Genomic DNA, 57671 nt, shown 5'->3' on the forward strand with positions numbered 1-57671 from the left:
CTGCTTTCATGCCCGTATCCGGCTCTTTCGCCACCTACGGCGCAAAATATGTCGAAGAGGGCTTTGGTTTCGCACTCGGCTGGAACTACTGGTACAACTGGGCGGTGACTATCGCTGTTGATCTGGTGGCGTCCCAGCTGGTGATGACCTACTGGTTCCCCGACACGCCAGGCTGGATCTGGAGCGCACTGTTCCTGGGACTGATATTCCTGCTCAATTACATCTCAGTAAAAGGCTTTGGCGAGGCGGAGTACTGGTTCTCGCTGATTAAAGTGGCCACCGTCATTATCTTTATCATCGTGGGTGTGCTGATGATCACCGGCATCATGCGCGGTGCAGAGCATGCGGGCTGGCAGAACTGGCAGGTGGGCGATGCGCCATTTGCGGGCGGCTTTGCGGCGATGATTGGCGTGGCGATGATTGTGGGATTCTCCTTCCAGGGCACCGAGTTGATCGGTATCGCGGCGGGCGAATCTGAAGACCCGGCAAAAAATATCCCCCGTGCCGTGCGGCAGATTTTCTGGCGTATCCTGCTGTTCTATGTGTTTGCCATCCTGATTATCAGCCTGATTCTGCCGTACACCGATCCGCAATTACTGCACAACGACATTGATGATATCAGCGTCAGCCCGTTCACTCTGGTGTTCCGCAACGCGGGTCTGCTCTCTGCGGCAGCGGTGATGAATGCAGTGATTCTGACGGCGGTGCTGTCTGCCGGTAACTCCGGTATGTATGCCTCAACGCGCATGCTGTACAACCTGGCCTCTGAAGGTAAAGCGCCGCGTATTTTCGCGAAACTCTCTAAAGGCGGCGTGCCGCGTAATGCTCTCTGGGCGACGACTGTGGTGGCGGGACTCTGCTTCCTGACCTCAAAATTTGGCAACCAGGAAGTTTATCTGTGGTTGCTGAATACCTCAGGCATGACCGGTTTTATCGCCTGGCTGGGTATTGCCATTAGTCACTATCGCTTCCGTCGGGGCTATGTCGCCCAGGGACGTGACCTGAACGATCTGCCTTACCGTTCCGGCTTCTTCCCGCTGGGTCCGATTTTCGCGTTTGTGCTCTGCCTGATCATCACACTGGGTCAGAACTATCAGGCCTTCCTCAACGACAGCATCGACTGGTACGGCGTAGCGGCAACCTACATTGGTCTTCCGCTGTTCCTGATTATCTGGTTTGGTTACAGGCTGACGCGCGGCAGCCGTTTCGTGAAGTACAGCGAGATGGCGTTCCCGGTTCATAAAGAGTAGTTCTGTGCGCTGACTCCTGCGCACGGTGCCTGCCGCAGTTCTGGCAGGCCGCAGGAATCGTGAAGCGATGGGAGCCTGTGCCTGTAGCAAAGCATAGCGGGCCAGGGACAAAAACGCCGGGAGCGTTTTTGAACAACGCAACGCGTTGGCCCGGCAACGGGCGCACCTCAGGGATGAGGTGCGTAATCGCCCGCGCTGAGCCCGCCAGGGATGGCGGGTTTTGCGTCTTTGCGAAAGGCGCAGGCTCCCTGAGCCATTCTCCCGCCTGCAACACCCTTTTTTACCCTTTTTTCACGTCTCGCTTATCTTCACGAATTGATAATTATTATCACCTGCACTATTGTGGCTGCGTTTTCTGACGTGATAGCCACACAGGGTTCAAACATGACTACCGAAACTTCGCTGCTGGCGGGGGAAGAGACGCTTCACCACACCATGCAAAACTACCATCAGGTGCTGCGACGCCGCCTGATCTGGATTGGCGTATTACTGGTGGCCATTGTCGCCTCGCTGATCCTCGACTTTACCCTGGGTCCGGCCGGACTCTCCCTTGATACGCTGTGGAATACGCTGCTCAGCCCTGACAGCGTGGATGCCGGCACCCGCGTTATTGTCTGGGACATTCGTCTGCCCTATGCGCTGATGGCGCTGGTGGTAGGGCTGTCACTGGGCCTGGCAGGTGCAGAGATGCAGACCATCCTGAATAACCCGCTGGCCAGCCCGTTTACTCTCGGTGTTTCCTCGGCAGCGGCATTTGGTGCCGCGCTGGCGATCATTCTCGGCATCGGTATTCCCGGCATTCCCGACCAGTGGTTAATCTCTGCCAACGCCTTTGTCTTTGCGCTGTTCGCCGCGCTGATGCTGGATGCCGTGACCCGCTGGACACAGGTTTCATCGGCGGGCGTGGTACTGTTTGGTATCGCACTGGTCTTCACCTTTAACGCGCTGGTCTCAATGATGCAGTTCATCGCCAGCGAAGACACCCTGCAGGGTCTGGTGTTCTGGACCATGGGCAGCCTGGCGCGTGCTTCCTGGGAGAAGCTGGGCGTACTGACCGTCGCGCTGGCCATTCTGGTGCCGTTCTCAATGATGAGCAGCTGGAAGCTGACGGCGCTGCGTCTGGGTGAAGATCGTGCGGTGAGCTTTGGTATTGATGTACGTCGTCTGCGTCTGGCGACGCTGCTGCGCATCAGTATTCTCTCGGCGCTGGCCGTGGCCTTTGTCGGCCCTATCGGCTTTATCGGCCTGGTCGCGCCGCATATTGCCCGCATGATGTTTGGTGAAGATCATCGCTTTTATCTGCCAGCCAGTGCGCTGGTCGGTGCCCTGGTGCTGTCGCTGGCGTCAGTTGCCTCGAAAAACCTGCTTCCCGGCGTGATCATCCCGGTCGGCATCGTCACCTCACTGATTGGCGTGCCGTTCTTCCTGAGTATTATTCTGCGCCATCGGGGGACAGTATGATGGAACAGGGGCTGACGTTACGCGGCTTCAATGCCGGTTATCCCAAACATAAAGTCATTGAAAATCTCAATGTGGCACCGCTGCCACGCGGTGAGATCACCGTGCTGCTGGGACCGAATGGCTGTGGTAAATCGACACTGCTGCGTGCACTGGCCGGGCTGAATAAAGGTCAGGGTGAGATGTGGCTCAACGGTGAAGATCTGATGACCCAGCCGTTTGCCCGCCGCGCGAAGAACGTGGTCTATCTGCCGCAGTCATTGCCTGCGGGCGTGCATCTGCACGTGCTGGAGTCGATCATTGTGGCGCAGCGTGCCTCCGGCGGTCTGCACAGCGCCAGCAGCGAAGCCGAAATCATGCATCTGCTTGAACAACTGGGGATTGCGCATCTCGCGATGCGTTACCTTGATCAGCTCTCCGGCGGTCAGAAGCAGCTGGTCGGGCTGGCGCAGTCACTGATCCGTCGCCCTAAGCTGCTGCTGCTGGATGAACCGCTGAGCGCGCTGGATCTCAATTACCAGTTCCACGTGATGGATCTGGTTCGTCGCGAAACTGCCCAGCGCAACATCGTGACGGTAGTGGTGGTGCATGACATCAATATTGCACTGCGTCATGCGCAACACGCACTGATGCTGAAGCAGGGCGCACTGGTAGCGGAAGGGCAGCCGGATAAGGTGATTACGCCGGCTACGCTGGCAAAAGTGTATGGCGTGAATGGCCGTATCGAACACTGCTCACGCGGTATTCCGCAGGTAATGATCGACGGGCTGACCGGACCGGCACTGGTCTGAGAATCGGGCTGGCCTGGCTTTGAGCCAGCGTTCCCGCCCGTACAGCATGCAGAAAAATTCAGGGCCGCTATTGCGGCCCTGATGATTTACGCCAGCAGATGCTGTGCATGGAAGCGAAGATGATCTTCCACGAAGCTGGCGATAAAGAAGTAGCTATGGTCATAACCCGGCTGAATACGTAGCGTCAGCGGGAAACCGACTTCTCTGGCAATCTCTTCTAACCGTTCCGGTTGCAGCTGATCGGCCAGGAACTGATCGCTGTCGCCCTGGTCGATCAGGAGTGGCAGACGATGCGACACCTTTGCCATCAGATGACAGCTGTCATATTCCCGCCACGCCGCCTGGTCGTCGCCCAGATAGGCCTTAAACGCTTTCTGGCCCCATGGCACCTGCATAGGGTTCACAATCGGCGCAAAGGCAGACGCCGAAGCAAAGCGGTTACCCAGACGCAGCGCCAGCATCAACGCACCGTGACCGCCCATGGAGTGACCCATAATCGACTGACGTTCACTGACTTTGAAGTTATCCGCAATCAGGGCGGGCAACTCGCTGCTCAGATAGTCGAACATGCGGAAATGACGGGCCCAGGGTTGCTGAGTGGCATTGAGATAAAATCCCGCGCCCTGACCCAGATCGTAGCCCTCATCGTTGGCAACGCCTTCACCGCGCGGGCTGGTATCCGGCATAATCAGCACAAGACCCAGTTCCGCCGCCACGCGCTGCGCGCCCGCTTTGGTGGTGAAGTTCTCATCGTTGCAGGTCAGCCCGGCCAGAAACCAGACCACCGGCGGCGGCGCATCACCGTGCGGATCAGGCAGGTAGATGCTGAAGGTCATCGGGCAGTTCAGCACGGCCGACTGATGACGCCAGCGCTGCTGCCAGCCGCCAAAAATACGGTGTTCTTCCAGTAGCTCCAGAGTGGATGCCATAACGCCTCCTGATTACCTGTTAAAGTGCACGACCGAGCGAATCGATTTTCCTTCGTGCATCAAATCAAAGGCGTCGTTGATCTCTTCCAGCGGCATGGTGTGGGTGATGAAGTCGTTCAGGGCAAACTTACCATCAAGGTAATCCTGCACAATGCCCGGCAGCTGTGAACGGCCTTTCACGCCACCAAAGGCGGAACCGCGCCAGACGCGACCGGTTACCAGCTGGAACGGACGAGTAGCGATCTCTTCACCGGCACCGGCGACGCCGATAATCACAGACTCGCCCCAGCCTTTGTGACAGCACTCCAGCGCGGAACGCATTACGTTGACGTTACCGATACACTCAAACGAGAAATCCACGCCGCCGTCGGTCAGCTCGACGATCACATCCTGAATCGGCTTATCGTAATCTTTCGGGTTAATCAGATCGGTGGCACCCAGCTTGCGCGCCAGATCGAATTTGCTGGTGTTGAGGTCGATTGCGATGATGCGGCCGGCCTTCGCCATTTTCGCGCCGATGACCGCAGAAAGACCGATGCCGCCGAGACCGAAGATCGCCACGGTGTCGCCTTCTTTGACTTTAGCGGTGTTCATTACTGCGCCCATGCCGGTGGTGACGCCACAGCCCAGCAGGCAAACTTCTTCCAGTGGCGCTTCTTTACTGATTTTCGCCAGCGAGATTTCCGGGATCACGGTGTATTCAGAGAAGGTCGAGGTGCCCATATAGTGGAAGATCGGTTTGCCATCTTTGAAGAAGCGAGTGGTGCCGTCCGGCATCAGGCCTTTGCCCTGAGTGGCACGGATCGCCTGGCAGAGGTTAGTTTTGCCCGACAGGCAGAACTTACATTTGCCACACTCCGGGGTGTAAAGCGGAATGACATGGTCACCGACTTCCACACTGGTCACGCCTTCGCCCACGGCTTCCACGATACCGCCGCCTTCATGGCCGAGAATCGCCGGGAAAACGCCTTCCGGATCTTTGCCGGAGAGGGTATAAGCATCTGTATGACAGACACCGGTCGCGACGATGCGCACCAGCACTTCGCCTTTCTGCGGTGGCATCAAATCCACTTCTTCGATTTTCAGCGGTTCGCCAGCAGCCCAGGCAACAGCGGCACGGGTTTTGATCATGTTCATGCAATCCCTCTTCCAGTCAGATTTTGACGTGCGATGACGTCGTGTGGTTATGGTTTAAACATAGCGTGGAACGCTTATTCCGCCGCCTGTAATGGGTGGATCAGCTCATCGTTGAGCGGACGATCGTCAAACTGTTCAATAATCAGGTACTTCAGCGCTTCAACATTCGGAGTAAAAGCATCGCGTCGCCACATCAGCCAGGTGGCGGTATCGCGATAAGCCGCAGGTAAGGTATGCGCCTGCACCCGCGACCGATCCGCCATCTGTTTCAGCACCGAAGCCGGGATCATCGCGACACCCGCACCGCCCGCCACACAGGCCAGCATGGCGTGATAGGACTGAATCTCCATCACGTTGTCGGGCGCGGTCTGGCTGTCGCGATACCAGCTCTCCAGCTTCACCCGATAAGAGCAGCTGTTGCGGAAGGCAAACAGGGTGTCGTCCTGCACGTCGCGCGCCGTGGTGATTGGCCCATGATCCAGCCCGGTGATCAGCACCATCTCCTCGCGAAAGGCGATACAACCATTCAGATCGTCATGGGAAACCGGGCCATCCACCAGCGCGGCGGCCAGGGTGCCTTCGCGGACCCGATCGATGATTTCGCCCGAGGTGCCGGTAATCAGCGACAGCGCCACTTCAGGGAAGCGCTGGTGATAGGCGGCGAGCAGACCAGGCAGGCGGGTCGCTGCGGTGCTCTCCATGGAGCCCAGCGCAAAGTTGCCTGCCGGTTCACCGGTGCGGGTCATGCTCATCGCTTCTTCGCTTAATGCCAGAATACGCTGCGCATAATTCAGAAAATTATGGCCCATCGGTGACAGGCGAATGCGCTGCTTCTCACGAATAAAGAGATCCACACCTAATTCTTCTTCCAGCTGGCGCAATCGCGTGGTGAGATTAGAGGGAACGCGATGCAGCTGCTCAGCTGCGCGCGCCAGAGAACCCGTTTCGGCGACGGAACAGAACATACGCAGCTGAACTAAATCCATATCTTCTCTTCCTGTAAACAAGTTGGTCATGATTATTCACTTTCCGTGAGTTTAATCATCCTGCATGCTGTTAGCAAGTCACACGAGATCTCAGAGCAGGACAACAGGAGTTCAGCCATGGCGTTACGCGTCGCGCTCAGCGCGTTTTTAACCTTATTTGTGGCGATGGGCATCGGGCGATTCGCCTTTACGCCGCAGGTGCCGCTGATGATCCAGACGCACCAGCTGACGCTTACCAGTGCCAGCCTGGTCGCTGCGCTTAACTATCTTGGCTATCTGTGTGGCTCGTTTGATGCCATGCGTGCGCACCGGCGGGTCGAGCTGCGTTTGCAGGCGGGCGTGTGGGGCGCAGTCATCCTGACACTGCTCTCTGCACTGGCAACCGGACCGTGGCTGCACGGTGCGATACGCTTTCTGATTGGCTGGGCCAGTGGATGGGCGATGGTGCTGGTGGCGGCCTGGAGCAACGAACAGCTGCATCGGCATGGCCGGGCAGGGCTGTCGGCGGCCGTGTTTGCCGGGCCAGGCTGCGGCATCTTTGTCAGCGGCCTGCTGGGGGTGACGCTGCACCAGCTGCAGGTCCCCGCGGGGCTGGCCTGGGCCGCTTACGGTACGCTGGCACTGCTGCTGATTGCACTGATTACCCGTAACCTGCCGCGTCGGGGCGAGCTGCATCGCCCGGATCAGGCCCCGGAGCCGCTGGTGCTGGATCGCAACCTGAAACGTCTGGTGCTGAGTTACAGTCTGGCGGGTTTTGGTTATATCCTGCCCGCCACCTTTTTGTCGCAGATGGCCGCTACGCGTTTTCCTGACGGCATCTTCGCGCAGTTTGTCTGGCCGATATTTGGCGGTGCGGCGATGGTCGGCATCCTGCTGGGGATCCTGACGCGGCGCTGGGGGCACAGTCATGTCAGACTGGCGATAGTATTCTGGGCACAGGCACTCGGCGTTTTTGCTGCGGCACTGCTGCCGGGCTTTAGTGGTCTGCTGGCCGGGGCGCTGCTGGTCGGCGGCGGCTTCCTCAGCGTCGTGCAGCTGTCGCTGCTCTGCGCCCGCGAACTGGCCCCCAACCATCTGCGTTACATGGCCGGGTTGCTCACCACCGGCTATGCAGTCGGACAGCTGGTCGGTCCGCTGCTCTCTTTTCTCTCTACTGCCCTGTTACACCGGCTGGAGCCTGCCCTGTGGGTAGCCGGGGCCAGCCTGGTGTGGGCAGGCCTGCTTGTCTGGCGAAGATATGAGTGAAAAGCTTTCATCACCAATCTTATTGATTGCTGGATTCCCCGCAAAGAAAGTTTCACAATACGCGCCTGATTACAGGGCTCGCAGGCAAAAGCTTGCGGGCGCAACACCAGCCGGAGAAGAGTAGATGAGCACCCTAAGTCAGGAAGCTGCCCTGGTTCATGAAGCGCTGCTGGCGCGTGGACTGGAAACGCCGTTACGTGCACCGACGCGCGACATAGATAAAGAGACGCGTAAAAGCCTGATTGCCGGGCACATGACGGAAATCATGCAGCTGCTGAATCTGGATCTTGAAGATGACAGCCTGATGGAAACGCCACATCGCATCGCCAAAATGTATGTGGACGAGGTTTTTTCCGGTCTCGATTACGCCAACTTCCCGAAAATCACCGTCATTGAGAATAAAATGAAGGTTGATGAGATGGTGACCGTGCGTGATATCACCCTGACCAGCACCTGTGAACACCACTTTGTGATTATCGATGGCAAAGCCACCGTCGCCTATATTCCCAAGGAAAAGGTGATTGGGCTGTCGAAAATCAACCGCATCGTGCAGTTCTTCGCCCAGCGTCCGCAGGTGCAGGAGCGCCTGACGCAGCAGGTTCTGGTGGCCTTGCAGACGCTGCTGGGCACCAACAACGTTGCTGTCTCGATTGATGCGGTACATTACTGTGTGAAAGCGCGTGGCGTCAAAGATGCGACCAGCGCCACCACCACGACCTCTCTGGGCGGCCTGTTCAAGTCCAGTCAGAACACCCGCCAGGAATTTTTGCGCGCGGTACGCCATAGTTGAGTTAACGGCGGGCGCATAATGCTGCCCGCCTCAATGGGGCAGGGTGCCGCATGCAACGCTATCACGCGCTGGATTTCATTCGTGGATGTGCCATTCTCGGCATCCTGCTGCTCAATATTGTGGGCTTCGGCCTGCCTTCTGCTGCTTACCTGAATCCGGCCTGGCAGGGCAGTGTCAGTCTCTCCGACGTCTGGACCTGGGCACTCTCTGACGCCTTTGCTCAGCTCAAATTCCTCACCCTGTTTGCATTGTTGTTTGGCGCAGGTCTGCAAATGCAGCTGCCGCGCGGCAGTCGCTGGCTGACTGCCCGGCTTTCCATTCTGGTACTCATCGGTTTTCTGCATGGTGTCTTTCTCTGGGAAGGCGACATCCTGCTGGATTACGGCATCATCGGGCTGGTGGTCTGGCGGGTGCTACGTGATGTCCCATCAACCCGCAGCCTGATGCATACCGGCATTCTGCTTTATCTGGTGGGCTGCGGCGTGCTGCTGGTGTTTGGGTCGATCTCGGATCCCGAACCGACGCGATCCTGGCTGCCGGGTGCTGCCGATCTGCAATATGAGCAATACTGGAAACTGAGCGGCGGCTGGGAAGCGATACAGAACCGGCTGGATCATCTCTCATCAGGACTGATGGCGCTGGCGGCTCAGTATGGCTGGCAGCTGGCGGGCTTAATGATGATGGGTGGCGCACTGCTGCGCAGCGGCTGGCTGACAGGGGAATTTCCCCTCCGCCATTATCGTCAGGCAGCGGCCCTGCTGCTGACAATGGGCTTCTCCATTGCGGTAGCCGGTGTGGCCGCGCAATGGCTGTTACATTGGGAGTTCCGCTGGACGGCTTTTTACCTGCAGGCCCCGCGCGATCTTGCCAGCCCGCTGATTAGCCTGGGCTATGCCGCGCTCTGTCTGGCTTACTGGCCACAGATTTCTCAATGGCGCATCAGCCACGCCATGCAGTGCGTGGGCCGTATGGCGCTGACCAATTACCTGCTGCAAACGCTCATCTGCACCACGCTGTTCTATCGCTTTGGCTTCTACATGCATTTCACCCGGCTGGAACTGGTGCTGATGGTGCCTGCGGTGTGGCTCATCAATATCCTGTTTTCACTCATCTGGTTACATTTCTTCGCACAGGGTCCGCTGGAATGGTTGTGGCGGCGGCTTACGCTGCTCTCAGCCGGCAAATCACGCCTGACTGACAACGCCAGATAATGACCGCCATCACAAAGGTTACAGAATTGTATGTAACCGTTTTCATTGATGTGACGCAATTCACGCTGCACGCCTCCCGCCCCTGACAGAATAGCGCCGGTGTTCAACCCGGCGTGATGCCCTATTTTTCCTTTCTGGAACTGCTGCATGATAACTATTCGTGATGTTGCCCGTCAGGCTGGCGTGTCAGTGGCGACCGTGTCGCGCGTCCTTAATCAGAGCAGCGCCGTCACCTCTGATACCCGCGACGCCGTGTTACAGGCGGTTGAGGCGCTGGGCTACCGCCCTAACGCCAACGCCCAGGCGCTGGCGACGCAGGTCAGTGATACGATCGGGGTGGTGGTGATGGATGTTTCCGATCCCTTCTTCGGGGCGCTGGTTAAAGCAGTAGATACCGTGGCGCAGCGCGTGCACAAGCATGTGTTAATCAGCAACTCCTGGCATCAGGAAGAGAAAGAGCGTCATGCTATTGAGGTGCTGATCCGGCAGCGCTGCAGCGCCCTGGTGGTTCACGCGAAAACACTGCCAGACGCGGAGCTGGCGGACTTTATGCAGCACGTGCCCGGCATGGTGGTAATTAACCGTATCATCCCCGGATTCGAACACCGCAGCGTCAGCCTGGATAACGTCACCGGGGCGCTGATGGCCTCAAGAACCCTGTTGCAACAGGGGCATAGCCGCATTGGCTATCTCTGCTCCAGCCATCCCATCGAGGATGTCGCGCAGCGCCGTGAAGGGTGGATGCAGGCGATGGCAGAGCAGGGCATACGGCCGCAGGAGAGCTGGATCGCCAGCGCAGAGCCAGATATGCAGGGGGGCGAAGCGGCAATGGTGGAACTGCTGGGGCGCAACCTCAACCTGACTGCGGTGTTTGCCTATAACGACGGCATGGCGGCTGGCGCACTGACTGCGCTGAAAGACAACGGCATTCAGGTACCACAGCATTTTTCTGTCATCGGCTTTGATGATATCCCGATTTCCCGTTACACCGATCCGCAATTAACCACTGTGCGCTATCCCATTGTTTCTATGGCAAAAATCGCCACTGAGCTGGCACTGCAGGGCGCAGCCGGACTGCTTGATGACACCGCAACCCACATCTTTATGCCAACCCTGGTGCGGCGTCATTCGGTGGCGCAGCGGCAAAATGTGGAGTCCGTCACTAATTCAGGCGATTCAGGCATGTAACCGTTTTCAATCTGTGATTGTATTCACAGTTAATTAACATTGCCCTCACTATGATGGCAGCGTCTTACCGGACTGAAACATTATGTAACGCCAGTGTAACGGCATCAGTTGTGGTCTCAGTAGCCGGTTAAAGGGTTTATACCCTCTTCATGGAAGCGTTCTGGCACAGGGAAGTCAGGTTTTAGACGGTGTTTAACAGCTTAACATCTTCAGTAAGTTAGCCAACGCGCCGATCTGTTTTACCGATTGCGCTCCCGCACGTTTCGCGGCAGCGCTAAAAAGACCCTGCATAATAAAACCGGAGATACCATGAATAAGAAGGTTTTCACGCTTACAGCACTGGTTGCCAGCATGATGTTTGGTGCAACCGCTCACGCAGCTGACACCCGTATCGGCGTGACCATTTACAAATATGATGACAACTTCATGTCAATGGTGCGCAAAGATATCGAGAAAGAAGCGAAAACGATCGGTGGCGTACAGTTGCTGATGAATGACTCGCAGAACGACCAGTCCAAACAGAACGATCAGGTGGACGTGCTGATGGCAAAAGGCGTGAAAGCGCTGGCGATTAACCTGGTAGACCCGGCTGCTGCTGCAGTCGTGGTAGACAAAGCGCGTGCTAATGATGTGCCCGTTGTCTTCTTCAACAAAGAACCGAACGCTAAAGTTCTGGCCGGTTATGACAAAGCTTACTATGTCGGCACCGACTCCAAAGAGTCCGGAATCATCCAGGGTCAGCTGATCGAGAAGCACTGGAAAGCGACCCCAGCCTGGGATCTGAACAAAGATGGCACCATTCAGTTCGTCCTGCTGAAAGGCGAGCCAGGCCACCCAGATGCTGAAGCCCGTACTAAATATGTTATCGACACCCTGAACAAAGATGGTCTGAAGACGCAGCAGTTAGCGATGGATACGGCGATGTGGGATACCGCTCAGGCCAAAGATAAGATGGATGCGTGGCTGTCAGGCCCGAACGCGAAGAAAATTGAAGTTGTGATTGCCAACAACGATGCGATGGCAATGGGTGCCGTTGAAGCGCTGAAAGCGCACAACATGACTTCTATCCCGGTCTTCGGCGTCGATGCCCTGCCAGAAGCGATGGCACTGGTGAAATCTGGCGCACTGGCCGGTACTGTGCTGAACGATGCGGAAAACCAGGCGAAAGCGACGCTGGATATTGCCAACAACCTGGCGAATGGCAAAGCGGCAACCGACGGAACGAACTTTAAGATGGTCGATAAGATCGTCCGCGTTCCTTACGTGCCGGTTGATAAAGAAAATCTGTCTCAGTTCTCGAAATAAGATCGATTACGGGCGCGACTGCTGTCGCGCCTTTTTTATGTCACCACCGTTTTTTAGCCAGGTAAAATATGGCCAGTGATAACACGACCGCGCAGCGAGAATATTTGCTGGAAATGACGAATGTTTCAAAATCATTTCCCGGCGTTAAAGCGTTAGATAATGTGAATCTGAAAGTGCGGCCTCACTCTGTTCATGCATTAATGGGCGAGAACGGTGCCGGGAAATCCACCTTATTAAAATGCCTGTTTGGTATTTATAAAAAAGATACCGGCAGTATCCTGTTTCAGGGTAAAGAGATCGACTATAAAAGCTCTAAAGAGGCGCTGGAAAATGGCGTGTCGATGGTGCATCAGGAATTAAACCTGGTTCTGCAGCGTACCGTGATGGACAACATGTGGCTGGGGCGTTATCCGCGCAAAGGCTTCTTTGTCGATCAGGATAAGATGTACCAGGACACTAAGGCGATTTTTGACGAGCTGGATATCGATATCGATCCGCGCGACAAAGTTGCCAATCTTTCTGTGTCACAGATGCAGATGATTGAAATTGCTAAAGCGTTCTCCTACGACGCGAAAATTGTGATTATGGATGAGCCGACTTCCTCGTTAACCGAGAAAGAGGTGAATCACCTGTTCACGATTATTCGTAAGCTGAAAGATCGCGGCTGTGGCATTGTTTATATTTCGCACAAGATGGAAGAGATTTTCCAGCTGTGTGATGAGATCACGATTCTGCGTGATGGTCAGTGGATCACCTCTCAGCCGCTGGAAGGGCTGGATATGGATAAGATCATCGCCATGATGGTCGGCCGTTCACTGAATCAGCGTTTCCCTGACCGTACCAACGTGCCAGGCGAGACGATTCTTGAGGTGCGTAATCTGACGTCACTGCGTCAGCCATCTATTCGCGACATCTCATTTGATCTGCGTAAAGGGGAGATACTCGGCATTGCCGGGCTGGTGGGGGCAAAACGTACCGATATCGTCGAAACGCTGTTTGGCATTCGCGAAAAATCGGGCGGCACCATTAAACTGCATGGCAAGCCGATTAACAATCACAGCGCCAATGAAGCCATTAACCACGGTTTTGCGCTGGTGACTGAAGAACGTCGTTCGACCGGTATTTATGCTTACCTGGATATTGGTTTTAACTCGCTTATTTCCAATATTAAAAAATATAAAAACAGTATGGGACTGCTGGATAATAAACGCATGAAGAGTGATACCCAATGGGTTATCGATTCAATGCGCGTTAAAACCCCAGGGCATCATACACAAATTGGTTCGCTTTCGGGTGGTAACCAGCAAAAAGTGATTATTGGCCGCTGGTTATTGACCCAGCCTGAAATCCTGATGCTTGATGAACCAACACGCGGTATTGATGTTGGTGCGAAATTCGAAATTTACCAGCTGATTGCTGAGCTGGCGAAAAGAGAAAAGGGCATCATTATTATCTCATCTGAAATGCCGGAGCTGTTAGGCATTACCGATCGTATTCTGGTAATGAGTAATGGTCTGGTAGCAGGCATAGTTGATACCAAAACGACCACGCAGAACGAAATATTGCGTTTAGCGTCATTACACCTTTAATGAAGCAAGGGCTGTTAACATGAAAGCGACTACAAAAAAGAATGCGCTAACCTGGTTAAAAGAGGGCGGCATTTATGTCGTTCTGCTGGTATTGCTGGCTATTATTATTTTCCAGGATCCGACATTTTTAAGTTTGATGAACCTGAGTAATATTCTGACCCAATCTTCGGTGCGCATTATTATTGCACTGGGTGTGGCGGGTCTGATTGTGACCCAGGGTACTGACCTGTCAGCCGGGCGTCAGGTTGGTCTGGCGGCGGTTGTGGCAGCGACGCTATTGCAGGCAATGGATAACGCCAACAAAGTCTTCCCGACGCTGGATACGGTGCCAATTCCGCTGGTTATCCTGACTGTTTGCATCATCGGCGGCGTAATTGGTCTGGTGAATGGTGTGATTATTGCTTATCTGAAGGTAACGCCATTTATCACCACGCTGGGCACTATGATTATCGTTTACGGTATCAACTCACTCTATTACGACTACGTGGGCGCTTCACCGATTGCTGGTTTTGACGCAGGGTTCTCGAAATTTACTCAGGGTTTCTTACGCTTTGGTGATTTTAAACTCTCGTTCATCACGTTCTATGCCGTCATTGCCATTATTTTCGTCTGGATTCTGTGGAACAAAACCCGCTTCGGTAAAAACATTTTTGCTATCGGCGGTAACCCGGAAGCGGCGAAAGTGTCAGGCGTGAACGTGCCGTTGAACCTGATCATGATTTATGCCCTGTCAGGTGTGTTCTACGCCTTTGGCGGGATGCTGGAGGCGGGTCGTATCGGTTCTGCCACCAACAACCTCGGCTTTATGTACGAGCTGGATGCGATTGCGGCCTGTGTGGTCGGCGGCGTTTCCTTCGCCGGTGGTGTGGGTAGTGTGGCGGGTGTCGTCACCGGTGTGCTGATCTTCACCGTGATCAACTACGGTCTGACCTATATCGGCGTGAATCCTTACTGGCAGTACATCATTAAGGGCGGCATCATCATCTTCGCGGTGGCGCTGGATTCACTGAAGTATTCGCGTAAGAAGTAAGTTTTATTCAACGCCAGGGAAGCGACCTTCGGGTCGCTTTTTTTATGGGGGTAATGCTGGGGTCGTCGCTTTAAGACGGAGTATGCGAAGGGAACACGATCAGATCGGAAAGACGCTATCATCGATACTCTCGACCTGCTTAGTTTATAGGAAAGTGCTGGGGGCATTGCTGTTAGACAAAGTATGCGCAGGGAACAGGGTCAGATCGGAAAGACGCAAAAGCCGTCATCCATGACACGCTCGGCCCGCGCCGTCCTGGCGCGGGACGCTTTCCTCTTCTGACCCTGTTCCCTGCGCGTTAGGCTTATTTATTGCTGTCAGGTTCGCCCTGATTCAGACTTATAAGCTGTCTGCTTGAAGATCGCAGCGGAGTGGCCTTCTGTCAAACGGCGACAAAACTTAAAGCGATGGGAGCATACGCCTGTAGCAAAGCATCGCGGGCCATGGACAAAAACGCCGGGAGCGTTTTTGAACAACGCGAAGCGTTGGCACGTTTACGGGCGCACCTCAGGGATGAGGTGCGTACTAAAAACGCCGGGAGCGTTTTTGAACAACGCGAAGCGTTGGCTCGTTTACGGGCGCACCTCAGGGATGAGGTGCGTACTAAAAACGCCGGGAGCGTTTTTGAACAACGCGAAGCGTTGGCTCGTTTACGGGCGCACCTCAGGGATGAGGTGCGTAATCGCCCGCGCTGAGCCTGCCAGGGATTGCGTCTTTGCGAAAGGCGTATGCTCCCTGAGACTTGTACCTTGCTGCCAGACTGCAGCTCAGCGCATATAACAGAGTTTCATTAAACCGCTGAACGTCAGCTATTTTCGCAGCTTCTGTTCCAGCTCCAGCAACTGTTCGGGCGTCACAGCAGGATAACTCTGCGCATCATCCGGAACGGTTCGCACGGCGGGAATCGGCACCAGCGGGCCTAAGAAACGGGGTTCACGCTTAAGCAGGAAGAGATCCACCAGCGCACCCAGCCGCGCACCGACCTCACGGAAGCGCACGCTCAGCATGTTTTTCGGTGAGGGCACCGCATAACACTGCGCCTGAATGCCCAGCTGTAAGGCGATAAACAGCGCGCGCTCACAATGGAAGCGTTGCGTGATAATAATGAAATCGTTGGTATCGAACACTTTGCGGGTGCGCACAATCGAATCCAGCGTCCGGAACCCGGCATAATCGAGCACGATATCCGCCGGATCCACACCGGCCTTAATGAGATCGCGGCGCATCGTCATCGGCTCGTTATAGCTTTGCAGCGCGTTGTCACCGCTCAGCAGCAGATAATTTACTTTACCGCTGTTATAGGCGTTCAGTGCACCCTGCATACGATAGAGGTAATACTGATTGATCACGCCGGTACGATAATATTTCGCCGTGCCCAGAACCACACCCACCTGACGATGCGGCAATGAAGCGACATTTTCGTAGATAAAAGGCGCAGTTTTCCAGCTGATCCAGCGATCAAGGCCGAGCGCCGTTGCCACCATCAGTAAGATGATGAAAAGCAGACCAATGAAAACGCGTTTCAGCATGCGCCTGGAGACTCGATGTCAGAATGTTGAGATGGGACAAGGCTACTTGAGCAGCCGCAGCGAAGCAAGTTACTGCCGGCTGGCTGTGCGCTTTTTGAACACTGCCGGACCACATCAGGTCCGGCAGGCTGAGGATTAAATCGAGGTACGGCGATAGTGACGATACTGCGGCAGCCAGAAGTTGTTGGCGATAGCCTGTGACAACACATCTTCTGAGGTCACCACGGCGACACCCGCCAGCTGAGCGGCTTTACCCACTTCCATCGCAATGATTTTCGACACGCCCTGAATATCTCTAATCTCAGGCAGTACCGGGCCTTCGCCTTCATTCACCAGCGGAGAGCAGTCGGCGAGCGCGCGGCTGGCGGTCATCAGCATCGTATCGGTAACGCGGCTGGCACCTGCGGCAATCACACCCAGACCAATGCCTGGGAAGATGTAGGAGTTGTTGCACTGCGCAATCGGGTAGGTTTTACCGTTCCAGCTCACCGGTGAGAACGGGCTGCCGGTTGCGACCAGCGCAGCACCGTCAGTCCAGGCGATAATATCGGCTGGCGTCGCTTCCACGCGTGATGTCGGGTTCGACAGCGGCATTACAATAGGGCGCTTACAGTGCTTATGCATCTCGCGGATGATCTCTTCGGTGAACAGGCCTGGCTGGCCGGAAACACCAATCAGAATATCGGGCTGAGCATTACGCACCACATCCAGCAGCGAGATTGCATCATTGGTGACATCCCAGTGCTGCAGGCTTTCGCTCTTCTGCACCAGCTTGCTCTGAAAATCGAGCAGATTAGGCAGTTTGTCCGTCAGCAGACCAAAGCGATCCACCATCATCACCCGGCCACGTGCTTCTTCGTCGCTCAGGCCTTCTGATTTCATCTGCGCGATGATCTGTTCAGCGATACCACAGCCTGCAGAACCGGCACCCAGGAACACCACTTTCTGCTCGCACAGGCGGCTACCGGCTGCACGGCTGGCGGCAATCAGCGTACCGACGGTTACGGCGGCGGTGCCCTGAATATCATCGTTAAAGCAGCAGACTTCATCGCGATAGCGGTTCAGCAGCGGCATGGCGTTCTTCTGGGCGAAATCTTCAAACTGCAACAGTACTTTCGGCCAGCGGCGCTTAACAGCCTGAATAAATTCGTTCACGAACGCGTCGTACTCTTCACCAGTAATGCGCGGATGACGCCAGCCCATATAGAGCGGATCGTTCAGCAACTGCTGGTTGTTGGTGCCAACATCCAGCACCACCGGCAGGGTGTAAGCCGGACTGATGCCGCCACAGGCGGTATAGAGTGACAGCTTACCAATCGGAATACCCATCCCACCGATGCCCTGATCGCCCAAGCCCAGGATGCGCTCGCCATCGGTCACTACAATCACCTTCACATTCTGCTTGGTGGCGTTTTGCAGCATATCTTCGATGCGGTCGCGGTTAGGGTAGGAGATGAACACGCCACGCGCACGACGGTAGATTTCAGAGAAGTGTTCGCAGGCTGCGCCCACGGTCGGGGTGTAGATAATCGGCATCATCTCTTCGAGATGGTTGTCCAGCAGGCGGTAGAAGAGTGTTTCGTTGGTGTCCTGGATGTTACGCAGGTAGACATGCTTATCGTTATTGTTTTTGAAGTCCTGGAACTGACGCCAGGCACGCTGCGCCTGCTCTTCAATTGATTCCACCGCTTCGGGCAGCAGACCGTTGAGGTTGAATTCGTTACGTTCTTCGATGCTAAAGGCGCTGCCTTTGTTCAGCAGGGGAAATTCCAGCAAAATCGGGCCAGCATAAGGGATATACAGCGGGCGTTTACTTTCGTAGTCGAGTTCCATGCGGTAATGCTCCGGTTGCAGTGTTGTCTGGCGTCACGCCGGAAAGGTAGCGCCAGTTTTCTCACCCGTTATAGCTCAGACTGCAGGTCCGGCAGCGGCAGGGTAACCGCTGCGGAAACATTCACGACCGTGCTGCTATCCTGCAACCTGAATTATTCAGAGTAATTTGTATTTGCGTGAATTCTGGCGCCAGATCCTATGAAATTTCCCACAGAAGTACAGCGTTTGTTAATAAAAGCTCACAAAACTGTGGCCGCCCTGACAGCGGGTTATGCTTTGTACAGCGTTACCTGTAGCAGCTCACCGCAACCAAATGTCTCAAGCGTCGCCTGCGTGGCGGCGAACTGGCTTAACGTGGCATTTTCAACTTCGGCTAATACCGCTTTTTTTATCTGACGAACATCGCCGCCCTGCATGTTCAGCAGAACCAGTGCCGCCTGAAGCGGCGGGAAGCTCGGGTTAAACGCGGCATTTTCCGCATAGCGTCCGGCGACAATCGCGCCATCCGTGGTCAGCAGCGCAACACCCGCGTGGGACTGGCTATAAGGCGCGTGGCTGGCATTAGCGGCGGCAACCGCAGCCTGCACCAGGTCATCGCCCTCGGCCACATAGCCGTGATCCACCTCGTCCATCAGGAAGGTCGTAATGTCCAGATCGCGCGGACCAAAGGCATCCGGCAGATAATCGGCCAGGGTGCTGATTGCGCGTTGTGGCAGGCTGATGCGAATGTTGGTGCCGCTGTTCAGCTCGTTCATAAACTGTCGGCAGTGACCGCACGGCGTGTAGTTAACGGTGATGGTCTCGAGCTGGCGCTCACCGCGCAGCCATGCATGAGTAATCGCGCTCTGCTCAGCGTGGACGGTCTGCTGCATCGGCGTGCCGACAAATTCCATATTAGCGCCAAAGTACCAGTTGCCGCTGACCCCACGGGCAATCGCCCCGACATTAAAATGCGACACCGTCGCTACCGCGCAGGAGGCCGCGAGGGGCAGCAGCGCCAGCGCCAGCGCATCGGCCTCCATTTGTGTCTGTTGTTGCAGTGAGGTGACCTGGTCGGCACTGAGTAGCGCATGAAAGTCAGGATCGTCCAGCAGGGGAGCGAGTGCAGTTTGCAGCGTTGACGGCAATGCCTCAAAAGCAGAGAGGAAACGGGAATGCATGTGAGCCTCATTAAATTCAGCAGGCGATGTGCCAGTCACCGGTTTATATGTGATCCACATCGCTCTGACAATGTAACCTGTGTTGCATGTTTCAACTTTGCGAGATCTCTCGCAAACTTTCAGCTAAACCAGTGCATCAGCAGCGGAAAAATAAACGGTGCCAGCAGAGAGGTGATGATGCCGCAGATCACCAGCGCCAGTGAGCTGAATGCGCCTTCCTGATAGTCAAGTTCCGCGGCACGCGCCGTGCCCAGCGCATGCGACGCATTGCCAATTGCCAGTCCGCGCGCTGCTTTCGATTTCACGCCCAGCAGGTTCAGCACCGTGTGTCCGAATACCGCACCCAGTACACCGGCAATCAGCACGCAGATGGCGCTGATGGCGGGAATGCCGTGCAGCGAACCGGAGACGGCCATCGCGATGGGCGTTGTCACGGATTTAGGCACGATGGTGGCGGCAATGTCGGGTGTGGCCCCCATCCAGAGGGCAATAGCGGTGCCTGAGATCATGGCGGTCAGGCTGCCGATAAAGCAGACACCAATAATCGATTTCCAGCGGGCACGAATCTGATGCATCTGCTCATACAGCGGCAGTGCCAGCGCGACCACAGCCGGTTGCAGCAGCTGATTAAGAATCTGGCTGCCTGCGAAATAGCGCGAGTAAGGAAGCTGCAACAGCAGCAGTATCGGGATAATTATCCCCATGGAGACCAGCAGTGGATTAAGCAACGAGATTTTCAGTCGTAACGCCAGCTTACGCGCCAGAAAAAAAGCCGCCAGCGTCAGGGGCAGTGACCACCACATTTCACTCATCGGCTGACTCTCCGGCCGGACGGCGGCTGTGAAGCTGATGGGCGCTGACGCCGACAACAGAGAGCACCAGGAAGGTACTGACGACACAGGAGACAACAATCGGACCAAACTGTGCGGTCAGAATATCGGTGTAGCTCATCACCCCGACGCTGATCGGCACAAACAGCAGCGCCATATAGCGAATCAGCAGATGGCAGCCCGGTTTCACCCAACTGACCGGCAGGATCTGCGATGCCAGCAGGGCGAACAGAATTAGCATCCCAATAATGCTGCCGGGCAGTTTAATGGGCAGCAGCGAGGCGATGCCGATTCCAGCGTATAAGCAGAGATAAATGATGATAAAGGCGCGCAGATAGCGCCCGCAGACAGACAGCACGGTGAGCATGGCAGGCTCCTGTTTTTACTGAGCTTCATCATACGCATTAACCGCTTAGCGTGCTAGCGATCACATTTATGCCGCGGAGTAGCAGCAACGGGCAAAGGGATTCAGCAGAAGGAAGCGGGGCTGTAGCAGTGAGAATGCGAAGAGGGGAAAATAACCCTTCGCGCCAGTGATACGGCGCGAAGGGTTCAGAATGGTACTGTGCTTAACCTGTTAAGCATCGACAGGCGATTACTTAATCGGCATACCCGGCACAGCACCGCTGTCGACGGAGAGGACAAACAGATCTTTGCCGCCCGGACCCGCTGACAGCACCATGCCTTCAGAGATACCGAAGCGCATCTTACGTGGTGCGAGGTTGGCGACGATGATGGTCATTTTACCGACCAGCACTGACGGATCAGGATAAGCGGCGCGGATGCCGGAGAAGATCTGACGCTTTTCCCCGCCCAGGTCAAGTTGCAGACGCAGCAGCTTGTCCGAACCTTCCACCAGTTCCGCCTGCTCAATCAGCGCGACGCGCATATCGACTTTAGCGAAATCATCAATGGTGATGGTTTCACCGATCGGCGCATCGGCCAGCGAACCCGTGGCGGCCGGTGCACTGGCGGTAGCGGCATCCTCTTTCGAGGCCGCAATCAGTCCTTCGACTTTCGCCATTTCAATGCGGCTGTAGAGCGCTTTAAACGGCGCGACCTGGTGATCCAGCAGCGGCTGGGCGATAGCATCCCAGCTCAGCTCGCACTTCAGGAAATCTTCGGCGCGTGCGCTCAGCGAAGGCAGCACCGGCTTCAGCCAGGTCATCAGAATGCGGAACAGGTTAATGCCCATTGAGCAGATCGCCTGCAGGTCGGCATCGCGGCCTTCCTGCTTCGCCACCACCCACGGAGCCTGCTCATCGACATAACGGTTCGCCAGGTCAGCCAGCGCCATGATTTCACGAATCGCACGGCTGAATTCACGGCTGGCCCAGGCGTCACCAATCTTCTCTGACGCATCCACGAAGGTCTGATAGAGCGCCGGATCGGCCAGCTCAGCCGCCAGTTTGCCGTCAAAGCGTTTAGTGATGAAGCCCGCGTTACGTGACGCCAGGTTAACCACTTTGTTCACGATGTCAGCATTCACGCGCTGGACGAAATCTTCCAGATTCAGGTCGATATCGTCGATGCGTGAAGAGAGTTTGGCCGCGTAGTAGTAACGCAGGCTATCGGCATCCAGATGCTGCAGCCAGGTGCTGGCCTTAATAAAGGTACCGCGTGACTTCGACATCTTGGCACCGTTGACGGTGACATAGCCGTGTACAAACAAATTGTTTGGCTTGCGGAAGTTGCTGCCTTCCAGCATCGCGGGCCAGAACAGGCTGTGGAAGTAGACGATATCTTTACCGATGAAGTGATACAGCTCGGTCGTGGAGTCTTTACGCCAGAACTCGTCGAAGTCAATGTCACCGCGCTTATCGCACAGGTTTTTGAACGAGCCCATATAGCCGATGGGCGCATCCAGCCAGACATAGAAATATTTGCCTGGCGCATCCGGGATTTCAAAGCCGAAATAAGGCGCATCGCGGGAGATATCCCACTGCTGCAGACCCGATTCAAACCACTCCTGCATTTTGTTCGCCACCTGATCCTGCAGCGCACCGGAGCGGGTCCAGGCCTGCAGCATGGCGCTGAAGGACGGCAGATCAAAGAAGAAGTGCTCGGAGTCGCGCAGGACTGGCGTCGCCCCGGATACCACAGATTTCGGATCGATCAGCTCGGTCGGGCTGTAGGTCGCGCTGCAGACTTCACAGTTGTCGCCGTACTGATCAGGTGACTTACATTTCGGGCAGGTGCCTTTCACAAAACGGTCCGGCAGAAACATCCCTTTTTCCGGATCGTAAAGCTGCGAGATGGTGCGGTTCTTAATAAAACCGTTCTCTTTCAGACGGCCGTAAATCAGCGCAGACAGCTCACGGTTTTCGTCGCAGTGAGTCGAATGATAATTGTCATAGCTGACATTGAAACCGGCAAAGTCAGCTTCATGCTCGCTTTTCATCTCTGCAATCATCTGCTCCGGTGCAATGCCTGACTGCTGAGCTTTCAGCATGATCGGCGTGCCGTGCGCATCATCGGCGCAGATGAAGTAAACCTGATTGCCACGCATTCGCTGATAACGCACCCAAATGTCTGCCTGGATATGCTCGAGCATGTGGCCGAGATGGATTGATCCGTTCGCGTAAGGCAGTGCGCACGTTACCAGAATTTTTTTAGCGACTTGAGTCATAGTTTGCGTAGCTTTCTGTTGATTGAAAAAACGGGCTTAGATGGTAACTGAAGGCTTCTCCTGCGTAAACACAAGGGATTCACCCCTGCCAGTCGCCGCAGATCCACGAGCATCTGATATCATTGACCATACATTGCTGAAACACAGCGTAAGCACAGCAGAAATAAGGAGCAGGGGATGACAGGACAATCCCGGGAACCGCATACGCCAGAGGGCCTTCGCGCCATCGTGGCCGGCGTATTGAGAAGCTTTGAGCATCCGACCCTTAAGCAGAATCTCACCGCCCTGAAGGCGTTGCATCATGTGGCGCAGCTGGATGGAACGCTGCATGTGGAACTGCTGATGCCGTTTGCCTGGGCCAGCGGGTTCGACGACCTCAAAGAGCAGGTCAGCGCTGACCTGCTGCGTCAGACCGGCGCGAGTGCCATCGACTGGCGGCTCAGCCACGATATTGCCACCCTGAAGCGGGTGAAAAACCAGCCGGGTGTGAACGGCGTAAAAAACATTATTGCGGTCAGTTCCGGCAAAGGCGGCGTGGGAAAATCCAGCACCGCCGTAAACATGGCGCTTGCGCTGGCAGCCGAAGGTGCGCGTGTCGGCATTCTTGATGCCGATATCTATGGCCCGTCAGTGCCGAACATGCTCGGCACCCAGGATCAACGCCCGACATCGCCGGATGGCACCCATATGGCACCCATTATGGCGCACGGTCTGGCCACCAACTCCATCGGCTATCTGGTAACCGACGACAATGCGATGGTGTGGCGCGGGCCGATGGCCAGCAAAGCACTGATGCAACTGCTCAACGAAACGTTGTGGCCGGAGCTGGATTATCTGGTGCTGGATATGCCGCCCGGCACCGGCGACATTCAGCTGACGCTGGCGCAGAACGTGCCGGTAACCGGCGCACTGGTGGTGACCACACCGCAGGACATCGCCCTGATTGATGCCCGCAAAGGCCTGGTGATGTTTGAAAAGGTCAATGTGCCAGTGCTGGGCGTGGTGGAAAACATGAGCCTGCATATCTGCAGTCAGTGTGGTTACCACGAACCCATTTTCGGCACCGGCGGCGCGCAGAAACTGGTGGAGGATTACCAGACGCAGCTGCTGGCCCAGCTGCCGCTGCATATTGACCTGCGCGAAGATCTTGATGAAGGTGAACCGACGGTCATTCGCCGTCCCGACAGCGAGTTTACCGCGCTCTATCGCCAGCTGGCCGGACGCGTTGCGGCTCAGCTTTACTGGCAGGGCGACGTCATCCCTGGCGAGATCGCCTTCCGCGCGCTTTAAGCCCGACCCGACCCGCTGGCATAGTGTGAGGCCAGCGGGTAGTGCATCAACACGTAACCGCCGTGCTCGCCTTCACCCTGTGAAATCATTTTCCAGCCATGCTTCAGGTAAAACGCCTGTGCCGCTTTGTTCTTTTGCAGGCACTTCAGCGCGCCGGTTGACGTAAAACACGCTTCAACGGCTTCCAGTAACGCGCTGCCCACGCCGCGTCCCTGCCACTCAGGATCGACATAAAGGCTGTGCAGGAAGTTGTCGTTCTCCAGTAGCCCGGCAAATCCGACGCGCTGTCCTTCAGCTTCGGCGACCAGCACGGTTTCGCCCAGAATCACGCCATCAAAATCTTCCAGCTGCCACTCGCTGCCGTCAAGCCAGCGCCAGTTGTGTCGTCGCGCCGCCAGAAACAGCGTGCGCAGGAAAGGACGATCGGCTTCCGTAAACGGACGAATCTCCACAGGTCAGCTCCCTTATAATCCGGTCTTACAAAACTAGCAGTGATTCGCGAAGACGGGCGAAAAGATAAAGCGGGTTAAATGTCACAAAAATCGCTGTACACTGCCTGCCGGGCCAGAGAGCATCAGGCTCTCAGCGTTTGATAGCTTTCGTTTATCAGATTGATAACGACCGCGTATTAGATGTTGGCCCGAAAATTATGTAACCTGCATCACATATTTTAACGGAGGCCACAGATGTCTATTATCAATACCAAAATCAAGCCGTTCAAAAACGCAGCATTCAAAAACGGCGAATTCATCGACGTAACCGAGAAAGACGTTGAAGGTAAATGGAGTGTGTTCTTCTTCTATCCAGCTGACTTCACCTTCGTCTGCCCGACCGAACTGGGCGACGTGGCTGACCACTACGAAGAATTCCAGAAACTGGGCGTAGATATCTACTCCGTTTCTACCGACACCCACTTTACCCACAAAGCCTGGCACGGTTCTTCAGACACCATCGCGAAAATTCAGTACGCGATGATCGGTGACCCGACTGGCGCGCTGACCCGTAACTTCGAAATCATGCGTGAAGACGAAGGTCTGGCTGACCGTGGTACGTTCATCGTTGACCCGGAAGGCGTTATCCAGGCCATCGAAATCACTGCTGAAGGTATTGGCCGTGACGCCTCTGACCTGCTGCGTAAAGTGAAAGCGGCTCAGTACGTGGCTTCTCACCCAGGTGAAGTGTGCCCGGCTAAATGGAAAGAAGGTGATGCAACACTGGCTCCCTCTCTGGACCTGGTTGGCAAAATCTAATTCCGCTTCGCCCTTTCGACCATTCTCCAATCGGGTGCTGCGGCACCCGATTTTTTGACCAGGATATCACTATGCTCGACACAAATTTGAAGACACAGCTCAAGGCTTACCTTGAGAAATTAACCAAACCTGTTGAGTTGATCGCCACCCTGGATGAGGGTGCAAAATCAACCGAGATCCGTGAACTGTTGGTTGATATCGCCGGCCTGTCTGACAAAGTCAGCTTCCGCGAAGAGAACGATCGTCAGGTGCGTAAGCCCTCATTTCTGATCACAAACCCAGGTTCGAACAGCGGCCCGCGTTTTGCCGGTTCTCCACTGGGTCACGAATTTACCTCACTGGTGCTGGCACTGTTACAGACCGGTGGGCATCCGTCGAAAGAAGCACAGAGCCTGCTGGATCAGATCGCGGCGCTGGACAGTGACTTCCATTTCGAAACTTACTATTCACTCTCATGCCATAACTGCCCTGACGTCGTTCAGGCGCTGAACCTGATGGCGGTGATTAACCCGCGTATCAGCCACACCGCTATTGACGGTGGCCTGTTCCAGAATGAGATTCAGGAACGCAATGTGATGGGCGTGCCAGCGGTTTACCTCAACGGTAAAGAGTTTGGTCAGGGCCGCATGAGCCTGGCGGAAATCGTCAGCAAAGTAGACACCAACGCCGATAAACGTGCGGCGGAAGAGCTGAACAAGCGTGACGCCTACGAAGTCCTGATTATCGGCAGCGGCCCGGCGGGCGCAGCGGCAGCGGTCTACTCAGCACGTAAAGGTATCCGTACCGGTCTGCTGGGCGAGCGTTTTGGCGGCCAGGTGCTGGATACGGTGGATATCGAAAACTATATCTCCGTGCCGAAAACCGAAGGGGCAATACTGGCAGGTGCACTGCGCGCACACGTTGATGATTACAACGTGGACGTCATCGAAAGCCAGAGCGCCATCAGACTGATTCCGGCTGCGAAAGAGGGCGGACTGCACGCCATCGAAACCGCCTCCGGTGCAGTATTAAAATCACGTAGTATCATTCTGGCGACCGGCGCACGCTGGCGCAACATGGGCGTCCCGGGCGAAGAAGAGTATCGCACCAAAGGCGTGACCTACTGCCCGCACTGCGATGGCCCGCTGTTCAAAGGCAAGCGCACAGCAGTGATCGGCGGCGGTAACTCTGGTGTTGAAGCCGCCATCGATCTGGCGGGTATCGTTGAACACGTGACGCTGCTGGAGTTTGCCGGGGAGATGCGTGCTGACCAGGTGCTGCAGGATAAACTGCGCAGCCTCAAGAACGTTGTTGTGATCCTGAACGCGCAGACCACCGAAGTGAAAGGCGACGGCACCAAAGTGACCGGCCTGCACTATATCGACCGTACGACGCAGACCACCCACGAACTGCCGCTCTCCGGTATCTTTGTCCAGATCGGTCTGTTGCCGAACACCCCATGGCTGGAAGGCGCGGTTGAGCGCAACAAAATGGGTGAGATCATTATCGATGGTAAATGCGAAACCAGCCTGAAAGGCGTGTTCGCAGCGGGTGACTGCACCACCGTGCCGTACAAGCAGATCATCATCGCCAGCGGCGAAGGTGCCAAAGCCTCACTGAGCGCGTTTGACTATCTGATCCGTACTAAGTCTGCTGAATAACGTTTCGTCAGCCAGACAGTAGCCCTTCAGCATCCGTGCTGAGGGGCTTTTTTATTAGTATCCCGCCAGCGTCATCAGCATCATCCATATCGGCGTCGTCACCGCCGCAAACACTGTTGAAAACAGCATACTCGCCGCCGCCGGGCCAGGAATGACATTGAATTTCTGCGACATCAGATAGACGTTAACTCCGACCGCCATCGACCCCAGCAATACCACCACTTTACTCTCCAGCGGCGGCAAGCCGGTCAGCCAGGCGATAGCCCATACCGTCATTGGCTGCAGTACCAGCTTCAACAGGCAGATGGTATAGCTCTCTTTCAATCCGTCCCGCACCCGATAGTGCGCCAGGCTCATGCCCAGCGTCACCAGCGACAGGGGCGCGGCCAGTGAAGCCAGCATCTTTAACGGTTCCGCGGCAAGCATCGGCAAAGGACGTTGCAGAAAACTCCAGGCCGTTCCGCTGAGAATGCCGATGATGAGTGGATTTCTGATCACCCCAATCAGGGTACGCCAGACGCCCTGCAGCGAGAAGCTGCCCTGTTTTGCCCACTCGACCGAAACGGTGAGTAAGGTCCAGAGAATCAGGCTGTTAAACACCAGCACCAGCGCTACCGGGGGCAGGGCTTCTGGACCGAGCAACACTGTGGCGACCGGAATCCCCAGCATCACGTTATTAGAAAAGATGCCACCCAGTGCAAAGACCGAAGCCGCCACGCCATCCAGATCAAACAGCCTTGTTGCCAGCAACCGACCGACGATAAACACCAGCAGGCAACTGCCAAAGAAGGCCAGCAGCAGACGTGCATCCACCGGCGGGCTTTGCGAGAAGGTGCTCATCACCCGAAACAGCATGCAGGGCAGCGCAACGTTAAACACAAAGCGGTTCATCCCTTCACTGATGCTGGCGGGCCATTTTCCCAGGCGCGTCAGGCAGTATCCCAGCAAAATCAGGATAAACAGCGGAGCTGACAGATAAATTTGATGGCTAAGGCTTTCAAACAGCAGTGGCATAGAGAGAGTCTGGTCAGACGATGATTAGTGATCAGACTAACAAATTGCTAACTAACTGTTAACTATAACGGTGTCAGATTGAGCGCAGCAGGAACGCTAGCCTAACCAGCGGCGTGCCTGTCTGTCACTGATATCGCGATAATAGACACGATGAATGATTTCGCCGCAGCCCGTACAGTGTGCGGAAATACAGGTGGAAAGATAAGATCTGCCATTTGGCGCGATAGCACCCCGACGTTCAATAATAATATCCTGCCATCGATGGCGGTGTGGAATAAGCGCTAAAAATCGCATCATACATCCTGAATAGTATGAAGTTCTGCTTCCGGAGCTTTTAACTCCATGAAAGAAAATGTTTTTTACGATGATGCTGCGAGCAGGCTAATTATTATGGGGCGACCAGAGTCACTACAGGAAATATTACCCGTCAGGGTAATAAACAGGGCTACCTATAAAGAGGTATCCCGTTAACCCGCAGCATTAAGCCTTTTTTTGTAATGCTGAGAGTTGATCGGGATCATGTGAATTGTTTCAGGTCTGATTATTTGTGGGACTGGTGTCGCTTGCTTTCGCTTCACATCTCCCGTGTGCTGCAAGCCTTAACACAACTCGGGGGGCCGCTTTCCAAACGGAAAAGGGCTGAGAATAACCCGCTGACCTGTACTGGATAATGCCAGTGTAGCCCTAGCGATTATCCTCATATAAAAATTATTACTCCTTTTGGTTACGTTTTGTTCAGCCATAACACATTGAGACTCTCAAATGGGACACTAAACCATACGCCATACCATTAAACGTAACGGGATCTATTATGTTCGTTTTCGCCTGCCTGAAAATAAGTTTTTCCGTAAGTTTTTAGAGACTGATAGTCACGCCAAAGCTCAATTGCTGGTGCTGTTTGCTTCTCCTGTTATTGCTTTGGTTCAACGTGGAACTACCCAACCGGAACAGTTCGGTCAGCGACTTTCTGAGTATGGTAATCGCCTAAAACAGCAGAATGAACAATTGCTGGCGCACCAATTTCTGAATGATCCACGGCGCAATATTCAGCCGATAGTTGCTCAGAAATACCGCGAGATTGTCATTCCTACGGGAGATGAGGAAGAACAAACTGAAACACAACCAGAATACGTGTTAATACCGGCTGGTGTATGGAAAATGTACAAAAAGGAGAAAGCCCAAAACTGGACGAAGGCAATCTCGCAGGCCAATGAGTGCTTTATGGAGGTCCTGTTGATTGTCTTGGGTGCATCTACAGATGTAACGACGATCACCAGGGAAAACATCCAGCAGGTGATGGAAATTATTGAAAAACTGCCTGAGCGTGTTGTGCAGCCTTATTGGTTAATGGCGGTTGAGCAACTCATCGAGTGCGATGATGTCCTGTCTGAGGAATCGGTTGGGGCTGAGTCTATCCACAAGCATTTGAAGATTTATATATCGCTGTTCAAAACCTTCATGATTGGCAATAAAGATATTATGGAGAAGTCCCCGACTGATTGAGTAGTTGCTGCATCGTCGAAAGCGAGTTCGGAGTATACAGTGCAGCATAAATGAGAAAGTTTGTGGAGTGGGCTTTCAAGCAGTCTGACGGGTGGCACAAGTGGATCATCCTTTTGTTGGCCTATACGGGAGCCAAGAGAAGCGAGATCGCCAAACTGGAAAATCACATATCAAATATGACGAGGATTGTCAGCGGCACTATCTTCTGATCGCGGAAGGAGTGCAGGGGAAAACTGAGAACGCGAATACACGGGGTGTAATACATCCCAAACTGCTCGAATGGGGATTCCTTAATTTTATGAACCGCCAATGGAAAGAGAAAATCTTTTCTCCTGTGTCGGGTAAGAACATGCCGAAGATCGGCAAAGTTCCAGCAGATTTTTGAGATCAGCTTGGTATTCCTTATCTTGATGACTATGGGCAGCGGCGACTGGTGCATAGCCTCCGGCACACAATGAAATCAGGCTGTTTAGCTGATTGGGTTGGCAACTTAGCGTACTTGTAGCAGGCTGTAGGGCATGAGAAAAGCGGGTCATGGATTACTTGAAGATACTTACACATCTTTCCTATGAAAACTGTGTGTTACGTTATTGATAAATTGTGTTGGAATAGCTAATTATTTGGGTGATGTCATGGTTTTTCTTAATTTTCATTGTTATAAGTTATGTGAAAATAAGATGTTTTACGTCAGGTTATTTTTCTATACACAGCTAGCATAAGGGATTAATAATGTTTATTAAAAAACTGAAGATAGAAAATTTTAAAGGGTATTATGGGGAAGATAATGAATTGGAATTCAATATCCCTGATGGAGAAAAGGAAGGTAGTGGACTTAATATCTTTTTGGGTGAAAACAACGCCGGAAAATCAACTGTATTCGAAATTATAGATTTTATAAAGGACGGAACTAAAAAGAATATTGAGGATCTTATATGTAAATCAGATCCGGACAATATACCTCAGAAACTTTCAGCTGAGTTGCTATTTACTGGCAATTTAGCTGAGGTAATTGCTGCTCACGTACAAACCAATAAAGTTGCTGCATTCACTTCGCATGTGTATGAGGATGAGGGGGCCAATTATTTTAGAGTGAAGAGGTGTAGCGAGATTGGGGAAAAGAAAATATTATTTTGGAACGGAAATGAATTTGTTAACCCAAGTGGCATAGATGCTCCATTCAAGAAATTCTATGATAATAACTTCATTTGGGCTGATACAAATCCAAGTAATGAAGCAAAATTTGGCTCTACAACTATATGTGGTTCGCTTCTAAAAGAAATAGCCTTGGGTCATATTGCAACAGATGAATACAGGGCGTTTTCTGAGCAATATCATCGCGTGTTTAACCATCCAGAATCTCAATTAAGACAAAAAATATCTTTAGTCGAAAATCAAGTTAAAGAGGTTTTTTCTTCTCAATTTGGCATGGCAGATATTTCTTTCATCTTTGAAGAGTTGCAAGTAGAGAATTTCTTTAAAACTATTTCCATCATGATTGATGATGGGGTGAATGTCCCTATGGGAGAAAAGGGGCATGGTATGCAAAGGGCGCTGGCCCTATCATTACTCCAAGTGTACGCTGAGATAACGTGTAATGCGCATGGTGCAGGAATCAGTAAACCATTCTATCTTTTCATTGATGAACCTGAAATCTGTCTTCATCCCTCAGGACAGCAAAAGCTTTTAGAAGCTTTAATGATTATATCAAAAAGTAGACAGGTTTTTGTTACAACGCACTCTCCTTTCCTTTTATCTTCTCCTTATCTTAAAAATATCGGCCTGTTTGTTTTCAAAAAAGAGAATAACAAAAATATTGTGGAAAGAGCTGATACTTCTCCATGGTTTCCTTGGTCTCCATCGTGGGGAGAAATTAATTTCAAAGCATACAATTTAGCAACTGTCGAATTGCATAATGAATTATATGGCTATTTGCAGGAGAAAAACTCCTGTCCAAGTGAAAATATAATGGAGCAATGGCTAAATTCAAAGGGGATTGAGCTTGATAAAGTATGGGTTAGGGAGTTTAAAGGTATGGTAAAACCTCCAGCGGATACCACATTACAAACATTCATCCGTAATCACATACACCACCCAGAGAATGTTACAATGCAATCTCATCGTTATACGCAACAAGAATTACTAACTTCAATCCAACAAATGCTTGGGCTTCTATAAAGGAAAAGGCGAGCCGTTTGGCTCGCCTTTTAATATTAATTTGCCCCGTCGCTGAATAGCGATGACAAATTTTCCCATGGTTAAGGAGAATGTGTGAAACAGTATTTTATAAGTACACAACGTGACTACTCTCTGTCCTTTAAACTGGCTGTCGTTGAGCAGGTTGAAAAAGGTGAAATGACATATCGTGAGGCTCAGGAACGCTATGTTATTCAGGGGGGCTCCACCATTCTGAGCTGGCTACATAAACGCCGTTTTTTTGTTCGTGTATAGTTAGGCTAAGGGAGGCTCGCCAATGTACACTCCCTGAGTTTGGTAATATTTTAAATTTATGATTTTTATGTATTTTAGGTCGGTCATCCATTACCGGGATTGCCTCCACCCTGACGGATGGCATACAATGAATAACGATAAGTCAAACCAGCCTAAACTTTTGTAAAACATTGGGCGCATGATCACTATTCACCCTACATACATCATTTTTATTGACGGTATCAACATCAGCCGCTCCCGTCTGTCCTTTGCATTCCAATTGGAGTTAGCAAAAGCTCTTCAACTGCATGAAGAAAATGTATGCAGAAAATAGATTTAATTTAAATCATCATGACTGAAATAATTTTCTTAAGCCGCCTTATTGGCGGTTTTTTGCCGGCCATTTATTTATGGGAGCCAACGTGAGAAATAAACTGGCACACGGAAGATGTTTTAGGGTTGAGTCTTTGGCTTCCCGCTGGCATGATCCAGAACAGGGATTAACGGGACGTTAATCGCAATCTTTTGATTTTGTTTTAATGACTCGGGGTGCCCTTCTTTGTGAAGGCTGAGAAATACCCGTATTACCTGATCTGGATAATGCCAGCGTAGGGCGATAAATGAGTCATAAAAATCTTGATGTTAGCCTTACCACCTTATAAAACATTAGGTTATGGGATAAGGTGAGGTATCACAAGTGGGATCAAAGTCAATCAAGCACACCCTCAATCGCAACGGGACTTTTTACATACAGTTTCGTTTAGCCAACAGAAAGCTATTCAAGAAAACGCTTAAAACAGATAGCGCTAAACAAGCTGCTGCTTACATGGCACAGATTACTCCCTTTGTTGAAATGACCCAAAGCGGCGAAATGAATGTTGATGACCTCAAGGCCAAAATTGATTCTGTGCTCAATGGTGAGGTGTATGAAAGGTCACCAGCAACAGAGAGCGAAGCTAAGCCCATTGATACTCTTGAATTAGTCACAAAAAGTGAACTGGAAGAGATTCTAAGAAGTTTTCTGGAAGGTGATTATCAGGAGGCCCTACGCATCCCTAGGACAACACCACTGCTACGTAAATTTACGGATGAACCCATTAACGGTAAGGAACAATCCGCATCTGCTGATAAGGTCCGCGATTTCTTTTCAAATGAGTACATCAACGGCAGTGAGGGTACAAAAAGGATGCTTGAGGCCGGATTGCGGCTAAAAGGAAAATCAGGTCATACAATCGCATTTGAAGTAGATTCAGCGGCTGTTCAGATAGATATGAACCGCGCATTATTGCACCAAGCGTACCAACAATTTTATGCAGGGGATTTAAACGGATATAGAAATACACTCTTATCGCTTAAACCCTCTGAAACCATCTCTCACGAGTCAGCAAGCACCGTTGAATCACATCATTCTCTTAGTCTTGGGCAGGCATGGAAAGACTATAAAAAGGATAAAGGGAAAGGCTGGGGAGCTAAAATCTCTGATGCTAACGAACGTTATATGGAAGTGCTCCTAACTGTTCTTGGTCATGAAACCGATGTAGCAACTGTCACTAAAAAAGACATTCAGAAGGTAATGGCTGTTATTGCAGGGCTTCCGAAGCGTGTTAAGCAGCCTTACCGCTCGATGACTATCCAAGAATTGATTTCATGTGAAGATGTCTCAGATGAAGAATTGTTAGGGAAAGAAGCACTGCATAAACATCTGAAGCTTTACAAATCACTCTTCAAAACTTATTTGACTGATTATCTTGATATTTTAACTAAGTCTCCCACAGACGGTGTAGTCGCTCCACCAAGTAAAGCGCGTTACGGCGCTTATAGCATGTCGGAAATGCGAAAGTTTGTTTCTTATGCGATCAATGAAGCTAAGCAAGATTGGTTAAAGTGGATAATTTTACTTTTGGCATATACAGGGGCGAGGAGGGCAGAAATAGCCACCCTGACAAAATCTCAGGTTAAGTATGATGAGGATAGCCAGAGACATTACTTTTTGATTGCGGAAGGTGGACAGGGCAAGACAGAGAATGCAACACGCCAAGTCCCTATACACCAGCATTTAATCGACCTAGGTTTGATGGACTATGTTGCAAAAGTTAAAACTGAAAAGCTTTTCCCTGATGTAGCAGGAACCAATATGCACAAGATAGGAAAAACCATATCAGATGTCAGAGATCAGCTTGAGATTCCATACCTGGACGACCACGGCCAGAGACGTATTTTACATTCAATGCGTCATGCGGTTGTAACAACGGCGTCTGGCGGCTGGGTTTCAAACATTGCTCACCTACAGCAGGTGATAGGGCATGAGAAGACGGGGACAGGAATAACGAAGCGTTATATGCACACCTTCCCTCTTTCTAGCGTTTGCTATGTGCTTGATGGACTAAACTGGTTGTAAGGTTCGCTATCAGTGGATGGACATATTTCAAGCGAACCGTTAGCATGACTTATCTTATCTGTGGGGCTATTAGTATGGACACGACAGAAGAGTTAAACGGAACGTACTTCTATAACGGGATGACAAACCTTTCCGCTGGTGAACTGTTTTTCTGGATATTCGTTGAGAAAATCGATGAACAGTACGGCATTCATGATTTAGTGGCGGTAAGTAGCATAATCCTTGGATTGCCATTACTGAAAACCCGTACAAAGCCTGGAGCGGCCACTAAAGGCACTTCTATAGCCTCAAAAATGTCACGCCGTTACCTTGATATACATCTGCCATTCCGTCTCCCAACCATAACAAACAAGAGCATTCAGCTTTTAAAGCCGATGTACGTCAATAATTTAGGAGCTTTCGTAGGAAGAACTGTTCCTGTTGTAGGATGGGTGCTACTGGCTAATGATTTTTCTCAAATCACATATAAAACCGTAGTGACTTACAATCGTATCGCGCGGGGTGATGACAAGGTATGGTGACAGATAACGAAGTGCTCACTTTTTTTCAGGATGAACTACCTATTTTAGGATGGCTCCCAACGAAGAGTAATGCCGTGGATCTTGATGATGTCCTGCAGGATTACACTGATCAAGAGGATTTACTTATAGCCATCGAGAAATTCGGGAAAAAGTTTGATATCGATATATCAAGGATGGATATTGATCACTATTACCCTTGGGAAACCCCTTGGTTTTTTAGAAAGTGGTTTACTGACAAGCCCGTTATTCAGACAAAGGAACCTTTAACGATAAGGATGTTCGCTGAATCAGCAAAAGCGGGAAAGTGGTTGTACGAGTAAAAACTTGTAGTTATTTATTTTGATTATCTCTGGAGACAATAATGAAAAAATTTGCAGTCGAGCTTGAAGGTATTACTTACGGGTATATTGCAGAAGGGCGCTTTCAGGATAGAAGATGGGAGCTTGTTTATCCGATAGTGGATGGCAAAGTTTCTATGGACATAACCAAAATTGTACCACAAAAACATTCAGAGGGTGGCACTGGCTTTACAGTTACAAAACAAACCGAAACAATAGAATTTGATATAGATATTGATAATCGGACAATGACTCGTAGTGATGGTACGGTTTTTAAACTTGTTGAAATGGAAGACTAGTTCACAATGTTTAATAGAATTCGAAAACATAGCACTTTAATTACAGCGATTTGCAGTTTCGTAGTTGGATGTGTAACTGGAGCAAGCGGCTTTTTAGACGGGCTTAACCAGTTCCCCGAGTCTTACTCTCAGTTCAAGCAAGTTTATCTGTACGATTCTGAATTTTTGAAAGGGGATTGGTCAACAAATGCGGAATATTTAGCTAACTCTCATGACTTGGGTTTAGATGTTGAACAGGCTAAAATTGTGATGAGCATGGAGCCGGAGACAGATGGCAGCATCACAGGCGAGATCATGAGTGAAAAGATCTGTGATGCATTGCCGTTAACATGGTATATCAATTTCCAAAGCGAAGCGCCGTCATTACTCAATTTTTTCGTTGATAGGAAATTCTATATCACTCAGCTACATAATGGAGAAACTGAAACTGTAGCAATCTTGAAATTGATTGATGAGAACAAAAAATTTGGAGCTGTGACATTCCAAGTAATCGGTGACAAAACCCAAATGCTTCCCGATAAAATTACATTTGGAAAAAACATGCCTGCATATAAAAACGACTACAAACAGCTTCAGGATTATTGTGGCGACTCCCCTCGAAAATTTTGGAGTCAGCATCTTGGAAGGGGAATTCCTAAGACGTTGAAAAAAGATTAATCAAATTTTTTGGTATAGTGGCAAGGTGCGGATTTTGCCTTCGTACCATTCTACTCAGCTGGGTAGTAAATAAGTATTGTCTGTAGCAAGGGAAACGGCTATAAGTTAGCCATAACTTGAGAAATCAGAAGGTGCGACTTTTGCCCAACTTTTCCGACATTGTAGATGCATACAATAAACTCCCCACAAGCCTAGTTGTAGCAATTACTTTTGTACTATCAATAATTTTGTTCAGCCCTTCTTCATGGATTGAACAGTTGAACCTTTCAGAATTTAGAGCAAACTATGGAGCGTGGTTAGGGCCTGGATTTCTTCTGGTTACAGCTATTTTAGTCAGTCGTATGTTTAAATTTTTTAGCCAGGCAGTGGGAGGTTTTCAAGAAAATAGAGAACGTCTTGAAATCTTGAAGAACCTAACAAGTGACGAAAAGAGTTATTTAAAGATATTTTTAGAAAATGATACTTCTACCATCTCAAGAGAAATTAGTGATGGCGTGATCTGCTCCCTAGAATCAAAAGGAGTGGTCTATCGCTCCTCAAATCTAAGTTCGTATTGGAAGACTTTTCCCTACAGTCTATACCCGTGGGCCAGAAAAATTTTAAAGAAAAAACCTGCATTACTTAATTAGGCATCTTTCTAAGAATTATAAGGGTGCAACTAGCAGACTAATTAATTATTTCTGGAGAATCAACAATGAAAGGAATATGTAAACTATGTCTTAAAGATAGTATTTTACGCCATTCTCACATAATTCCTCGAAGTTACTATAAGAATCTCAAAGAGAATGGAAAGCTGGTAATGGTTCATAAGGGCAAACATTCAACAGTGGGGAGTTTTGATCCCAAAGAGCCAATGCTATGCGATGATTGTGAGCAATACCTCTCTAGAACATTCGAAAATTACGGCGTTCGTGTTCTTAGAGATTGGAGTAATTTTAGGAAAAACAATGACCATATTATAATAAAATCTTTCAATTATGAAAAGTATTACCTCTATTTACTTAGTATTCTATGGAGGGCGTCTATTTCTAAACACCCAAATTTTCAAGGGGTTGTAGGAAATGAGAGCCTTGATGATGCTTTAAGGCACTGCATCCTCCAGAATAAGCTTAGATTTAACAAATTAAGTCGACTCAGTATTGATAAATTCATTAAAGTCTGCATTTTTAGGATTGTCGATTCTTCAGGTGCTTTCAATGATGCTACAATTAAAGGTATTGTAAGTAACATTGGGCAGTCTTATGATGATACTATTGATGCTGTTATCTGGAGTTTCATTGCTGATGGATTTTTGATTATTTACTCAATCTCACCGGGTAGAGACATTCATGACATGATGACTAAAAAGTATAAGTCTGAATTGAAAAAAGGTAGTCATCAAAAGATTTTCAAGATAGATATAAAAAATAGCCCGCTACTTTTAACCACATTCGGCAATATAGTACAGGCTTTAGAAAATAGTATTAATCATCCATCTTAAAACTCATAGCCGCCTTGCAATCCTGGCTTACTGGAACCTCAACAGTGCGAGTTATGTTATGCCCTGTGTAAATGCATAGGGCTGTTCTGCCATTCTCAACACGTTTAACATCAGTTAGCGTTACTTGCAAGGCTGACGCCTTAGCAGCTACCAGGCACAATAGAAGGGTGGTTGTTACTTTTTTCATCTGCATTCCTCATTTAGATCACCTTGCATACAGATTATGCGAATCGTTTTAAAGCTGGCTATCAGAATTCACCTGTGAATACCAGTTACCTAAATCCACATTCACGCGCTGTGTATCATGTGGTGCGGCTATAACTAAAAACTCATCCCGCTTACCCCACCATTCGTTAATTATAAATTGTTGGTGGTTGAGTGATAACCAGTATCCGTCCTTGGTATTCAAATTATGATTTACTGATGCAAGTACGGCGATAGCGAGCAAGCCAAAGATCACCCTGTCAGAAATCTGCACCCTACCTGGTGTGGCTATCAAACTTGTGCTCTTCATATCACCGTGAAGTACGTCAGGTATTAGTTCGAAACCCGCAGGTAATTCGTCACCATGACCATGGGCACAGCGGTGCACACCATAAATTACCTCGGCTGTGTCAGGCCATTCTTCAGGCTTTTGTTCCGCAGAGATCTTAACAGGCCACCTTATTTGCTCGATGTCTAAACCTGGAAAAGACATTGGACGGAGGATTGAGTAATTTTCTCGCAACGTAGTTATAAATCTAGTGCGGTGTTTGTACATTTCCGGGTGTGATTTTTTCGAAGTACCATCAACGGCCATACATGCGTGCAACATCGCACCGTTCAAGTCACCGAGCAGAAAGTCGTCAATAGACTTACCTACCGAATAGCCAATGCCCGCCATAATTATCCTCTTGAGAACTATTTGATAAAATATAATTCGAAAACTTTCAGACATTAAGAATAAAGCTTTTAAGATTCCCCCTCTGCCGTGGGGAACTAAAAAGGCCATGCCTACACTCTACTACTGATTAAAGAAAATATCCCATCTCAATGGCTGCTTTGCTAAGCGCCGTGCATCCTGCCGTCATCCTCACTCCGCAAAATCCCAAAATATCAGGACGGCAGAACACGTCAATTTCCTCAATTCAGCACTAAAACTTGTTCTGAAACACCTTAAACACACTCGGATTTGCCACTTTTTAACATAATGGACATTTCGTGCACTTGATTGATTTAGTCAGGTGTTGCCTTTTACTTAGTTCGAACGCAAGAGAGGGCTGAAGGTCTATTTGATCGCACAAAGAATAGTTTTGAAAGAGATTAAGGGCAACTTTTCTTGTTCAGTAAATTTGTGGTTTATCTTGTATGAACTAACTGTTTTTAGATTTTAAGCCTTTCATCCCAATATTGCTCCAAATCCCAAAAGACAAATCTACCAACCTGAAAAATAATTTCACTTTGAAACAGTATCATCTGTAATAATAGGTGTTTCGATTTTCTCAGAGAACAGAAAAAAATTCGAGAATACTGGTGAAAGCAAGTAGGAAAGGTGAGAATTTGCTTGGCAAAGATAAGAAATGACTTTTACGATGGATGAACGATATTGTGCCGCAAGCCTTGCCCCGTCTGGCTTCGCTTAACTTATAAAGTCGAGCAAAGTCAAAGTGAAAGTCAGAAAGTGACTTTTGAAAGACACATAGTTGTAAGAATGTGGGTTGAATTAAGTTCGATTTAACAGGGATTAAAGCGGTATTTATGGCAGTGATTAACAGCGTTTTATCCTATAATGTTAAGCGTTATGGCTCGATGGGTAAGCACAAAGGCGGTAATGATGACTGAAGAACTTCACGCCGGATATTTGATAACCTTAACAGTGAATTCAGCTTTACCATTGATGCAGCAGCTACCTGAAAGAAAAAACTGTGTGTTCGCTACTTTGATATAGCGTCTGATGCATTAGAACAATGCTGGCAGGGTGAAAGCCTCTTTTGCAATCCTTCGTACAGCCAGTTGCCAGATCAGCAAGTTTATGAAGAAAGCATATGAGCCAGATACAGGTGTGTTTATTGCTCCTGCACGGCTCGCTGCCGCTAAGGGGGATTGCACAGTTAAAGTAATAGACAGTTCAGGTAGGCAAGGAGGTATCTTACTGGAGACGAAAAATGGAGGCTGATTAAGATTAAGTGTAGGTGGTCTCCGTTTAGGATGTAGTCTCCATTTATTACCATAGGGGTCTCCGTTTAGGGGGGGCAGGGGTCTCCATTTATTACCACTATTATATTAACTACTACACTAACTATAATAATAAACAATAAATTAAATACTAATTAAGGCCTTTGAATTCTTTTAGTTCTGTTTTGTTTACTGAAGCCTGAGCAGGCTCTCAGATCCCATACCCGGACTCCATACCGGAGCCGTCCAATGAAGAGAAGGTAACACAGAGGTCTGCCCTCATTGCATTCGTGCTCACCTCTGTTAACACTCATAACCAATCAGGAAATACAATAAATCCTGTATTCCCTTCTTGGATTCGTGCTGGATGTAATTGACTATCAGGATTACGGTAAGGCTGCAATCCAGACACTCAATAACACAACTTAACCAATCACTTTCACATTACTGTGCAAGCTCTTGGAGTTGTGCTGGATGTATAAGAGTTATGCTCACCCAGTTAGATAACCCTTAACTGTGCAAACATCCCTCTAACACTCGTTAGCTATGCCATTCCACTTTGTTCCATACCATAGACTCGTACAGGCAAAGGTTAGAATTCTGCTACTTGAGGTGCGGCTGCTGCCGGGCTATGGGAACGTAGATTTAACCCTCTTAACGGGTACTGTGCTAACTCCTCTGAATATCGTATAACGGGTGCAACCAGAGCCAGGCGAGATTTTCCATAGCTACTATAGGTAGGTTGAAACCAAGCAAATAAATAACTGCTTTGTACTGTCGGTAAAACCTCACCAGAGCGTCTCATAGAGCCTAACAGGGTTGTGGTAATACATATGTATACCTTTACATTAAAACCGCTCACGGAGGCTTACAGGAGCCTTAAATGAGGCATGTGGTTTTTGACATTCATATAAGTCATACACAGCGGGAGTGCCAGCGGCGGTAATTATTCAAATTAACAAAAAATGCTTGATCCAAAATATCGCTTTATGTATTATGAGCACATCTATCCATATAATAAAATTTTTTTGTATACGACTTGACTGATGTGTTAAAAATAGGTTATAATGAAATTATAAGAAAAAAAATTTTTATTGCAACCAAAAAACAGGAGGCTCCATTAGTAAACCGAAAAATCAATTCCTAAGTAATCCGTCCTCAGATTTCTTACACGCCTTAATTAATAATGAATATACCCGGCAACAGCTACAGGTATATTGCAAACATAATCCAGATGCCCCCAGCATTGAGAAAATAAAATACTCTCTGAAAATGCACCGATTGTTCCTGTCGGCTGTAGCGGTTATCAATCCTGATAGCTAACTGAGAATGTCAGTAAATTAATATTAACCCATACAGGAGATTGAATATGAAAATTCTACTGAAGCAGCAGGTCTACAAAGACCTGATCTATGAAGCTAATACTCAGGGCATGGCATCAGCGGCTCTTGTAGCAAAAATTATAGAACAATACCTATCATCAATGTCACACCAAGTGACGAGCCCTAAAGAGGATAAAAACTATGAAAAACAATCCCCAAGATCACTGCAGTTCTGAAAGCAGTCAGTTTCTAATGATTGACTATGATATTTTGTCTCGGAGCACCATTGAGCACAACGGACAGCCTTATAAGTTCACCGCTAATCATAAAATGCTCTATGCCTACCTTAAAGGGTGGCAGGTAAAAACAGGTGAAGTTTTCCCCTCTTATAATAAGATTGCAGATGTGCTTGGAGTAACAAGAAAGACAGTTGAGAAGTGGATAGCGTCTCTGATTGAAATGGGGCTAATAACCAAGACTATCAGAGGCGGAGGAAACAGTAACCTGTACGCAGTGCTACCAATCAATAAGAGCGCCACTGGCAGGAGTTATAGCGAAAATCGTGGGACACGGTACGCAGAGGATGCAAAGGACGGATCAGAATCTCGGCGGGAAGCCCATACAGTTAACGTAGATGATATAGACGATCCATTCCCGGTTCCCAGCTTTACCATTGCAAGTGATCCTTTCACTCCAGCCGCTAAGATGGATGAGGTTTCAGTTAAACAGACTCAAAACAATTCTTATAGTGACGGCTATCCCAACTATCCTGATTATTACCAGTCCTCAGGATCATATTTGAGCGGCGACGAGCCGGATATTGATAACGTTATCCAGCAGTATTGTAGCTATGATATAAATCCAACTAAGCGCAATTTTACCAAAAATCAGCCTGCTATACATTATGAATATGAAGAAGATCTGCCATTTTAAATTTTAAAAAATAGAAAAGGAGGAGAGTGGGTTATTGCAGCCAATCAAATTTTGCCGAAGTAGAACTTTATAACGGATTCAACAATAAGCTGAAAAAGCGAAAATCGAAAAGAAACTTCTTAAGCAAAAGCAAACCGCCAGTTATTAAAATAAACGTTAGAGAATCTCCAGAGCTTTCCCCGGAAGAAAAAAATCTTATCGATGAAATCTGCCAATTAGATGGAGTCTATTTCAACCCCCGAAAAGTTAAAACAGCAGAGTTCAAAGCTAAAGAACCCTGGCACTTTATCTTTGAAGATCTAACACATTATCAAGGCTGGCTATATAGCAACCGCCTTGCTAATGACGATGCATTTGATATAAATGAGTTATGTGAAGGGGTTATATAATGGATGATAATCCAATTCTATTTCGTCGATTGCAGAAACACAGACAATACCGGCAGATCATTGACGCATACGAACAAAGCAAAAGCCCTTCATATGTAGCAAGAGCTTTTATGCTGACTGAACAAGAGGCCGCATTAGTTTGCGGCATTATCGATACATTAAAAGAGGAGAGATGAGTTGATGGAAAAAGAACGACACATCAAAGCCGACTTTGACGAATTCTACTCAACGGTTGAGCCTGTAGCAAACAGCCTTATCTATGGTGAGTACTCCGACACTTCAATATTTATTATTAATCAATTCTGGCTTAAAGATAAGTATTTTAGCTATAGCGATAGACTCACAAAAGAGGATCGGAAATACCTGTTAGAGAATCACTTAACTGATTACTTTAACCTGATGACAATCGGAACCATCGTAGCGGCTATCAGCAGCACAATTGAACATATTATGAAGCCTCAGATGAATGCAGTTATTTACTAAAGCGAATATATATTCATTTAAATTGAAATTATTGAATAAATGCGATAAATTTATTGCATAGATACGCATAATCGTGTATAATAAATTATGCAGGGGATTATCCAATTTCTTCTACAGCAGGGTGCCGCGTTCCCCTGTGTTTTGAAAGGGGGTGATTACCCGAACTGCATAAACTCATAGTAAAAATGTGAGCATTTAATAAGGTGTCGCCTTACGCCTTCCTCATAAGGATTTGTTACCCATAGGCAGTTAGCAGTTAATGGCATTTTCTGCTTACCATTAGATTATTTAAGGGGCTCGCCCCTTCTTATTTAAAAGCGTGGCTATCAGCGGCGTTTTCACAGAAAAAATTACTCATAATGTTTATAGCTATCTTGTTATTCGGATAGCATTCTCCTAAAAATCATTGCTATAAATGATCATTGGTTATTCGGCTTTTCTCAGAATTTTGAGAGGCCATTTTTTATCTAAAGGTCTGAAATGAAAAAAGACATAATTATAAAGAAAGCTACTTCAGACGGAAAAGTAGCTATCACAATGTTTGCTGATCCAGAAGTCGCAAACGAGATTGTAAGACTTGCCAAAGAAGCCGCTATAGAAGTTTTCGACGGTGGACAGATTGAAACTTTAGCTAAGTCTGCAACTCAAGCTGATGTATTAAGCCGCATTCAAGAGATGGCAGAAGAAATGCAAAAAACAAAAAAGTCTTCAGTAAAAGAAATGTCTCTTACTGATCGACTTATCGAAAAGATGAAAAAATAACAACAAGGAGTATCATATAAAATGATCGCTTACCCTAATTCACCACTTACTATTAAAGATGTGGTTTCGCACGAGATCGCCGCGTTTAGCCGTCGTGTTATCAATGTCGTTTTGAAGCAAGATGTTCAGCCTGGTAGCGTAATTACTTCCACAGGCGCACTTGTTGGCCCTGATGCTACATCAGCTTATGTTGTGCTGGAATATGCCAGACAAAGCACTGACGCCATTCCTGTGCTTGTTGCAGGTACAAACGTTTGGCTTAAACGCTTCGCACTACAATGCAATGACGTAGACAAAGCTGTAGAGCTGCTTTCCGCTGATCCGGCTGTCCGTTTCTCTGATGCTACTGACCTGCCAACAACCTAATAGAGGGATATAATAATAAATGGCTAATTTTAATTACTCACAATGGGGAATGACTGATCTTGTTCCTGCATTTTCTTTAACTTCACAACAAAACTACCTTTTACAGGCTTTAGGTATTTTTGATAAAGAATCAAGCGCATCTATTAGAGTAGCGTTTGACCGTCTTGCAGAATCAAATAAATCTCTCTTAAATACACCTCAAAAGCGTTATAGTTTTGAACATAATTCCACTGAACGTGGCAACGCCTCTAACTACCTTGTGGAAATTCCTTATTTCCTTCGTCACGATACCATTAGCGCCGCTGATTTCCAAAAGGGAAACCGCCGTGCAGGTCGCACTGATGATGAAACTTATACAGACATTTTAGGCGATTACATTCAGGCTCACGCGAAAGCACACAAGCGCACGGTGGAATCAATGTATGCTCGTGCTCTATTCAAGGGTGAAGTTTATACGCCGTTCACTGAAACCGATAATGAACGCAAAGTGATCGATTACGCTGCAAGCTTTGACGCGCCTTTCATTACGGACACTATTGATTTAGCGTCAAGCACTACGTTAGATGTTTTAGAAGTGTTCAATGGCTATCTTGATCGAATCAATACCGCTGCTGATGGTTTGTATTCTGATATCACTCGTGTAGTGGTGTTTTCAGGTGCTGAAGCTTATAACCGTCTGCGCTTCCATCCTTCAATGAAAGAAGCTTTTCAGTATGTTAGCCCACTAGCTGAGGGTAATATTATTTTCCAACGTCAGGATCTGCTACCAAACGTGCAGACAATGAGCCTTCCGGGTTTAAGCGTTGATGTTATCAAAGTAACCGATCCGCTTCTGACGGCATTCCTTGCAAGTAATGAAATGGTAATGCTACCAATCTTCCGCGCTGGCACAAATGCTTATCAGCACATCTATTCTCCAGCTTCTACCAATACGCGCCTGGCTCGAAGCAATGATTTGCAAGAATATTACTCTTACCTGATTGAGAAAGATTTAGGCGAAGAAGATATTTATAGCGAAGCTGGGATTTTGCCAGTGAACCATGTTACGAATATGACATTGAAGATCAGCGCCAGCCTGTAATGCTCAAGAAGTTAATAACTTTCATCATCGTCATTATTATTGAAATGGCGGTGATTTTTTTGGCTGCTTCCAGTCCAATTAGCCCATTTATAAGGTGAAATAATGAAAATTCAATTTACCGATCAAGCGGGAATTGTAGTCGTTTGGGATGTGCCAGAAGATAAGCTTCAACAGATTCTGAATGTGAAAGGATGCGCAGATTTATTCGGCATTCCTCAATCTACAGTAGCAACAAGGATCGCCAGATCCTGGCCTGTGCTGCTTGCCCTCGCAACCAAACAATAAAGCTTTTGCTTGTCAGCCCTTGTCCCTTTAACGGGGTACAGGGGTTTTTTATTGCCAATAATAAAAAAGTAGTTTTAACAATGGCAGGTAAGGAGATGGATCAGAATTATCTTGGCACTGGCAGCGGTTACAATGCAAACAGCTTTACGCCAGCTTATTTCAACAGACCTGAGAACATGGCGAGCACATTTGCCTCTGACTCGTTCAATCTCAAATTACCTTCAATCAATCAGAATCTAACAACTTAAGTGCATGTGCATGTTGATGGTGCAGAACTGACGCACATCTTTAACGGAGTGGCACATAGTCGCATAGAAAATAGCCGGTATTCTATGACATTTAATCTTAATCAGATGACATTCAAAAATTGATATATACACAATATGTAGTGTGATTTTCTTGCTGAAAATCTACATGGTGTGTTTTGTGGTTGACACCGTTACGCTTGATAGCTAGTCTTTTGTACAGGGCAGGTACTGTGCCTGTTCCTAAATAGAACAAATAATCTTATCAACCTCTGGAGTTTTGAAATGGCTGATGATCTGACTAGAAGAGAACCAGAAGACAAGCGTTTTATTAGTCTTAGTGAATCTTGGGAAGTTGCATATTGGACAAAAGCCCTGGGTGTAACGAAAGCTGAACTTGAAGCCGCAGTTAAAGCTGTAGGGAACGGAACAGCAAAAGTTAAAGCCCATCTTGGCAAATAATCATCAACTCGTTTAAGAAATAAAGCCGCTCTCAGGAGCGGTTTTTTTTATATCTGCTCTTGTGAGTTATGGGATACAAAGAGGTTTACAAGGTGGGATCAACTGCCTTATGATCAAACTAGGTTGTAAAGCTACAAACATCTAATTTTTTCATATTTATCAAAGACTAGGGGTGCCCTTTGGGGCTGAGAAATACCCTTTGAACCTGATCTGGATTAATGCCAGCGTAGGGAAGTCTGATGCCTGACCGCATTCGCCTTCTTGTTCGCCGGTTGGGAGCTACGATGACACATCAATCTCAACACCTTTCTGCCGCGCACTTCGCGCCCATTCTGCACACTTTCCGCCGTCAGTCACCGCTGGTGCACTGCATGACCAATGACGTGGTCCAGAACTTTACTGCCAATGTGTTACTCGCACTCAATGCCTCACCGGCAATGGTGATCGATGCTGACGAAGCGGCACAGTTCAGCCGCTTTGCCGATGCGTTGCTGATTAACGTCGGCACCTTAACCCGCGAGCGTCAGCAGGCGATGCAGGCTGCCGTCACTGCCGCCCGGGAGGCGGGCACACCCTGGACGCTCGATCCGGTGGCCGTCGGCGCGTTAACGCTGCGCAGCGACTTTTGTCAGCAGCTGCTCAGCCAGCAACCGGCGGTGATCCGCGGCAATGCGTCAGAGATTCTGGCGCTGGCGCAGCAGGCCAGCGGCGGGCGCGGTGTCGATACGCTACATCAGGCGGATGCAGCACTCGATGCGGCACAGCAACTCGCAAAGACCTGGCACACGCTGGTCATTGTCACCGGCGAAGTAGACTATGCCACCGACGGTCAGCGAATCCTCGCCATAACCGGTGGAAGCCCGTTAATGATGCGCGTGGTCGGAACCGGCTGCGCACTTTCTGCTGTCGTGGCAGGATTCAGTGCTCTGCCAGGCGATAGGCTCATGAACGTGGCGGCAGCCTGTCAGGTCATGGCCCTGGCGGGGGGAAAGGCGGCGGCGCAGGCAGTCGGGCCGGGCAGCTTTGTCATGGCGTTTATTGATGCACTCTGGACGCTGGAGGTGGAGCATGAAGCGCATTAATGCTCTGACGATTGCCGGTACCGATCCCAGTGGCGGCGCGGGCATTCAGGCCGATCTGAAAACCTTTTCAGCTCTGGGTGCCTACGGCACCAGTGTGATTACCGCACTGGTGGCGCAGAACACGCAGGGCGTGCAGTCTGTTTATCGCATTGAACCGAACTTTGTTGCCGACCAGCTCGATTCGGTACTGGATGATGTGCGTATCGACAGCGCAAAAATCGGCATGCTGTCTGAAACGGCCATTGTGGAACGGGTTGCAGCCCGGCTGAGGCGGGCTGAGATCCCGTTTGTCGTGCTGGATACGGTAATGGTCGCGAAAAGTGGTGATGCGCTGCTTTCGCCCGATGCCGTGACCAGCGTACGGGAGCAGTTATTATCGCAGGTGTCGCTGATCACGCCAAATCTGCCGGAAGCGGCAGCGTTGCTGGATTGCGCTATTGCCACTAATGAGGCAGAGATGTGCGAGCAGGGGCGGGCATTGCTGGCACTCGGCTGTCAGGCTGTGCTGATGAAGGGCGGTCATCTGGCGGCGGCGGAGAGTCCGGACTGGCTGATTACTCACTCAGCGGAACAGCGATTCAGTACGCCACGGGTGCATACCCGCCATACCCATGGCACCGGCTGCACGCTGTCGGCCGCCTTAGCCGCATTGCGTCCGCGTCATGCTGACTGGGCAGAGACAATTGAAGAAGCGAAAAACTGGCTGCAGCAGGCATTGTTACAGGCGGATTCGCTGGAGGTCGGGAAAGGTATCGGACCGGTGCACCATTTTCATCAGTGGTGGTGATGGCGAAGACCCGCATCGACCTTCAATCAGGCGGTGCGGGCAGTTTCAGGTTCAGGGCGCTTCAAACCAGGCGCTGTTACGCTCGGCAATCGGGGTAATAGAGAAGATCATCTCCTGCAGGTGACGACGCATTGCCGCTTCGCCAGCGTCGGCATCATGACGCTTCAAAGCGGCAAAAATCTCTTCATGCTGCTCAATCAGCTTCTCCGGTGGTGAGACTTCACTCAGTGTCAGAAACCGCACCCGGTCCATGGCCGCTTTTATGTTTTCTACCGTCTCCCAGGCCAGCTTGCAGTCAATGCTTTCAGCGATCAGACGATGAAACTCATCGTCCAATGTGAGGAAAGCCTGGCTGTCATGCCGCTCAGCAGCCATGCGCTGCAGCTGCAGATTATGTTCCAGCGCCATCAGTGCGGAATCATCAATCTCCAGCGCGGCACGACGCACTACCGACACCTCCACCGCCTCACGGATAAATCGGCCATCCGCGACACGTTTAGCGGAGATTTTGCGCACGAAGGTGCCGCGCTGCGGCAATACCTGTACCAGTCCGGCTTCAGCCAGCTTAATGAACGCTTCACGCACCGGCTGGCGTGAGACGTTGAAGCGTGCTGAGACCTCTTTTTCAGAGAGCAGCGAACCTGGCTGAATTGCGCAGGTAACAATATCTTTGCGCAGATAACGATAAATCTGCTGATTTACCGGTTCGCTGGTAGTAATGGTATAGGCGATCGACATGCAGCAATATCCATATTACGGCTGGCCGGGGCCAGCGCGATGGGAAAGTGTCAGTCTAATCAGCGCGCTGCGTCTGCGCCAGCGCTTTTAGCCGCGGTTGAGACACTGATGCACTGTCGCTCGCGCACCCTGGGTGGTGAGCTGCTGATACCAGGCCGTCAGCCGGGCGACCACGTCGCCATTCTGCGCCAGATCCTCGCCGAAGACTTCGCGGATGGCGAGCAATGCCCGCACGCGAGCCTCACCCTCTTCGCTGGCGGCAACACACTCTGCGAGCTGCGCTTTCATCGGATCGCGGATGTCAATCGGCTGACCCTGTTCATCGACGCCGCCGACATAGCGCATCCAGCCCGCTACGCCCAGCAGCAGCAGATCGCAGTCACTGCCGCGCTGCAGGTGCCAGCGCAGGCTGTCGAGCATACGCTGTGGCAGTTTCTGTGTGCCGTCAGTGGCAATCTGTCCTGTGCGATGTTTAATGGCGCGGTTTTCATAGCGCGCAATCAGTGAATCGGCATAGGCATTGAGATCCACGCCCTGAGTGCGCAAAGTAGGAGCCTGCTCATCGATCATCAGTGAACGGGCAGCGGCACGGAAATGGGGATCGGCCATGCAGTCGCTGATGTACTCATAACCCGCCAGGAAGCCAAGGTACGCCAGGAAAGAGTGGCTGCCATTCAGCATGCGCAGTTTCATCTCTTCGTAGGGCAGGACATCGCTGACCAGTTCTGCGCCCGCGTTTTCCCACGCCGGACGACCATTGACGAAGTTATCTTCAATCACCCACTGGAAGAAGGGTTCTGCTTCAACCGCAACCGGGTCGCTGGAACCCAGGCGTGCGCTCAGGGCCGCAAACGCCGCATCGGTCATTGCCGGAACGATGCGATCGACCATGGTTGAGGGGAAGGTAACGTGCTGCTGAATGTACGCTGCCAGCGCCGGATCCTGCTGCCGCGCCAGTTGCACAATCACGTTGCGGGTGACGTGACCATTTTCCGGCATGTTGTCACAGGACATCACGCTGAAGGCAGGTAACCCCTGGTCACGGCGGCGGCGGATCGCGGCCAGAATCAGACCTGGCAGCGAGCGCGGCGCATCCGGATGCTGCAAATCATGGACGATATCGGGATGATCGGGATTTAAATTGCCACTGGCGGGCTGATGGCAGTAGCCTTTTTCAGTGACGGTCATGGAGACAATCGCCACTTCAGGCTGACTCATGGCGTTAATCACCGCCTCAATACCGTCACTTTTACCGTGCAGCGCCTGGGTAATAACGCCAATCACCCGGGTATGCAGGGAATCATCGGCCATCTCTGTCAGGGTATAGAGCAGATGCTGCTCACGCAGGGCCTGAATCAGCGCGCCGCTGTTGAGGTTAACTTCGCAATATCCCCAGTCGCTGCCCTGTTCAGCCAGCCTGTCGCTGCAGAGTGCCTGATGAGCGCGATGAAACGCACCAAAACCGATATGCACCATGCGGGTTTTTAACTGGCTGCGGTCGTAAGCGGGGCGCCGGACCTCAGCGGGGAGGCGATCAATCTGTAACATAGTCCGTCCTTATGGCAAACGGGGCGCAAAGCGCCCCAAAATCATCGTTCTGTTAGCGGAACAACACTCAGACCGAAACCGGTTTATCCTCAGGTTTCGGACTGCGAATCACAAACAGCACCAGGAAAGCCCCCAGCGCGGCGATACAACCCGCCAGCACAAAGGCGCTATCGAATTTACCAGTGTGCTGAACAATAAAGCCGGTGACGATCGGCCCGATGATGCCGGAAAGGCTCCCCACCAGATGGATAAAGCCGCTGATGCTGCCGATACGGCTCTTGTGCACCACATCCTGAATAATCGCCCAGTAGATCGCGCCGGTGATGTAGAGAAAGAAAATGGAGACCGACATCATCATCACGGCGGGAACCACCTCTTTTATCGTACCCGCCAGCGCCACACAAATCGCGGCTGCCAGCAGTGAGACCACCAGCACAATTTTGCGGGACAACAACAGTTTGCCGGTGATATTAAAGATTTTATCGGAGATCCAGCCACCCAGTGCCAGGCCAACGAACCCGACAATCCACGGGATCATGGTGGTGATACTCATCGATTTGATATCCAGGCCGTGCGCCTGTACCAGATAGGCCGGGAACCAGCTCAGGAAGAAGAACAGGATGTAGTTGTAGCTGAAGAAGGCGAACGCCGTGACCAGGATAATCGGCTGGCGCAGATAGTAACCAAACGGATGGGGTGTCTCAGACAGGTCTACCTCATCATTCGGGCTGGTAGCTTTCAGGCGATCAATCAGCTGACGCTCTTTTTCGGTGACAAGTCTGCTCTTCGCCGGATTATCAGCGGCAAAGAAAAGCCAGAACGCCATCCATACCAGACCGATACAGCAGACGATCACAAAGGCCGGACGCCAGCCGTAGGCCAGGGCAAGATAACCAATGATCGGGCCGGCGACTGCGCCACCTAAGGGTGACCCGGCACTCAGTAAGCCCATCGCCGTGGCGGCCTGTTTCTTCGGGAACCAGCCATTAATCGCTTTGTTAGCTGAAGAGCAGATCGGGCCTTCAGCCATGCCGAACAGCACTCGCAGGATCAGCAGCGACCAGAAGCCGGTGGCCAGTGCGGTCATGCCGCAGAAAATGGACCAGGCACCCACGGCCACGGCCAGCACGATTTTGGGGCCATAGCGGTCAGTGGCGAGGCCACCGACAAAGTTAAACAGGGCATAGCCGAAGAAGAAGCTGCCGAAGATCATGCCGAACTGCTCAGCATTAATCGCCAGATCTTTCTCAACCAGCGGCATCGTCAGCGACAGGGCAACACGATCAAGGTAATTGATCATATAAACCAGGAACAGCAACAAAACGAGGGTCCAGCGCAGATTCTTGAACATACATACTCCGTGATCTGTTTTATCTTTTTAATTATGCCGGCGGGTACACACCGGCAGAGGACACCTGGTGTTCAGTAGGCATTAACCCATCTGAAGGATCACTTTGCAGCAGGTGCGCGGATCTTTTTCGAACAGGGTCATCGCGCGTTCAATCTCCTGCAGCGGGAAGTAGTGGGTGACCAGCTTCTCTGGCTGGATTAACCCTTTTTCCATCCATTCAATCACCTGCGGGAAGCGGTTACTGTTAAGACGCGACGTAAACAGCGACAGCTCTTTGCTGGTAAGACTTTGCTGAGTAATGCTGCACGGTTCGCCGGAGAAGCCCAGCAGACCGATGCGCGCGGCGGGTGAGGCGAGAGCAGCCGCCTCTGCCAGAATGGTGGGGTGGCAGGCTGCGTCGATAACCAGCGTAGGCTGCACGCCCTCAAGCTGCGCCGCCAGAGGGATTTCGCTGTTATCGAACAAGTGATCGGCACCGCTCTGCTCAGCCAGCGCCAGACGTTCCGGCAGGCGATCCACTACCATCACCGTTTTCACCTGATAGACGCCCTTCAGCACCTGAATGGCGGTGAGCCCCATCGGACCGGCACCATAAATCAGCGCCACATCATCCGGCTGTGGCTTGAGGAATGCCGTGATATTGGCGGCGATAGTGAAAGGCTCGACCAGGCTGGCGAGTTTATCGGGAATCGCGTCCGGCAGGTGCCAGGCATTTCTGGCCGGGGCCAGCGCATACTCGCTAAAGCCGCCGTCGCGGTGCACGCCAATTACCTGCAGGGTGGTACAGACATTCGGACGGCCTACCGAGCAGGGATAGCAGTGACCGCAGCTTACCACCGGATCGACTGCGACGCGCTGGCCCAGTCGTGCCGCGTCGACACCGTCACCCACCGCATCAATCACGCCAAAAAATTCGTGACCAATCACTCGCGGATATTTCGCGAACGGGTTATGACCGTGCCAGATGTGCACGTCCGATCCGCAGATGCTGGCATAAGCCACTTTAACCCGGACTTCGCCCGCCGCGGGTTGTGGCAGTGGACGTTCAGCTACCACCAGTTCACCCGGCTGTTCAATAACAACACTTTTCATGTGTTTCTCCTTACCAGTTCCACAGCGTGCCATCTTCAAGACGGGCGACCGGCAGATAGGCAGGCTCATAGGGATATTTCGCCGCCAGTTTCTCGTTGAATTCAATGCCCAGGCCCGGCTTGTCGCCAGGATGCATGTAGCCCTGGTCAAAGGTCCAGTTAGCATCAAACAGTTCCATCATCTGTTCGGAGAAGCCCATGTACTCCTGCACGCCGAAGTTCGGCACCCAGAGGTCAAAGTGCAGTGCAGCCGCCATGCAGACAGGGGAGAGATCAGAAGGACCGTGCGAGCCGGTGCGTACCTGATAAAGCGAGGCAAAATCAGCGATGCGCCGCATCCCGGTAATACCGCCTGCGTGAGTGATGGTGGTGCGGATGTAGTCGATCAGCTGCTCTTCAATCAGCTGCTTACAATCCCAGATGCTGTTAAACACTTCACCTACCGCAATCGGCGTGACGGTGTGCTGGCGGATCAGACGGAAGCATTCCTGATTCTCGGCAGGCGTCGGATCTTCCATCCAGAACAGACGATAATCTTCCACGCTCTTGCCGAAGCGCGCCGCTTCAATCGGCGTCAGGCGATGGTGCATGTCATGCAGCAGATGCTCATCGAAACCGAATTTATCGCGGATCGCGGCAAAGAGTTTAGGGGTGAAATCGAGGTATTTTTCCGTTGACCAGAGCTGCTCTTCCGGCCAGTTACCTTTGGTTGCAGGTTCGTAGGCCAGGCCTTTGCCTTTTGCCATGCCGTAGGTGGTTTTCATGCCCGGTACGCCGCACTGCGCGCGGATCGCTTTGAAGCCCAGCTCTTTGTGTTTCGCGTAGTCATCCATCACTTCATCGATGGTGTGGCCGGTGGTGTGGCAATAAACCATTACGCCGGTGCGTGAAGCGCCACCCAGCAGTTGGTAAACCGGCATATTCGCGGCTTTACCTTTGATATCCCACAGCGCCATATCAACCGCAGAGATAGCCGACATGGTAACCGGACCACGACGCCAGTAAGCGCCTTTATAAAAGTATTGCCAGATATCTTCGATCTGATGCGCATCGCGGCCAATCAGCTGTGGGCAGACATGATCTTTCAGGTAGGAGGCGACCGGCAGTTCGCGGCCATTCAGCGTGGCATCACCCACGCCAGTCAGCCCCTGATCGGTGGTGATCTTCACGGTAACAAAGTTTCTGCCTGCGCAGGTTACGAATACTTCCGCCTTAACAATTTTCATCCTGGTTGCCTTTCAGTCAGCGTTCAATGATGAAAAAGTACGCCGTTTAATACTACCATACAAGTTAGTCTGGCAGAGTTGTGAAGCCAGTCACAGACTGTTTTCTGGGGCGAAATAGGGTAATGAACTGGCGTATTATTTGGCGACAAAAAGGGCGGCGTGGTAGTAAAACGACGGGCGGCCAGCGTGAAAAGGGGCTTTCGCCCTCTTAAGATTATTGACAGCGTCTGCCCCTGCTGGCTGTAAGACCCAGCCGACGAAGGGAACACAGTCAGATCGGAAAGTCGCAAAAGCCGCCATCCCTGGCATGCTCGGCCCGCGTCGTCCCGGACGCGGGACGCTTTCCTCCTCTGCCCGTGTTCCCTACGCTTTAAGCTAATGCGTTGCTGCTAAATTCGTTCAGCTGTGAGTTTGTCAGAAATCTGAAGGGGCTTTCGCCCCCTGACCCATACTCAGGAAAGGAGTTCACACTGCGGCGGCAGGCGACAGCTCAGCGCGCCCGCCATCACCTCAATCACGAATTCGCGTCCGGAGAGCGGTTCACCATCCAGGTTAAAGGTCATCTCGTGCGGAGAGCGAATCGTCAGCGACTCCAGCTGCGTGGTGACGATACCGGGATTGTCATCGTCGCCGGTCAGCGAGTGCAGCAGCGTCGGCAGCAACTCCTGCGCGGTAACAATACTGACGTCAAGCCGGCCATCGTTGATCAGCGCACCAGGGCATAAGCGCTGACCGCCGCCCGCCTGACGCCCGTTACCGATACCGATAACCAGCGCATCACCCTGCCAGGCGAAATCGGGACCGCTGATTTCGCAGGTATCGGGTTTCAGCGTATCCATGCGCATCAGGCCGTGAATAAAGTAGGAGACACCGCCCAGCGCCGATTTCAGCTTTTCCGGTGTTTCTGTGGTGATGCGGGTGCCAAATCCGCCTGTTGCCATATTGATGAAGTAGTGGCTCTTGTTGACTCTGGCCAGATCGATGGCATTCGCTTTGCCCTGAATCGCCAGTCGCAGTGCCGGTTCCATCTCTTCCGGGATGCCGACGCTGGTGGCAAAGTCGTTGGCGGTTCCCAGCGGCAGGATACCCAGCACCGGGCGATGATCGGCATCTGATGCCGCCAACGCTGTCGCGATCTCATTGATGGTGCCATCGCCACCGCCTGCAACGACGGTTTCCGCCTGCAGCGCAATCGCCTCTTTGACGTACCTGTCGCCATCGCCTTTTTCGAACGTGACACGCACCGCAATGTTGAAGCCTTCTTCACGCAGGGTGGTAATGGCTTCGCGCAGATCATCATTACCCGCGCCTTTCCCATTCAGGATGAGCAGCGTAAGCGGTTTATTATCCATTTTGCGTTCCTTGAAGAACTACAGAGTAAGAAGGGAATGTATAGCACAGCTGCCAGCAGTAAATTATTGGCGAAAGAGAGGAAAAAGAAAACCCGCACGGGGGAGCCGGGCGGGTAAATGAGGTGGTTCCTGGTAAATCTGCCGTTAGTTGTTACTCGTTAGCAGCAGGCGGGACTATAAAGCAGCGCTACGCAGGGGTCTGTGATCCTGTTCTGATTTCCTCAAATTGTTTCCGTTGGTAAACGATTATGAGGATCCCGGGTATCTTCGCCATGGTCAAAGTTGCGCAGCAGCAGCGCAAAACGCAGATCGACCTCTTCCGGCACCCGCAGCCAGACGCGATGGCCATCGCCGGGTGCGACCTCCGTGGGTTCACCGCGGGCATTCTGCAGCGCATCCAGCTGACCATTCAGGTTGCCTTCGGGCGTCATGATCTCCACGCTGTCGTGCAGCATAAACTTGTTCTTCACGGCCACTTCCGCCCATTCGCCCCGACGCTCGCCGGTAAATTCACCAACAAACTGCTGGCGATCCGAGACCGAAAAGCCCTGCTGATAATTCTGGTAGCTGTCGTGAGTATGACGGCGCAGGAAACCTTCGGTATAGCCGCGATGGGCCAGGCCTTCCAGCGTTAACAGCAGTGTGGGATCAAACGGCTTACCGGCCGCGGCATCATCAATCGCCCGGCGATAAACCTGAGCGGTGCGGGCGCAGTAGTAGTAGGACTTGGTGCGTCCCTCAATCTTCAGTGAATGTACGCCCATCTCGCTGAGCCGCTCCACGTGCGCCACTGCGCGCAGATCCCGTGAGTTCATGATGTAGGTGCCGTGCTCATCTTCGAACGCGCTCATCACCTCGCCCGGCTTCATTTTCTCTTCCAGCAGAAATACCTTGTCGGTGGGCTGACCGATGCCCAGCGTGGGCGTCACATCCTGTACCGGGATAGGCTCATGAATACCGACGATATTCCCCACTTCATCCTGCTGGCCTTCCGCCACTTTATATTCCCAGCGACAGGCGTTGGTGCAGGTGCCCTGGTTCGGATCGCGTTTATTCATATAGCCCGACAGCAGGCAGCGACCGGAATAGGCCATACAGAGCGCGCCATGAACAAAGACTTCCAGCTCCATCTCCGGCACCTGCTGGCGGATCTCAGCGATCTCCTCCAGTGACAGCTCGCGTGACAGAATCACCCGGCTCAACCCCATCTGCTGCCAGAATTTTACCGTGGCCCAGTTGACAGCATTGGCCTGTACCGACAGGTGAATCGGCATCGCCGGGAAAGCCTCACGTACCAGCATGATCAGGCCGGGATCGGACATGATCAGCGCGTCGGGCTGCATCGCCACCACTGGCGTTAAGTCACGAATAAAGGTTTTCAGCTTGGCGTTGTGCGGCGCAATATTTACTACCACATAGAATTTTTTTCCCAGCGCGTGCGCTTCGTTGATGCCCAGAGCGAGATTCTCGTGGGTAAATTCGTTGTTGCGCACCCGCAGGCTGTAGCGCGGCTGGCCAGCGTAGACGGCATCGGCACCATAAGCGAAGGCGTAACGCATGTTCTTCAGCGTGCCGGCGGGGGAAAGCAGTTCGGGTTTCATGATGTTCTCACTGATGTCAGGTCAGTATGCCGCCTTAAGCGGCAGAAGCAGGGCCGTCAGGCCCTGCAAAAGGTGCGGAATTGTAGGCAGTGAGAAAAGGGAAGTAAATTGATCGGGATCAAACTAGATCAAATGACAGGCGTCCGCTTCCCAGCGATAGCCCATGCCGTAAACGGCACGAATAAAGGGCTGCTCGCTGTCAAGATTCTCCAGCTTGCGTCGCAGATTCTTGATATGGCTGTCGATGGTGCGGTCGGTGACCACGCGATAGTCATCATAGAGATGGTTGAGCAGCTGTTCGCGTGAAAAGACCTTGCCCGGCTCCAGCGACAGGGTTTTCAGCAACCGGAACTCCGCCGGGGTAAGATCCAGCGGCTTTTCACGCCAGCTGGCGAAGAATCGGCTCTCATCAACCCGCAGTAACGAGGCGCTCTGCGGCTCCTCCGCCGACCGTTTTACCCGGCGCAGAATGGTTTTGACCCGCGCCACTACTTCACGCGGGCTGAAGGGTTTACAGATGTAGTCATCCGCGCCCAGCTCAAGCCCCAGCAGCCGATCAATCTCCTCGGTGCGGGCGGTGACCATAATAATCGGCAGCTCGGAATGACGACGGATTTCGCGGCACAGCGTTAAGCCATCAGTGCCCGGCAGCATCAAATCCAGCAGCATTAAATCGGGTGGCGTCTGGCGCACATACTCCAGCACC

At 51.1% G+C, this 57671-nt stretch carries 54 protein-coding genes, 3 pseudogenes and 2 riboswitches (2 of these 59 running past the window's edge); of the genes and pseudogenes, 36 read left to right on the forward strand and 21 right to left on the reverse strand.

Annotated elements, in window-relative coordinates:
- The 3 genes from F3I44_RS01860 to F3I44_RS01870 all read left to right on the forward strand — a co-directional run.
- Nucleotides 1-1250, forward strand: the 3' portion of a protein-coding gene (locus F3I44_RS01860; RefSeq protein ID WP_150010450.1) for an amino acid permease. It extends 217 nt beyond the left edge of the window; only the last 1250 of its 1467 coding nucleotides appear in the window; its start codon lies beyond the left edge, outside the window; its stop codon occupies nucleotides 1248-1250.
- 384 nt (nucleotides 1251-1634) lie between these two features.
- Nucleotides 1635-2711 (forward strand): iron ABC transporter permease, encoded by a 1077-nt coding sequence (locus F3I44_RS01865; protein ID WP_150010448.1) that lies wholly within the window; start codon nucleotides 1635-1637, stop codon nucleotides 2709-2711.
- Nucleotides 2711-3499 carry an ABC transporter ATP-binding protein gene (locus F3I44_RS01870; protein ID WP_150010654.1) on the forward strand — a complete coding sequence of 263 codons (789 nt, stop codon included), beginning with the start codon at nucleotides 2711-2713 and terminating at the stop codon, nucleotides 3497-3499. The genes F3I44_RS01865 and F3I44_RS01870 overlap by 1 nt, the downstream gene beginning before the upstream one ends.
- Before the next feature lie 86 nt (nucleotides 3500-3585).
- Here F3I44_RS01870 and fghA read toward each other — a convergent pair whose 3' ends face one another.
- The 3 genes from fghA to F3I44_RS01885 form a co-directional block, all read right to left on the reverse strand.
- Nucleotides 3586-4428, reverse strand: a complete 843-nt coding sequence (gene fghA / locus F3I44_RS01875) for an S-formylglutathione hydrolase (RefSeq protein ID WP_150010446.1) — start codon at nucleotides 4426-4428, stop codon at nucleotides 3586-3588.
- A gap of 12 nt (nucleotides 4429-4440) precedes the next feature.
- A complete protein-coding gene (locus F3I44_RS01880) occupies nucleotides 4441-5565 on the reverse strand; it encodes an S-(hydroxymethyl)glutathione dehydrogenase/class III alcohol dehydrogenase (protein ID WP_150010444.1) in 1125 nt (374 codons plus the stop codon).
- A 74-nt stretch (nucleotides 5566-5639) separates the two neighbouring features.
- The gene (locus F3I44_RS01885; RefSeq protein ID WP_150010442.1) at nucleotides 5640-6551 is read right to left on the reverse strand and encodes a LysR family transcriptional regulator; all 912 of its coding nucleotides are present in this window, start codon (nucleotides 6549-6551) and stop codon (nucleotides 5640-5642) included.
- A gap of 117 nt (nucleotides 6552-6668) precedes the next feature.
- Between F3I44_RS01885 and F3I44_RS01890 the strand changes: the two genes are divergently transcribed.
- From F3I44_RS01890 to F3I44_RS01925, 8 genes are all read left to right on the forward strand, one after another.
- Nucleotides 6669-7796: a YbfB/YjiJ family MFS transporter gene (locus F3I44_RS01890; RefSeq protein ID WP_150010440.1), complete on the forward strand. Its 1128-nt coding sequence runs from the start codon at nucleotides 6669-6671 to the stop codon at nucleotides 7794-7796.
- Nucleotides 7797-7920: 124 nt separating this feature from the next.
- Nucleotides 7921-8586: a GTP cyclohydrolase I FolE gene (folE, locus tag F3I44_RS01895; RefSeq protein WP_013358511.1), complete on the forward strand. Its 666-nt coding sequence runs from the start codon at nucleotides 7921-7923 to the stop codon at nucleotides 8584-8586.
- A 50-nt stretch (nucleotides 8587-8636) separates the two neighbouring features.
- Nucleotides 8637-9797 (forward strand): DUF418 domain-containing protein YeiB, encoded by a 1161-nt coding sequence (gene yeiB, locus F3I44_RS01900; protein ID WP_150010438.1) that lies wholly within the window; start codon nucleotides 8637-8639, stop codon nucleotides 9795-9797.
- Between the two features lie 147 nt (nucleotides 9798-9944).
- Nucleotides 9945-10985 (forward strand): HTH-type transcriptional regulator GalS, encoded by a 1041-nt coding sequence (galS, locus tag F3I44_RS01905; RefSeq protein WP_150010436.1) that lies wholly within the window; start codon nucleotides 9945-9947, stop codon nucleotides 10983-10985.
- Nucleotides 10986-11294: 309 nt separating this feature from the next.
- Nucleotides 11295-12290, forward strand: a complete 996-nt coding sequence (gene mglB, locus F3I44_RS01910; RefSeq protein WP_150010434.1) for a galactose/glucose ABC transporter substrate-binding protein MglB — start codon at nucleotides 11295-11297, stop codon at nucleotides 12288-12290.
- Nucleotides 12291-12358: 68 nt separating this feature from the next.
- Nucleotides 12359-13879 carry a galactose/methyl galactoside ABC transporter ATP-binding protein MglA gene (mglA, locus tag F3I44_RS01915; protein WP_013358507.1) on the forward strand — a complete coding sequence of 507 codons (1521 nt, stop codon included), beginning with the start codon at nucleotides 12359-12361 and terminating at the stop codon, nucleotides 13877-13879.
- A gap of 19 nt (nucleotides 13880-13898) precedes the next feature.
- On the forward strand, nucleotides 13899-14909 hold the full coding sequence (mglC, locus tag F3I44_RS01920; protein WP_150010432.1) for a galactose/methyl galactoside ABC transporter permease MglC: 1011 nt from the start codon (nucleotides 13899-13901) through the stop codon (nucleotides 14907-14909).
- A 443-nt stretch (nucleotides 14910-15352) separates the two neighbouring features.
- On the forward strand, nucleotides 15353-15604 hold the full coding sequence (locus tag F3I44_RS01925) for a hypothetical protein (protein WP_150019232.1): 252 nt from the start codon (nucleotides 15353-15355) through the stop codon (nucleotides 15602-15604).
- Nucleotides 15605-15718: 114 nt separating this feature from the next.
- Here F3I44_RS01925 and sanA read toward each other — a convergent pair whose 3' ends face one another.
- From sanA to metG, 6 genes are all read right to left on the reverse strand, one after another.
- A complete protein-coding gene (sanA, locus tag F3I44_RS01930) occupies nucleotides 15719-16438 on the reverse strand; it encodes an outer membrane permeability protein SanA (RefSeq protein ID WP_150010428.1) in 720 nt (239 codons plus the stop codon).
- A 135-nt stretch (nucleotides 16439-16573) separates the two neighbouring features.
- Complete coding sequence (locus F3I44_RS01935; RefSeq protein WP_150010426.1) at nucleotides 16574-18271, reverse strand: NAD-dependent malic enzyme; 1698 nt, start codon at nucleotides 18269-18271, stop codon at nucleotides 16574-16576.
- A gap of 269 nt (nucleotides 18272-18540) precedes the next feature.
- The gene (cdd, locus tag F3I44_RS01940; RefSeq protein WP_150010424.1) at nucleotides 18541-19431 is read right to left on the reverse strand and encodes a cytidine deaminase; all 891 of its coding nucleotides are present in this window, start codon (nucleotides 19429-19431) and stop codon (nucleotides 18541-18543) included.
- A gap of 119 nt (nucleotides 19432-19550) precedes the next feature.
- Nucleotides 19551-20243, reverse strand: coding sequence for a CidB/LrgB family autolysis modulator (locus F3I44_RS01945; RefSeq protein WP_150010422.1), 693 nt, complete (start codon nucleotides 20241-20243; stop codon nucleotides 19551-19553).
- Nucleotides 20236-20628 (reverse strand): CidA/LrgA family protein, encoded by a 393-nt coding sequence (locus F3I44_RS01950; protein ID WP_150010420.1) that lies wholly within the window; start codon nucleotides 20626-20628, stop codon nucleotides 20236-20238. Before F3I44_RS01950 ends, F3I44_RS01945 begins: the two co-directional genes overlap by 8 nt.
- Before the next feature lie 228 nt (nucleotides 20629-20856).
- Nucleotides 20857-22890, reverse strand: a complete 2034-nt coding sequence (gene metG / locus F3I44_RS01955; RefSeq protein WP_150019233.1) for a methionine--tRNA ligase — start codon at nucleotides 22888-22890, stop codon at nucleotides 20857-20859.
- Nucleotides 22891-23067: 177 nt separating this feature from the next.
- On the opposite strand from metG, the gene apbC reads away from it, so the two are divergent.
- Complete coding sequence (gene apbC, locus F3I44_RS01960) at nucleotides 23068-24180, forward strand: iron-sulfur cluster carrier protein ApbC (protein WP_150010417.1); 1113 nt, start codon at nucleotides 23068-23070, stop codon at nucleotides 24178-24180.
- Here the strand turns inward: apbC and F3I44_RS01965 are convergent.
- Nucleotides 24177-24632 carry a GNAT family N-acetyltransferase gene (locus tag F3I44_RS01965; RefSeq protein WP_150010415.1) on the reverse strand — a complete coding sequence of 152 codons (456 nt, stop codon included), beginning with the start codon at nucleotides 24630-24632 and terminating at the stop codon, nucleotides 24177-24179. The genes apbC and F3I44_RS01965 overlap by 4 nt on opposite strands.
- 234 nt (nucleotides 24633-24866) lie before the next feature.
- Here F3I44_RS01965 and ahpC point away from each other — a divergent pair, with 234 nt between their 5' ends.
- Both ahpC and ahpF read left to right on the forward strand, forming a co-directional pair.
- Nucleotides 24867-25430, forward strand: a complete 564-nt coding sequence (ahpC, locus tag F3I44_RS01970) for an alkyl hydroperoxide reductase subunit C (protein WP_013358496.1) — start codon at nucleotides 24867-24869, stop codon at nucleotides 25428-25430.
- A 71-nt stretch (nucleotides 25431-25501) separates the two neighbouring features.
- Nucleotides 25502-27070: an alkyl hydroperoxide reductase subunit F gene (gene ahpF / locus F3I44_RS01975; RefSeq protein ID WP_150010413.1), complete on the forward strand. Its 1569-nt coding sequence runs from the start codon at nucleotides 25502-25504 to the stop codon at nucleotides 27068-27070.
- Between the two features lie 54 nt (nucleotides 27071-27124).
- On the opposite strand, the gene F3I44_RS01980 is transcribed toward ahpF, so the two are convergent.
- Complete coding sequence (locus tag F3I44_RS01980) at nucleotides 27125-28084, reverse strand: AEC family transporter (protein ID WP_150010411.1); 960 nt, start codon at nucleotides 28082-28084, stop codon at nucleotides 27125-27127.
- A 96-nt stretch (nucleotides 28085-28180) separates the two neighbouring features.
- Entirely contained in the window at nucleotides 28181-28378 is a 198-nt protein-coding gene (locus F3I44_RS24220) for a hypothetical protein (RefSeq protein WP_150010652.1), read from the reverse strand.
- Between the two features lie 483 nt (nucleotides 28379-28861).
- On the opposite strand from F3I44_RS24220, the pseudogene F3I44_RS01990 reads away from it, so the two are divergent.
- The 10 genes and pseudogenes from F3I44_RS01990 (at nucleotide 28862) to F3I44_RS02040 (ending at nucleotide 37707) form a co-directional block, all read left to right on the forward strand.
- A pseudogene (locus F3I44_RS01990) lies at nucleotides 28862-30203 on the forward strand (integrase).
- Between the two features lie 113 nt (nucleotides 30204-30316).
- Nucleotides 30317-31762, forward strand: coding sequence for an ATP-dependent endonuclease (locus F3I44_RS01995; protein ID WP_150019234.1), 1446 nt, complete (start codon nucleotides 30317-30319; stop codon nucleotides 31760-31762).
- A gap of 93 nt (nucleotides 31763-31855) precedes the next feature.
- Nucleotides 31856-32011, forward strand: a pseudogene (locus F3I44_RS02000) (IS3 family transposase); the annotation flags it as partial.
- A gap of 538 nt (nucleotides 32012-32549) precedes the next feature.
- Nucleotides 32550-32646, forward strand: a riboswitch (TPP riboswitch).
- A 746-nt stretch (nucleotides 32647-33392) separates the two neighbouring features.
- Nucleotides 33393-34412, forward strand: a pseudogene (locus F3I44_RS24225) (tyrosine-type recombinase/integrase); the annotation flags it as partial.
- 74 nt (nucleotides 34413-34486) lie between these two features.
- Complete coding sequence (locus tag F3I44_RS02015) at nucleotides 34487-34933, forward strand: STM2901 family protein (RefSeq protein WP_150019235.1); 447 nt, start codon at nucleotides 34487-34489, stop codon at nucleotides 34931-34933.
- Nucleotides 34927-35253 carry a DUF1493 family protein gene (locus tag F3I44_RS02020; RefSeq protein ID WP_150019236.1) on the forward strand — a complete coding sequence of 109 codons (327 nt, stop codon included), beginning with the start codon at nucleotides 34927-34929 and terminating at the stop codon, nucleotides 35251-35253. Before F3I44_RS02015 ends, F3I44_RS02020 begins: the two co-directional genes overlap by 7 nt.
- 41 nt (nucleotides 35254-35294) lie before the next feature.
- Complete coding sequence (locus tag F3I44_RS02025) at nucleotides 35295-35570, forward strand: hypothetical protein (RefSeq protein ID WP_150019237.1); 276 nt, start codon at nucleotides 35295-35297, stop codon at nucleotides 35568-35570.
- A 6-nt stretch (nucleotides 35571-35576) separates the two neighbouring features.
- Nucleotides 35577-36227: a hypothetical protein gene (locus tag F3I44_RS02030; RefSeq protein WP_150019238.1), complete on the forward strand. Its 651-nt coding sequence runs from the start codon at nucleotides 35577-35579 to the stop codon at nucleotides 36225-36227.
- Nucleotides 36228-36367: 140 nt separating this feature from the next.
- A complete protein-coding gene (locus tag F3I44_RS02035; protein WP_190286004.1) occupies nucleotides 36368-36856 on the forward strand; it encodes a superinfection exclusion B family protein in 489 nt (162 codons plus the stop codon).
- Nucleotides 36857-37026: 170 nt separating this feature from the next.
- A complete protein-coding gene (locus F3I44_RS02040; protein WP_223811643.1) occupies nucleotides 37027-37707 on the forward strand; it encodes a hypothetical protein in 681 nt (226 codons plus the stop codon).
- A 235-nt stretch (nucleotides 37708-37942) separates the two neighbouring features.
- Here F3I44_RS02040 and F3I44_RS02045 read toward each other — a convergent pair whose 3' ends face one another.
- Complete coding sequence (locus tag F3I44_RS02045; RefSeq protein ID WP_150019241.1) at nucleotides 37943-38698, reverse strand: hypothetical protein; 756 nt, start codon at nucleotides 38696-38698, stop codon at nucleotides 37943-37945.
- A 2532-nt stretch (nucleotides 38699-41230) separates the two neighbouring features.
- Here F3I44_RS02045 and F3I44_RS02050 point away from each other — a divergent pair.
- The 12 genes from F3I44_RS02050 to thiD all read left to right on the forward strand — a co-directional run bounded on the left by F3I44_RS02050 (nucleotide 41231) and on the right by thiD (nucleotide 48058).
- On the forward strand, nucleotides 41231-41419 hold the full coding sequence (locus F3I44_RS02050; protein WP_150019242.1) for a hypothetical protein: 189 nt from the start codon (nucleotides 41231-41233) through the stop codon (nucleotides 41417-41419).
- Nucleotides 41385-42116, forward strand: a complete 732-nt coding sequence (locus F3I44_RS02055; protein WP_150019243.1) for a helix-turn-helix domain-containing protein — start codon at nucleotides 41385-41387, stop codon at nucleotides 42114-42116. Before F3I44_RS02050 ends, F3I44_RS02055 begins: the two co-directional genes overlap by 35 nt.
- A 26-nt stretch (nucleotides 42117-42142) precedes the next feature.
- Entirely contained in the window at nucleotides 42143-42505 is a 363-nt protein-coding gene (locus F3I44_RS02060) for a hypothetical protein (protein WP_150019244.1), read from the forward strand.
- The gene (locus F3I44_RS23670; protein WP_190286003.1) at nucleotides 42505-42681 is read left to right on the forward strand and encodes a hypothetical protein; all 177 of its coding nucleotides are present in this window, start codon (nucleotides 42505-42507) and stop codon (nucleotides 42679-42681) included. Before F3I44_RS02060 ends, F3I44_RS23670 begins: the two co-directional genes overlap by 1 nt.
- Before the next feature lie 4 nt (nucleotides 42682-42685).
- Entirely contained in the window at nucleotides 42686-42988 is a 303-nt protein-coding gene (locus tag F3I44_RS02065) for a hypothetical protein (protein WP_150019245.1), read from the forward strand.
- A gap of 480 nt (nucleotides 42989-43468) precedes the next feature.
- Nucleotides 43469-43750, forward strand: coding sequence for a hypothetical protein (locus F3I44_RS02070; RefSeq protein WP_150019246.1), 282 nt, complete (start codon nucleotides 43469-43471; stop codon nucleotides 43748-43750).
- 21 nt (nucleotides 43751-43771) lie between these two features.
- The gene (locus tag F3I44_RS02075; RefSeq protein WP_150019247.1) at nucleotides 43772-44116 is read left to right on the forward strand and encodes a hypothetical protein; all 345 of its coding nucleotides are present in this window, start codon (nucleotides 43772-43774) and stop codon (nucleotides 44114-44116) included.
- A gap of 19 nt (nucleotides 44117-44135) precedes the next feature.
- Nucleotides 44136-45197 carry a major capsid protein gene (locus F3I44_RS02080; RefSeq protein ID WP_150019248.1) on the forward strand — a complete coding sequence of 354 codons (1062 nt, stop codon included), beginning with the start codon at nucleotides 44136-44138 and terminating at the stop codon, nucleotides 45195-45197.
- A gap of 102 nt (nucleotides 45198-45299) precedes the next feature.
- Complete coding sequence (locus tag F3I44_RS02085) at nucleotides 45300-45482, forward strand: bacteriophage CI repressor (RefSeq protein ID WP_150019249.1); 183 nt, start codon at nucleotides 45300-45302, stop codon at nucleotides 45480-45482.
- 530 nt (nucleotides 45483-46012) lie between these two features.
- Entirely contained in the window at nucleotides 46013-46189 is a 177-nt protein-coding gene (locus F3I44_RS02090; protein ID WP_150019250.1) for a DUF3606 domain-containing protein, read from the forward strand.
- Between the two features lie 158 nt (nucleotides 46190-46347).
- A riboswitch (TPP riboswitch) is annotated at nucleotides 46348-46439 on the forward strand.
- A 34-nt stretch (nucleotides 46440-46473) separates the two neighbouring features.
- Nucleotides 46474-47271 carry a hydroxyethylthiazole kinase gene (gene thiM / locus F3I44_RS02095; RefSeq protein ID WP_150010407.1) on the forward strand — a complete coding sequence of 266 codons (798 nt, stop codon included), beginning with the start codon at nucleotides 46474-46476 and terminating at the stop codon, nucleotides 47269-47271.
- Entirely contained in the window at nucleotides 47258-48058 is an 801-nt protein-coding gene (gene thiD, locus F3I44_RS02100) for a bifunctional hydroxymethylpyrimidine kinase/phosphomethylpyrimidine kinase (protein ID WP_150010405.1), read from the forward strand. The genes thiM and thiD overlap by 14 nt, the downstream gene beginning before the upstream one ends.
- 51 nt (nucleotides 48059-48109) lie before the next feature.
- Here thiD and F3I44_RS02105 read toward each other — a convergent pair whose 3' ends face one another.
- The 8 genes from F3I44_RS02105 to baeR all read right to left on the reverse strand — a co-directional run.
- Complete coding sequence (locus F3I44_RS02105) at nucleotides 48110-48796, reverse strand: GntR family transcriptional regulator (protein ID WP_150010403.1); 687 nt, start codon at nucleotides 48794-48796, stop codon at nucleotides 48110-48112.
- A gap of 87 nt (nucleotides 48797-48883) precedes the next feature.
- Complete coding sequence (locus F3I44_RS02110; protein ID WP_150010401.1) at nucleotides 48884-50344, reverse strand: mannitol dehydrogenase family protein; 1461 nt, start codon at nucleotides 50342-50344, stop codon at nucleotides 48884-48886.
- Nucleotides 50345-50411: 67 nt separating this feature from the next.
- A complete protein-coding gene (locus F3I44_RS02115; protein ID WP_150019251.1) occupies nucleotides 50412-51695 on the reverse strand; it encodes an MFS transporter in 1284 nt (427 codons plus the stop codon).
- 81 nt (nucleotides 51696-51776) lie between these two features.
- Nucleotides 51777-52787, reverse strand: coding sequence for a Zn-dependent oxidoreductase (locus F3I44_RS02120; RefSeq protein WP_150010397.1), 1011 nt, complete (start codon nucleotides 52785-52787; stop codon nucleotides 51777-51779).
- Between the two features lie 10 nt (nucleotides 52788-52797).
- A complete protein-coding gene (manD, locus tag F3I44_RS02125; protein WP_150010395.1) occupies nucleotides 52798-54012 on the reverse strand; it encodes a D-mannonate dehydratase ManD in 1215 nt (404 codons plus the stop codon).
- 452 nt (nucleotides 54013-54464) lie between these two features.
- Complete coding sequence (yegS, locus tag F3I44_RS02130) at nucleotides 54465-55364, reverse strand: lipid kinase YegS (RefSeq protein ID WP_150010393.1); 900 nt, start codon at nucleotides 55362-55364, stop codon at nucleotides 54465-54467.
- Nucleotides 55365-55585: 221 nt separating this feature from the next.
- A complete protein-coding gene (gene yegQ, locus F3I44_RS02140; RefSeq protein WP_150010391.1) occupies nucleotides 55586-56968 on the reverse strand; it encodes a tRNA 5-hydroxyuridine modification protein YegQ in 1383 nt (460 codons plus the stop codon).
- A gap of 120 nt (nucleotides 56969-57088) precedes the next feature.
- On the reverse strand, nucleotides 57089-57671 hold the 3' portion of the coding sequence (baeR, locus tag F3I44_RS02145; protein WP_013358483.1) for a two-component system response regulator BaeR. 125 nt of this gene lie beyond the right edge of the window; the window shows 583 of its 708 coding nt (coding positions 126-708); its start codon lies off the right edge, out of view — the gene reads right to left on this strand; its stop codon occupies nucleotides 57089-57091.

Origin of the sequence: Pantoea sp. F_5, assembly GCF_008631595.1 — a bacterium.
GTDB classification, from domain to species: Bacteria; Pseudomonadota; Gammaproteobacteria; order Enterobacterales; family Enterobacteriaceae; genus Pantoea; species Pantoea gossypiicola.

Excerpts from the sequence above, each read along its gene's own strand:
- yeiB (WP_150010438.1), top strand. The coding sequence starts at position 8,637 with ATGCAACGCTATCACGCGCTGGATTTCATTCGTGGATGTGCCATTCTC.
- cdd (WP_150010424.1), bottom strand. The coding sequence starts at position 19,431 with ATGCATTCCCGTTTCCTCTCTGCTTTTGAGGCATTGCCGTCAACGCTG.
- mglA (WP_013358507.1), top strand. The coding sequence starts at position 12,359 with ATGGCCAGTGATAACACGACCGCGCAGCGAGAATATTTGCTGGAAATG.
- F3I44_RS01935 (WP_150010426.1), bottom strand. The coding sequence starts at position 18,271 with ATGGAACTCGACTACGAAAGTAAACGCCCGCTGTATATCCCTTATGCT.
- yegS (WP_150010393.1), bottom strand. The coding sequence starts at position 55,364 with ATGGATAATAAACCGCTTACGCTGCTCATCCTGAATGGGAAAGGCGCG.
- F3I44_RS02025 (WP_150019237.1), top strand. The coding sequence starts at position 35,295 with ATGAAAAAATTTGCAGTCGAGCTTGAAGGTATTACTTACGGGTATATT.
- F3I44_RS23670 (WP_190286003.1), top strand. The coding sequence starts at position 42,505 with ATGGATGATAATCCAATTCTATTTCGTCGATTGCAGAAACACAGACAA.
- F3I44_RS24220 (WP_150010652.1), bottom strand. The coding sequence starts at position 28,378 with ATGCGATTTTTAGCGCTTATTCCACACCGCCATCGATGGCAGGATATT.
- thiD (WP_150010405.1), top strand. The coding sequence starts at position 47,258 with ATGAAGCGCATTAATGCTCTGACGATTGCCGGTACCGATCCCAGTGGC.
- F3I44_RS02070 (WP_150019246.1), top strand. The coding sequence starts at position 43,469 with ATGAAAAAAGACATAATTATAAAGAAAGCTACTTCAGACGGAAAAGTA.
- F3I44_RS01925 (WP_150019232.1), top strand. The coding sequence starts at position 15,353 with ATGGACAAAAACGCCGGGAGCGTTTTTGAACAACGCGAAGCGTTGGCA.
- F3I44_RS02065 (WP_150019245.1), top strand. The coding sequence starts at position 42,686 with ATGGAAAAAGAACGACACATCAAAGCCGACTTTGACGAATTCTACTCA.
- manD (WP_150010395.1), bottom strand. The coding sequence starts at position 54,012 with ATGAAAATTGTTAAGGCGGAAGTATTCGTAACCTGCGCAGGCAGAAAC.
- F3I44_RS01865 (WP_150010448.1), top strand. The coding sequence starts at position 1,635 with ATGACTACCGAAACTTCGCTGCTGGCGGGGGAAGAGACGCTTCACCAC.
- F3I44_RS01980 (WP_150010411.1), bottom strand. The coding sequence starts at position 28,084 with ATGCCACTGCTGTTTGAAAGCCTTAGCCATCAAATTTATCTGTCAGCT.
- F3I44_RS01890 (WP_150010440.1), top strand. The coding sequence starts at position 6,669 with ATGGCGTTACGCGTCGCGCTCAGCGCGTTTTTAACCTTATTTGTGGCG.
- apbC (WP_150010417.1), top strand. The coding sequence starts at position 23,068 with ATGACAGGACAATCCCGGGAACCGCATACGCCAGAGGGCCTTCGCGCC.
- F3I44_RS02080 (WP_150019248.1), top strand. The coding sequence starts at position 44,136 with ATGGCTAATTTTAATTACTCACAATGGGGAATGACTGATCTTGTTCCT.
- folE (WP_013358511.1), top strand. The coding sequence starts at position 7,921 with ATGAGCACCCTAAGTCAGGAAGCTGCCCTGGTTCATGAAGCGCTGCTG.
- F3I44_RS02045 (WP_150019241.1), bottom strand. The coding sequence starts at position 38,698 with ATGGCCTTTTTAGTTCCCCACGGCAGAGGGGGAATCTTAAAAGCTTTA.
- F3I44_RS02015 (WP_150019235.1), top strand. The coding sequence starts at position 34,487 with ATGGACACGACAGAAGAGTTAAACGGAACGTACTTCTATAACGGGATG.
- F3I44_RS01950 (WP_150010420.1), bottom strand. The coding sequence starts at position 20,628 with ATGCTCACCGTGCTGTCTGTCTGCGGGCGCTATCTGCGCGCCTTTATC.
- F3I44_RS02115 (WP_150019251.1), bottom strand. The coding sequence starts at position 51,695 with ATGTTCAAGAATCTGCGCTGGACCCTCGTTTTGTTGCTGTTCCTGGTT.
- F3I44_RS02110 (WP_150010401.1), bottom strand. The coding sequence starts at position 50,344 with ATGTTACAGATTGATCGCCTCCCCGCTGAGGTCCGGCGCCCCGCTTAC.
- F3I44_RS01880 (WP_150010444.1), bottom strand. The coding sequence starts at position 5,565 with ATGAACATGATCAAAACCCGTGCCGCTGTTGCCTGGGCTGCTGGCGAA.
- F3I44_RS01870 (WP_150010654.1), top strand. The coding sequence starts at position 2,711 with ATGGAACAGGGGCTGACGTTACGCGGCTTCAATGCCGGTTATCCCAAA.
- F3I44_RS02090 (WP_150019250.1), top strand. The coding sequence starts at position 46,013 with ATGGCTGATGATCTGACTAGAAGAGAACCAGAAGACAAGCGTTTTATT.
- F3I44_RS02040 (WP_223811643.1), top strand. The coding sequence starts at position 37,027 with ATGGTTCATAAGGGCAAACATTCAACAGTGGGGAGTTTTGATCCCAAA.
- F3I44_RS02120 (WP_150010397.1), bottom strand. The coding sequence starts at position 52,787 with ATGAAAAGTGTTGTTATTGAACAGCCGGGTGAACTGGTGGTAGCTGAA.
- F3I44_RS02075 (WP_150019247.1), top strand. The coding sequence starts at position 43,772 with ATGATCGCTTACCCTAATTCACCACTTACTATTAAAGATGTGGTTTCG.
- ahpF (WP_150010413.1), top strand. The coding sequence starts at position 25,502 with ATGCTCGACACAAATTTGAAGACACAGCTCAAGGCTTACCTTGAGAAA.
- mglB (WP_150010434.1), top strand. The coding sequence starts at position 11,295 with ATGAATAAGAAGGTTTTCACGCTTACAGCACTGGTTGCCAGCATGATG.
- ahpC (WP_013358496.1), top strand. The coding sequence starts at position 24,867 with ATGTCTATTATCAATACCAAAATCAAGCCGTTCAAAAACGCAGCATTC.
- F3I44_RS01885 (WP_150010442.1), bottom strand. The coding sequence starts at position 6,551 with ATGGATTTAGTTCAGCTGCGTATGTTCTGTTCCGTCGCCGAAACGGGT.
- F3I44_RS02050 (WP_150019242.1), top strand. The coding sequence starts at position 41,231 with ATGAAAATTCTACTGAAGCAGCAGGTCTACAAAGACCTGATCTATGAA.
- thiM (WP_150010407.1), top strand. The coding sequence starts at position 46,474 with ATGACACATCAATCTCAACACCTTTCTGCCGCGCACTTCGCGCCCATT.
- galS (WP_150010436.1), top strand. The coding sequence starts at position 9,945 with ATGATAACTATTCGTGATGTTGCCCGTCAGGCTGGCGTGTCAGTGGCG.
- F3I44_RS02085 (WP_150019249.1), top strand. The coding sequence starts at position 45,300 with ATGAAAATTCAATTTACCGATCAAGCGGGAATTGTAGTCGTTTGGGAT.
- F3I44_RS02055 (WP_150019243.1), top strand. The coding sequence starts at position 41,385 with ATGAAAAACAATCCCCAAGATCACTGCAGTTCTGAAAGCAGTCAGTTT.
- F3I44_RS02030 (WP_150019238.1), top strand. The coding sequence starts at position 35,577 with ATGTTTAATAGAATTCGAAAACATAGCACTTTAATTACAGCGATTTGC.
- fghA (WP_150010446.1), bottom strand. The coding sequence starts at position 4,428 with ATGGCATCCACTCTGGAGCTACTGGAAGAACACCGTATTTTTGGCGGC.
- F3I44_RS02105 (WP_150010403.1), bottom strand. The coding sequence starts at position 48,796 with ATGTCGATCGCCTATACCATTACTACCAGCGAACCGGTAAATCAGCAG.
- F3I44_RS02020 (WP_150019236.1), top strand. The coding sequence starts at position 34,927 with ATGGTGACAGATAACGAAGTGCTCACTTTTTTTCAGGATGAACTACCT.
- F3I44_RS01995 (WP_150019234.1), top strand. The coding sequence starts at position 30,317 with ATGTTTATTAAAAAACTGAAGATAGAAAATTTTAAAGGGTATTATGGG.
- metG (WP_150019233.1), bottom strand. The coding sequence starts at position 22,890 with ATGACTCAAGTCGCTAAAAAAATTCTGGTAACGTGCGCACTGCCTTAC.
- F3I44_RS01945 (WP_150010422.1), bottom strand. The coding sequence starts at position 20,243 with ATGAGTGAAATGTGGTGGTCACTGCCCCTGACGCTGGCGGCTTTTTTT.
- mglC (WP_150010432.1), top strand. The coding sequence starts at position 13,899 with ATGAAAGCGACTACAAAAAAGAATGCGCTAACCTGGTTAAAAGAGGGC.
- sanA (WP_150010428.1), bottom strand. The coding sequence starts at position 16,438 with ATGCTGAAACGCGTTTTCATTGGTCTGCTTTTCATCATCTTACTGATG.